The sequence below is a fragment of the Actinopolymorpha pittospori genome, from assembly GCF_014873875.1.
In the GTDB taxonomy this organism is placed as follows: Bacteria; Actinomycetota; Actinomycetes; order Propionibacteriales; family Actinopolymorphaceae; genus Actinopolymorpha; species Actinopolymorpha pittospori.
Window position 1 is genome coordinate 4049099 of record NZ_JADBEM010000001.1, and the last position, 55194, is coordinate 4104292.

General features: G+C 69.6%; 56 protein-coding genes and 1 pseudogene (1 of these 57 running past the window's edge). 24 read left to right on the forward strand and 33 right to left on the reverse strand.

Annotated features, from left to right (window positions below):
* On the reverse strand, positions 1-1137 hold the 5' portion of the coding sequence (locus HEB94_RS19165) for a hypothetical protein (RefSeq protein WP_192751166.1). The gene continues 60 nt to the left of window position 1, outside the view; the window shows 1137 of its 1197 coding nt (coding positions 1-1137); it begins with the start codon at positions 1135-1137; its stop codon lies beyond the left edge, outside the window.
* A 379-nt stretch (positions 1138-1516) separates the two neighbouring features.
* Here HEB94_RS19165 and HEB94_RS19170 point away from each other — a divergent pair, with 379 nt between their 5' ends.
* From HEB94_RS19170 to HEB94_RS19195, 7 genes are all read left to right on the forward strand, one after another.
* Positions 1517-1885: a YciI family protein gene (locus tag HEB94_RS19170; RefSeq protein WP_192751167.1), complete on the forward strand. Its 369-nt coding sequence runs from the start codon at positions 1517-1519 to the stop codon at positions 1883-1885.
* Between the two features lie 16 nt (positions 1886-1901).
* Entirely contained in the window at positions 1902-2261 is a 360-nt protein-coding gene (locus HEB94_RS19175) for a YciI family protein (RefSeq protein ID WP_192751168.1), read from the forward strand.
* Positions 2258-3538, forward strand: coding sequence for a sigma-70 family RNA polymerase sigma factor (locus HEB94_RS19180; RefSeq protein ID WP_192751169.1), 1281 nt, complete (start codon positions 2258-2260; stop codon positions 3536-3538). Before HEB94_RS19175 ends, HEB94_RS19180 begins: the two co-directional genes overlap by 4 nt.
* A 59-nt stretch (positions 3539-3597) precedes the next feature.
* Complete coding sequence (locus HEB94_RS49360; RefSeq protein WP_202896432.1) at positions 3598-4035, forward strand: FAD-dependent oxidoreductase; 438 nt, start codon at positions 3598-3600, stop codon at positions 4033-4035.
* A complete protein-coding gene (locus HEB94_RS19185; protein WP_337918536.1) occupies positions 3992-5239 on the forward strand; it encodes a phytoene desaturase family protein in 1248 nt (415 codons plus the stop codon). The genes HEB94_RS49360 and HEB94_RS19185 overlap by 44 nt, the downstream gene beginning before the upstream one ends.
* An 83-nt stretch (positions 5240-5322) precedes the next feature.
* On the forward strand, positions 5323-5553 hold the full coding sequence (locus HEB94_RS19190; RefSeq protein WP_192751170.1) for a CopG family ribbon-helix-helix protein: 231 nt from the start codon (positions 5323-5325) through the stop codon (positions 5551-5553).
* Between the two features lie 449 nt (positions 5554-6002).
* Entirely contained in the window at positions 6003-6608 is a 606-nt protein-coding gene (locus tag HEB94_RS19195; RefSeq protein ID WP_202897271.1) for a Clp protease N-terminal domain-containing protein, read from the forward strand.
* Positions 6609-6770: 162 nt separating this feature from the next.
* Here the strand turns inward: HEB94_RS19195 and HEB94_RS19200 are convergent, their stop codons facing one another.
* From HEB94_RS19200 to HEB94_RS19225, 6 genes are all read right to left on the reverse strand, one after another.
* On the reverse strand, positions 6771-8204 hold the full coding sequence (locus HEB94_RS19200) for an HNH endonuclease signature motif containing protein (protein WP_192751171.1): 1434 nt from the start codon (positions 8202-8204) through the stop codon (positions 6771-6773).
* A 151-nt stretch (positions 8205-8355) separates the two neighbouring features.
* Positions 8356-8844 (reverse strand): hypothetical protein, encoded by a 489-nt coding sequence (locus HEB94_RS19205; RefSeq protein WP_238361569.1) that lies wholly within the window; start codon positions 8842-8844, stop codon positions 8356-8358.
* Positions 8845-8966: 122 nt separating this feature from the next.
* On the reverse strand, positions 8967-10346 hold the full coding sequence (locus HEB94_RS19210; protein ID WP_192751173.1) for a hypothetical protein: 1380 nt from the start codon (positions 10344-10346) through the stop codon (positions 8967-8969).
* Positions 10343-11248, reverse strand: coding sequence for an SDR family NAD(P)-dependent oxidoreductase (locus HEB94_RS19215; protein WP_192751174.1), 906 nt, complete (start codon positions 11246-11248; stop codon positions 10343-10345). The genes HEB94_RS19210 and HEB94_RS19215 overlap by 4 nt, the downstream gene beginning before the upstream one ends.
* Positions 11245-13233, reverse strand: a complete 1989-nt coding sequence (locus tag HEB94_RS19220; RefSeq protein ID WP_192751175.1) for an ABC transporter substrate-binding protein — start codon at positions 13231-13233, stop codon at positions 11245-11247. The genes HEB94_RS19215 and HEB94_RS19220 overlap by 4 nt, the downstream gene beginning before the upstream one ends.
* A gap of 3 nt (positions 13234-13236) precedes the next feature.
* Entirely contained in the window at positions 13237-14490 is a 1254-nt protein-coding gene (locus HEB94_RS19225) for a Gfo/Idh/MocA family protein (protein WP_192751176.1), read from the reverse strand.
* A 337-nt stretch (positions 14491-14827) separates the two neighbouring features.
* Between HEB94_RS19225 and HEB94_RS19230 the strand changes: the two genes are divergently transcribed.
* The gene (locus HEB94_RS19230) at positions 14828-15673 is read left to right on the forward strand and encodes an IclR family transcriptional regulator domain-containing protein (RefSeq protein WP_202896434.1); all 846 of its coding nucleotides are present in this window, start codon (positions 14828-14830) and stop codon (positions 15671-15673) included.
* Here HEB94_RS19230 and pcp read toward each other — a convergent pair whose 3' ends face one another.
* The 6 genes from pcp to HEB94_RS19260 all read right to left on the reverse strand — a co-directional run bounded on the left by pcp (position 15674) and on the right by HEB94_RS19260 (position 22438).
* Positions 15674-16354 (reverse strand): pyroglutamyl-peptidase I, encoded by a 681-nt coding sequence (pcp, locus tag HEB94_RS19235; protein ID WP_202896435.1) that lies wholly within the window; start codon positions 16352-16354, stop codon positions 15674-15676. It abuts the gene before it with no gap.
* Between the two features lie 248 nt (positions 16355-16602).
* Positions 16603-17070 (reverse strand): Atu1372/SO_1960 family protein, encoded by a 468-nt coding sequence (locus tag HEB94_RS19240; protein ID WP_192751177.1) that lies wholly within the window; start codon positions 17068-17070, stop codon positions 16603-16605.
* A 30-nt stretch (positions 17071-17100) separates the two neighbouring features.
* Positions 17101-18243 (reverse strand): aminotransferase class V-fold PLP-dependent enzyme, encoded by a 1143-nt coding sequence (locus tag HEB94_RS19245; protein WP_192751178.1) that lies wholly within the window; start codon positions 18241-18243, stop codon positions 17101-17103.
* Entirely contained in the window at positions 18240-20156 is a 1917-nt protein-coding gene (locus HEB94_RS19250) for an acetylxylan esterase (protein WP_192751179.1), read from the reverse strand. Before HEB94_RS19250 ends, HEB94_RS19245 begins: the two co-directional genes overlap by 4 nt.
* A gap of 395 nt (positions 20157-20551) precedes the next feature.
* On the reverse strand, positions 20552-22045 hold the full coding sequence (locus tag HEB94_RS19255; protein WP_192751180.1) for an MFS transporter: 1494 nt from the start codon (positions 22043-22045) through the stop codon (positions 20552-20554).
* A 90-nt stretch (positions 22046-22135) separates the two neighbouring features.
* Complete coding sequence (locus tag HEB94_RS19260; RefSeq protein WP_192751181.1) at positions 22136-22438, reverse strand: helix-hairpin-helix domain-containing protein; 303 nt, start codon at positions 22436-22438, stop codon at positions 22136-22138.
* Positions 22439-22744: 306 nt separating this feature from the next.
* Here HEB94_RS19260 and HEB94_RS19265 point away from each other — a divergent pair, with 306 nt between their 5' ends.
* The 3 genes from HEB94_RS19265 to HEB94_RS49370 all read left to right on the forward strand — a co-directional run bounded on the left by HEB94_RS19265 (position 22745) and on the right by HEB94_RS49370 (position 25094).
* The gene (locus HEB94_RS19265; protein ID WP_192751182.1) at positions 22745-23821 is read left to right on the forward strand and encodes an aldose 1-epimerase family protein; all 1077 of its coding nucleotides are present in this window, start codon (positions 22745-22747) and stop codon (positions 23819-23821) included.
* Between the two features lie 103 nt (positions 23822-23924).
* On the forward strand, positions 23925-24233 hold the full coding sequence (locus HEB94_RS49365) for a Gfo/Idh/MocA family oxidoreductase (RefSeq protein ID WP_202896436.1): 309 nt from the start codon (positions 23925-23927) through the stop codon (positions 24231-24233).
* Between the two features lie 111 nt (positions 24234-24344).
* Positions 24345-25094, forward strand: a complete 750-nt coding sequence (locus tag HEB94_RS49370; RefSeq protein WP_420481594.1) for a Gfo/Idh/MocA family protein — start codon at positions 24345-24347, stop codon at positions 25092-25094.
* A 44-nt stretch (positions 25095-25138) separates the two neighbouring features.
* Here HEB94_RS49370 and HEB94_RS19275 read toward each other — a convergent pair whose 3' ends face one another.
* A complete protein-coding gene (locus HEB94_RS19275) occupies positions 25139-26269 on the reverse strand; it encodes a zinc-binding dehydrogenase (protein WP_192751183.1) in 1131 nt (376 codons plus the stop codon).
* A 318-nt stretch (positions 26270-26587) separates the two neighbouring features.
* Between HEB94_RS19275 and HEB94_RS19280 the strand changes: the two genes are divergently transcribed.
* On the forward strand, positions 26588-27277 hold the full coding sequence (locus HEB94_RS19280; protein ID WP_192751184.1) for a DUF222 domain-containing protein: 690 nt from the start codon (positions 26588-26590) through the stop codon (positions 27275-27277).
* Positions 27278-27446: 169 nt separating this feature from the next.
* Positions 27447-28031, forward strand: coding sequence for an HNH endonuclease family protein (locus HEB94_RS19285; protein WP_192757200.1), 585 nt, complete (start codon positions 27447-27449; stop codon positions 28029-28031).
* Positions 28032-28154: 123 nt separating this feature from the next.
* On the opposite strand, the gene HEB94_RS19290 is transcribed toward HEB94_RS19285, so the two are convergent.
* The 6 genes and pseudogenes from HEB94_RS19290 to HEB94_RS19310 all read right to left on the reverse strand — a co-directional run bounded on the left by HEB94_RS19290 (position 28155) and on the right by HEB94_RS19310 (position 31745).
* The gene (locus HEB94_RS19290) at positions 28155-28556 is read right to left on the reverse strand and encodes a tautomerase family protein (RefSeq protein WP_192751185.1); all 402 of its coding nucleotides are present in this window, start codon (positions 28554-28556) and stop codon (positions 28155-28157) included.
* A 182-nt stretch (positions 28557-28738) separates the two neighbouring features.
* Positions 28739-29497, reverse strand: a complete 759-nt coding sequence (locus HEB94_RS19295) for a TipAS antibiotic-recognition domain-containing protein (RefSeq protein ID WP_192751186.1) — start codon at positions 29495-29497, stop codon at positions 28739-28741.
* A 263-nt stretch (positions 29498-29760) separates the two neighbouring features.
* Complete coding sequence (locus HEB94_RS19300; protein WP_192751187.1) at positions 29761-30279, reverse strand: isoprenylcysteine carboxyl methyltransferase family protein; 519 nt, start codon at positions 30277-30279, stop codon at positions 29761-29763.
* A 5-nt stretch (positions 30280-30284) separates the two neighbouring features.
* Positions 30285-30770 carry a 3-oxoacyl-[acyl-carrier-protein] synthase III C-terminal domain-containing protein gene (locus tag HEB94_RS52550; RefSeq protein WP_337918537.1) on the reverse strand — a complete coding sequence of 162 codons (486 nt, stop codon included), beginning with the start codon at positions 30768-30770 and terminating at the stop codon, positions 30285-30287.
* A pseudogene (locus HEB94_RS52555) lies at positions 30771-31364 on the reverse strand (type III polyketide synthase); the annotation flags it as partial. It abuts the gene before it with no gap.
* A 156-nt stretch (positions 31365-31520) separates the two neighbouring features.
* Positions 31521-31745, reverse strand: coding sequence for a hypothetical protein (locus HEB94_RS19310; protein WP_192751189.1), 225 nt, complete (start codon positions 31743-31745; stop codon positions 31521-31523).
* A gap of 149 nt (positions 31746-31894) precedes the next feature.
* On the opposite strand from HEB94_RS19310, the gene HEB94_RS19315 reads away from it, so the two are divergent.
* Together HEB94_RS19315 and HEB94_RS19320 are read left to right on the forward strand one after the other, a co-directional pair.
* On the forward strand, positions 31895-32815 hold the full coding sequence (locus HEB94_RS19315) for an NADP-dependent oxidoreductase (protein ID WP_192751190.1): 921 nt from the start codon (positions 31895-31897) through the stop codon (positions 32813-32815).
* Positions 32816-32896: 81 nt separating this feature from the next.
* Complete coding sequence (locus tag HEB94_RS19320; RefSeq protein ID WP_192751191.1) at positions 32897-34183, forward strand: MFS transporter; 1287 nt, start codon at positions 32897-32899, stop codon at positions 34181-34183.
* Positions 34184-34223: 40 nt separating this feature from the next.
* Here HEB94_RS19320 and HEB94_RS19325 read toward each other — a convergent pair whose 3' ends face one another.
* From HEB94_RS19325 to HEB94_RS19335, 3 genes are read right to left on the reverse strand one after another with little or no spacing between them, the layout of a single operon-like run.
* Positions 34224-34565 (reverse strand): ArsR/SmtB family transcription factor, encoded by a 342-nt coding sequence (locus tag HEB94_RS19325; protein WP_192751192.1) that lies wholly within the window; start codon positions 34563-34565, stop codon positions 34224-34226.
* Complete coding sequence (locus HEB94_RS19330) at positions 34558-35592, reverse strand: WD40 repeat domain-containing protein (RefSeq protein WP_192751193.1); 1035 nt, start codon at positions 35590-35592, stop codon at positions 34558-34560. Before HEB94_RS19330 ends, HEB94_RS19325 begins: the two co-directional genes overlap by 8 nt.
* Positions 35589-36581: a GTP-binding protein gene (locus tag HEB94_RS19335; protein WP_192751194.1), complete on the reverse strand. Its 993-nt coding sequence runs from the start codon at positions 36579-36581 to the stop codon at positions 35589-35591. The genes HEB94_RS19330 and HEB94_RS19335 overlap by 4 nt, the downstream gene beginning before the upstream one ends.
* Positions 36582-36913: 332 nt before the next feature.
* Between HEB94_RS19335 and ku the strand changes: the two genes are divergently transcribed.
* The 4 genes from ku (at position 36914) to HEB94_RS49380 (ending at position 41279) form a co-directional block, all read left to right on the forward strand.
* Complete coding sequence (gene ku / locus HEB94_RS19340) at positions 36914-38005, forward strand: non-homologous end joining protein Ku (RefSeq protein WP_192751195.1); 1092 nt, start codon at positions 36914-36916, stop codon at positions 38003-38005.
* A 308-nt stretch (positions 38006-38313) separates the two neighbouring features.
* Positions 38314-39630, forward strand: a complete 1317-nt coding sequence (locus HEB94_RS19345) for an MBL fold metallo-hydrolase (protein ID WP_202896438.1) — start codon at positions 38314-38316, stop codon at positions 39628-39630.
* A gap of 267 nt (positions 39631-39897) precedes the next feature.
* On the forward strand, positions 39898-40614 hold the full coding sequence (locus HEB94_RS49375; protein ID WP_202896439.1) for an MFS transporter: 717 nt from the start codon (positions 39898-39900) through the stop codon (positions 40612-40614).
* Complete coding sequence (locus HEB94_RS49380) at positions 40500-41279, forward strand: MFS transporter (RefSeq protein ID WP_202896440.1); 780 nt, start codon at positions 40500-40502, stop codon at positions 41277-41279. The genes HEB94_RS49375 and HEB94_RS49380 overlap by 115 nt, the downstream gene beginning before the upstream one ends.
* Positions 41280-41341: 62 nt before the next feature.
* On the opposite strand, the gene HEB94_RS19355 is transcribed toward HEB94_RS49380, so the two are convergent.
* Positions 41342-42325: a DUF5996 family protein gene (locus tag HEB94_RS19355; protein ID WP_202896441.1), complete on the reverse strand. Its 984-nt coding sequence runs from the start codon at positions 42323-42325 to the stop codon at positions 41342-41344.
* A gap of 165 nt (positions 42326-42490) precedes the next feature.
* On the reverse strand, positions 42491-42739 hold the full coding sequence (locus HEB94_RS19360) for a hypothetical protein (protein ID WP_192751196.1): 249 nt from the start codon (positions 42737-42739) through the stop codon (positions 42491-42493).
* 123 nt (positions 42740-42862) lie between these two features.
* Between HEB94_RS19360 and HEB94_RS19365 the strand changes: the two genes are divergently transcribed.
* The 3 genes from HEB94_RS19365 to HEB94_RS19375 all read left to right on the forward strand — a co-directional run bounded on the left by HEB94_RS19365 (position 42863) and on the right by HEB94_RS19375 (position 45479).
* Positions 42863-43672: an Fpg/Nei family DNA glycosylase gene (locus HEB94_RS19365; RefSeq protein ID WP_192751197.1), complete on the forward strand. Its 810-nt coding sequence runs from the start codon at positions 42863-42865 to the stop codon at positions 43670-43672.
* A 158-nt stretch (positions 43673-43830) separates the two neighbouring features.
* Positions 43831-44364 (forward strand): hypothetical protein, encoded by a 534-nt coding sequence (locus tag HEB94_RS19370; protein WP_192751198.1) that lies wholly within the window; start codon positions 43831-43833, stop codon positions 44362-44364.
* A 326-nt stretch (positions 44365-44690) separates the two neighbouring features.
* A complete protein-coding gene (locus HEB94_RS19375; protein WP_192751199.1) occupies positions 44691-45479 on the forward strand; it encodes an SDR family oxidoreductase in 789 nt (262 codons plus the stop codon).
* Here the strand turns inward: HEB94_RS19375 and HEB94_RS19380 are convergent.
* From HEB94_RS19380 to HEB94_RS19395, 4 genes are all read right to left on the reverse strand, one after another.
* Complete coding sequence (locus HEB94_RS19380) at positions 45476-46078, reverse strand: TetR/AcrR family transcriptional regulator (protein WP_192751200.1); 603 nt, start codon at positions 46076-46078, stop codon at positions 45476-45478. The genes HEB94_RS19375 and HEB94_RS19380 overlap by 4 nt on opposite strands.
* 51 nt (positions 46079-46129) lie before the next feature.
* Positions 46130-47332, reverse strand: coding sequence for a cytochrome P450 (locus HEB94_RS19385; RefSeq protein ID WP_192751201.1), 1203 nt, complete (start codon positions 47330-47332; stop codon positions 46130-46132).
* 173 nt (positions 47333-47505) lie between these two features.
* Entirely contained in the window at positions 47506-48633 is a 1128-nt protein-coding gene (locus tag HEB94_RS19390) for a DUF1648 domain-containing protein (protein WP_192751202.1), read from the reverse strand.
* Entirely contained in the window at positions 48630-49040 is a 411-nt protein-coding gene (locus tag HEB94_RS19395; RefSeq protein WP_192751203.1) for a GntR family transcriptional regulator, read from the reverse strand. Before HEB94_RS19395 ends, HEB94_RS19390 begins: the two co-directional genes overlap by 4 nt.
* A gap of 184 nt (positions 49041-49224) precedes the next feature.
* On the opposite strand from HEB94_RS19395, the gene HEB94_RS19400 reads away from it, so the two are divergent.
* Together HEB94_RS19400 and HEB94_RS19405 are read left to right on the forward strand one after the other, a co-directional pair.
* Positions 49225-50157 (forward strand): ABC transporter ATP-binding protein, encoded by a 933-nt coding sequence (locus HEB94_RS19400; RefSeq protein ID WP_192751204.1) that lies wholly within the window; start codon positions 49225-49227, stop codon positions 50155-50157.
* Entirely contained in the window at positions 50154-50951 is a 798-nt protein-coding gene (locus HEB94_RS19405; RefSeq protein WP_192751205.1) for an ABC transporter permease, read from the forward strand. The genes HEB94_RS19400 and HEB94_RS19405 overlap by 4 nt, the downstream gene beginning before the upstream one ends.
* A gap of 80 nt (positions 50952-51031) precedes the next feature.
* Here the strand turns inward: HEB94_RS19405 and HEB94_RS19410 are convergent, their stop codons facing one another.
* The 4 genes from HEB94_RS19410 to HEB94_RS19425 all read right to left on the reverse strand — a co-directional run bounded on the left by HEB94_RS19410 (position 51032) and on the right by HEB94_RS19425 (position 55147).
* Positions 51032-51793: a phytanoyl-CoA dioxygenase family protein gene (locus tag HEB94_RS19410; protein ID WP_192751206.1), complete on the reverse strand. Its 762-nt coding sequence runs from the start codon at positions 51791-51793 to the stop codon at positions 51032-51034.
* 140 nt (positions 51794-51933) lie between these two features.
* A complete protein-coding gene (locus tag HEB94_RS19415) occupies positions 51934-52812 on the reverse strand; it encodes a carbohydrate ABC transporter permease (RefSeq protein ID WP_192751207.1) in 879 nt (292 codons plus the stop codon).
* A gap of 70 nt (positions 52813-52882) precedes the next feature.
* Positions 52883-53830, reverse strand: coding sequence for a carbohydrate ABC transporter permease (locus HEB94_RS19420; protein WP_192751208.1), 948 nt, complete (start codon positions 53828-53830; stop codon positions 52883-52885).
* 9 nt (positions 53831-53839) lie between these two features.
* A complete protein-coding gene (locus HEB94_RS19425; RefSeq protein WP_192751209.1) occupies positions 53840-55147 on the reverse strand; it encodes an ABC transporter substrate-binding protein in 1308 nt (435 codons plus the stop codon).
* Positions 55148-55194 lie beyond the last annotated feature (47 nt).

Consider the following 55194-nt stretch of genomic DNA (forward strand, 5'->3'; position numbering starts at 1 on the left):
GAGCACGGCGGCGCCGAGCGCCGGTCCCCAGAGCGGGAGCGGGAACAGCACCAGGAGGCCGGCGATCCGGGCCAGGTCGCCCATCGCCACGACGGTCAGCAGCAGACCAGGCGTGGCGACGAGGAGGGCACCCGCCACGACCGCCCCGGGGACGACGGCCAGCCGGACGGGTACGTCGCGCCCACCCAGAACGGGCAGCCAGGTCGGGAACCTCTCGCCCCAGCGGGCGATCAGCCCGAGGGTGAGGACGGCGCCGATGATGGCGCCGGTCCCGATCGCGGCGCCCTGCACCCGCGTGGCGAGGGTGTCGTACGCCGGCTCCATGCCCAGCGGCCACGGCGTCAGCCAGCTCAGCCGGACCAGGCCGTACGGCAGTGGACACAGCGCCGCGACGACGGTGACGACCCCGCTCCACCTGGCCGCCGGGTCAGACGTCCCCGCCGGTGCCGCCGCGTCCGCGCGGGCGACCCCGTTCCGTCGTCGGGTCGCCGGGGCCAGGCTCCGCAGGGATCGCGCCGCCGCGAACGCCCACCCCACGGCGGCCGCGGCCATCGCCCAACTCCAGCCGACGCGCGCACCGTAGGTCTCGAAGCCGGTCATCACGTTGTGTTCGAGGGCCAGCAGCGTCGCCGGACTCAGGACGCCCGTGGCGAACCCGACCAGAGTCACCGCGACGAGCGACAAAGCGGCCAGGTAGCCGGTGCGGTGCCGACGCAGGCAGGCGATCACCACCGTGACGACGACGGCGACTGGTCCCACCAACGCGAGGGCGTACCCAAGCGTGGACAGGAGAGCCGCGTCGGCCATCACGAACGCGAAGAAGGCGGTCTCGGTCACGGCTCCGACGGCGACCAGGCGGCGGGCGCTCCGTCCGCGCCGTCCGGACCGTCCGCCGAACGGACCGGACGGACCGAGGCGACCGAGGCGACCGAGGCGATCGAGGCGGGCCCCCGCGACCGACGCCACCAGACCGGTGATCCCGGCCGCGAGCAGCAGCGCGCCGGCGAGATCGTTGCCGATCAGGTGGGTCACCGACACCGTGACCCGGTCCGCCGCCCCGAACGGATAGGTGCCCGGGGCGAGCAGCCACATCACCGCGACGCCCACCGACGCGAACGACACGATCAGCGTCGACACCCACACCGATCCCAGGGCTGATCCCGGGGCTGATCTTCTGGCTAATCCCATGACGTTCATCGAACGCCGCACCCGTCCCCGGCCACATCTCCCGAAATGCTGATCCCACCGGCGGGAGAGCGCCGACCAACCGGTGTGGCCTCGGCCGAAGGGCTGAGCGAACCCCGGTCACGCGCCTCGCCGGCGCCCGCGTCGGGACCCGGCGTACCGCCCGAGGTGTGGCAGGCTGACGGCGAGATGCGGACGTTCGTCGTGGACCTCCGGTTGGCGTTCACCTCGGGTTGCGGGGCGCGATGTCAAGACGACCCTGCCCGCTCCGACTCACAGGTGAAAGGCGCCGAGCGCGCCACCGACATTCGCGAGAGCCGAGGAGTACGACATGAAGTTCCTGCTGATCATGCACATGAACCCGCAGGTATGGGACACCCTGACCGAGGAGGAGCGCAACGAGGTGATGACCGGTCACGGTGCGTTCATGGAAGCCGTGAAGGCGTCCGGGGAGATGATCAGCACGGCCGCGCTGGCCGACCCGTCGGAGAGCGCCGTGGTGCGGGTGCGGGGCGGCCTCCCGGCGGTGACCGACGGGCCCTACCTCGAGGCCAAGGAGTACTTCGGCGGCTACTACCTGGTCGAGTGCGAGGGTCGTGAGCGCGCGCTGGAGCTGGCCGCGATGATCCCGGACGCCAAGGTCGAGGGGCTCGGCATCGAGGTACGCCAGGTGGTCTTCGCGGCCGACGCGGAGGACTGAGCGGGAGGTCCTGACCATGAAGTTCCTCCTGAACGTCTACCAGAGGCCGTCGATGGTGGTGTCCCCGCCCGAGGACGAACGCGACGAACTGCTCGACCACGAGGAGTTCGTCACCATGGTCACGGAGTCCGGCGAACTCGTCGGCGTCGAGGCGATCGCCGACCCGTCGACCGGCGCGGTCGTCCGGGTCCGCGGCGGCGTCCCGACGGTGACCGACGGGCCCTACCTCCAGGCCGAGGACTTCGTCGCCGGCTACTACGTGGTCGACTGCGAGAGCCGGGAACGCGCGGTCGAGCTCGCGGCGCTGGCGCCGGGCGCGCGGTTCCTCGGTGTCGAGGTCCGACCACTGATGGGCTCCGCAGGGATGGAGATGTGAGTACGACGCACCACCTAGGGGACCTGCTGCGCGAGCTCGCGCCGCAGGTCCTCGGCGTTCTGCTGCGTCGCCACGGCGGGTTCGACTCCTGCGAGGACGCCGTGCAGGAGGCGTTGCTCGCGGCCGCGACCCAGTGGCCGGCGGACGGCGTTCCGGACAAACCGCGGGCGTGGCTGATCACCGTCGCGTCCCGCCGCCTGGTCGACCAGGTCCGCAGCGAGCAGGCACGGCGCCGGAGGGAGGTCACCGCGGCCGTCCGGGAGGCGCCGGACGCCGACCTCGCGCCCGGACCCGACGACGGAGGCCCGGGTGAGCGCGACGACACCCTGAAGCTGCTGTTCCTGTGCTGCCATCCCGCTCTCACGCCGGCCTCGCAGGTGGCCCTCACCCTGCGCGCCGTCGGCGGGCTCACCACGGCCGAGATCGCGCAGGCGTTCCTCGTTCCCGAGGCCACCATGGCGCCGCGGATCAGTCGGGCGAAGCAGAAGATCCGGGCCGAGGGCGCGTCGTTTCGGATGCCCACCTGGCCGGAGTGGCCCGACCGGTTGGCCGCCGTCCTGCAGGTGCTGTACCTGATCTTCAACGAGGGCTACACCGCGAGCTCCGGACCGGACCTCCACCGCCAGGAGCTCACCGGCGAGGCGATCCGGCTCACCCGGATGGTCCAGCTGGCCCTGCCCGACGATGGCGAGGTGGCGGGGCTGCTGGCGCTGATGCTGCTGACCGACGCCCGCCGGCCCGCGCGGACCGCACCGGACGGCGCCCTCGTCCCGCTCGCGGAACAGGATCGGAGCAGGTGGGACGCCGCCGCGATCGCGACGGGAACGGCACTCGTCACCGACGCCATGGCCCGTTCGCCGCTGGGTCCCTACCAGCTCCAGGCCGCGATCGCCGCGTTGCACGTCCAGGCGCCGCGGGCACAGGACACCGACTGGGAGCAGATCCGCGTCCTCTACCAGATCCTCAGCCGGATCGCGCCGAACCCGATGGTCACGCTGAACCACGCGGTCGCGGTGGCGATGAGCAAGGGGCCGCGGGCCGGTCTCGACCTCCTGTCCGAGGTGGAGCGGGACGACCGGATGGCGCGGCACCACCGCCTGTACGCCGTACGGGGACATCTGCTGGAGTTGGCCGGCGACGACGCGGGCGCCCGGGAGAGCTTCCTGCTCGCGGCCCGGCGTACGACCAGCCTTCCCGAGCAGCGGTACCTCATGGGTCGGGCGGCCCGGCTCGGCGAAGTTCCGGGACATCCGTCGCCTCCGGGGGAAGGACCCTAGGAACGGGCCAGGAGTGGCGCGCTCCAAGGCGTGTCGCGGAGGCGAGCAGGGGGAGGCCAATGTCCGACGAAGCGGATGCGGTTGTCGTGGGTTCCGGCATCAACGGCCTCGTCGCGGCGGTGGAACTCGCCCGGGCCGGCTGGTCGGTCGTCCTGGTCGAACGCAACCAGGAGATCGGAGGGTTTCATCGCCACGGAGGAACGCACCCGCCCCGGCTACCTGCACGACACCTACTCCTCCTGGCAGCCGCTGTTCGTCTCCGGCGCCGCCTACGCGAGCCTCGGCGAGCAGTTGCACCGGCACGGTCTCGAGTACCGCAACGCCGAGGAGTGGGCGACCGCGAGCGTGGCCGCCGACGGCCGGACGACCCTGTTCCATCGGGACCCCGAACGCACCGCCGCGGCGTTCGAGCACTCCGCGGACCGGTCGACCTACCTCGCCGCGCTGGCCTTTCTGGGAGAGAACTTCGGGTCGATCGGTGGGCTCATGGGCAGTGAGCTCCGCTCGCCCGCGCTCGTTCGCTACGCCGCCGGGTTGGTCCGGACGGGCGGTCGGCACGGCGCCGAGCGGTTGTTGCGCTCGATGGCGACGAGCGGCCGCGGATACACCCGGCGGGAGTACCGCGGCGACGAGGTGGATCACCTCCTCGTGCCCTGGCTGCTGCACGCCGGGCTGTCTCCGGACCACGCGTCCGGCGGGCTGATGATTCCGCTGCTGGCGGCGACGTTGCACAGCTTCGGGGTTCCGGTGGTCGTGGGCGGTGCCGGTCAGTTCGTCGCTGCGTTCCGGGCGCTGCTGGACTCGGTCGGCGTGCAGGTGGAGACCGGGACGCGGGTGGAACGCATCCTGGTCGAGGACGGCCGTGCGACCGGCGTACTCGCCGACGGCAAGGTGATCCGAGCGCGCCGCGCCGTCGTCGCCTCCGTCACGCCCACCGCGCTCTACGACGACCTGCTCCCGCACGGGACGGTGGCGACGGCGATCGTCGAGGAGGCTCGGCGGTTTCGGTACGGCCGGGCGGCGATGCAGATCCACGTCGCGCTGTCGGGTCCGATCGGCTGGCGGGACGTGCGCCTGCGCATGATTCCGCTCGTCCATCTGTCCGACGGCTCCGGCAGCACCGGTATCGCCTGCGCGGAGGCCGAGGCGGGGCTGCTGCCGAGGCGGCCGACGGTGGTGGTCGGGCAGCAGTACGTGCTGGACCCGAGCCGGGTGCCCCCCGGCGCGGCCGCCCTCTGGCTACAACTCCAGGAGGTGCCGTACGCGCCGCGCGGTGACGCCGCCGGTGAGCTCGACACCACGTCCGGCTGGACTTCAGCGCTCGCCCAGGGCTACGCCGAGCGGGTGTTGAACCAGATCGCCGAGCACGCACCCGATCTGCACGACCGGACCCTCGCGGTCGACGTCATCACGCCCACCGATCTCGCGGCGTACAACCCGAACGCGGTCGACGGTGATCCGTACGGCGGTTCGGCGGAACTGGACCAGAGCTATCTGTGGCGTCCGTTGCCCTCGTCGGGCCGCCATGTGACGCCGGTGAGCGGGCTCTGGCAGATCGGTGCCTCGACCCATCCTGGAGCGGGGCTCAATGGAGGTTCCGGACACATCGTCGCGAAGGCGCTCACGGAGCCGGGACGGTTCGCCCGACTGTCGCAGCAGCTTTCCGAGCGGATGCCCCGGCGTACGTCGATTCCGTCCTGAGCCGGCTGCGCTCCCGCCTGGGCGAGCAGGCTTGCGGCGGCGGTCCCTCGCCGCTAGCTCGATAGCCTGATATCTTGATATCCATGCCCGGAGGAACGAAGAACATCCTGCTCCGCCTTGATCCAGAGTTGGCGGAGCGCCTGCAGACGGTGGCCGAGGTCGAGGGTCGCTCGGTCTCCGACGTCGCCCGGGAGGCGATCGCGGCCCTGGTCGAGCAGCGAAGATCCGACAAGCACTTCGCCGGCCTGCTCGAGGAGAACATCGCCAGACACGAGCGGGCGTTGCGGTTCCTGCGGGAGGACGACGAATCGTGATCCTGCTGGAGTTGCCTGACGTGCTCGCGGTGGCGGCCCGCGTCATCGGCTGCGATTCCGGCCAGATCGTGGAGACCACCGACCTCGACGACGTTGAGTTGACGCTCACCGAGGCAGTGACCGCGGCGGAGATCGGGGACATCGCCCACGTCGCGGCGGAGTTGCTGGGGGGACTGGTGCGGCGAAAGCCGTTCCGTGGTCCCAACCGCCGCATCGCCCTGACCGTGACGTTGCAGCTCCTCGCTCTGAACGACCTCGATCTCGACCTGGATCCGGTCGAGGGCATCAACCTCGTTCTCGACAGCGTGGCCGAGGGAGCGCAGCCGTCGATGCTGGCCACGCATGTCCGGATCCGACTGCAGCCACTACGCAAGGAACGAAAGCGGCAGAAGAAGCCATCAGGTCTTGCCGCACTCATGTCCGCGGCACACAGAGGGGAGCGGCATCACATGTTCGAGAGATTCACCGACCGCGCCAGGTCGACTGTCGTCCTGGCCCAGGAAGAGGCCCGGCTGCTCAGCCACAACTACATCGGCACCGAGCATGTTCTCCTCGGTCTTCTCCGTGAGCAGGAAGGCCTTGCGGCCAGGGCACTGGAGAGTGTCGGCATCTCGCTGGAGGCGGTCCGCACGCAGGTGTTGGAGATCATCGGTGAGGGTGCACAGGCGCCCGTTGGGCACATTCCGTTCACCCCCAGGGCCAAGAAGGTCCTCGACCTTTCGTTGCGGGAGGCCGTGCAGCTCAAGTGCGACTACGTCGGCACCGAACACATCCTCCTCGGCATTGTCCGCGAGGGTGAGGGTGTGGCGGCGCAGGTGCTGTTCAAACTGGGTGCCGACCTCAACACCGTGCGCCAACGAGTCGTGACGATGGAGCCGGAGTCCGGACAGCCGCGCGACGTGGAAACCACCGGTCGGCGCGTCAATCTCCTGCGGGAGATCAAGACACTCTTCGACGAGAACGACCGGCTGCGTGCGGAGACAGAGGGGGCAGCCGCGGAGATCAAGCGACTTCGTGCCTTGCTCGTTCGACACGGCATCGACCCGGAGAGCTGAAGGGTCCGTCCTGGCACGCGGGCTGTGCTGGTCGAGGCGAACCTGACGACCGACCCGCCCGCCCGCAGGCGTTGCTTGCGCGCGTACGGAGCGGGCGTGGTCGGCCGGCCGCAGAGCCTCGCGCGGGGATGCTCTAGGCGGCAGTCTCTGCGGCTGGGCTGTTCAGCGGCGGAGGGGGTGTCGGGTGGGGTCGGTCCACGGGGGTGGGATGTATTCGGGGTGGCCGTGGTCACCCATCCGCACCTGCCAGTTGTCGTGGTGGATCAGGTGGTGGTGGGTGGGGCACAGGAGTACCCCGTTTCCTATGTCTGTGGGTCCTCCGTCTGCCCAGTGGATGAGGTGATGGGCGTGGCACCACTTCTCCGGTGTTTGGCAGTCGGGGAAGTTGCAGTGGTGTCCGTCGCGTTCTCCGAGGGCGTGGCGTTGGTTGCTGGTGAAGAGTCGTGTTGTGGTGCCGAGGTCGAGGATGGCTCCGTCGCTGCCTAACACGGCGGGGAGGATTTCGGCGTCGCAGGTCAGCATGCGTAGCCATCGTGCGGAGACCGGGATCCCGTCGGGGACTTTCCCGAACGTCCCGACCTTCGGACCGCTGCCATCCGCGCCGCCGTTCTCACGATCGGAACAGCCGCCCACGTTCTCTCCGCACCCGGTAGGGCTGTCCTCGCAGCAGCCGGCGGGGCTGGTGGGGTTGAGGGTTGCGGTGGCTTGGAGGGTGGTGTGGATGACGCCGTGCCCGTACAGGTCACGCAGGTATTGGAAGGGGATCGTCGCGGTGATCCGCGGCCTGGTCCCACCCCGGGTGGGAGCGTTCCCGGCGGCCTGGGCGAGGCCGATCCATTCGATGGCGGCGTCGGCGAGGCGGCGGTCGTAGGGGCGGGTGTCCCTGCCGTGCGGGCCGGGGCGGGGTTTGGCGAGGGCGTCGAGCATGCCGTGGAGCTGGGTCATGTAGGCGCGTTCGAACCGCATGGTGACGGTGCCGACACCTGGTCCGGCGGTGCCGAAGTAGACGGACCTGGTCGCCGCGGCCTTCCGCTCTTCCCGTGCCAACTGTTCACCGATCCGCCTGTTCGCGTCGGCGGGAGCGACCACCTGGTACAGGCGGTCCCCGAGTGCCCGCAGCTCTTGGGGGTCGAAAGTCTGTGCCTGCTCCACCAACGCGGCCTCGCCCTGGGCCTTCACCTCGGGGTCGATGTCGGCGGGGAGTTTCCCCATCGCGAGATGGATCTCCTGCGCGTGCCGCAACGAGACTCTTCCCTCAGCCAGTGCCTTCTTCGTGGTGTGCAGGGTGGTGTCGAGGGCTTTGGCCAGCTTCACCGCGCCGCCGGCTTCGGCGCGGCTCATCCGGGTCTGCTGCCGGACCCATACCGCGGTGCTCGCCGCAGCGGTGGCGGCGTGCACCGCATTCACGTCGGCCTGTCGCGCCAGGTCCAGGATCAGGGCGTCCAGACGCGCCCGCTCCTTTGTGAGCGCGGCGAGTATCGGGCCCAACTCGGCATCCGGGAGCGACCACACGGGACACGACGCCACCCCATCGAGGGAGTCGCGGACACCATCGACCACCGCACCAAGCGGATGGGTGGAGGTGTCGGTGTCCATGACCAAACCCTAGACCCGACCACCGACAACAACCCCTTGTAAACAAGGCGATCCGAGCCGCCCAGCCAAGATTCTCTCGAACAACTTCCTGGTCAGAAACGAGGCCTGCACGGTCGTGTCGGTTCGCGCGTGTCGAGGCGCGCCTCCCCGCTCACGGCGGCCGCTGCAACTCCTCGACGCGGCGCAGATCCTTGACCCGGCCGGCGGCGCGGCGCATCCGGATGAGGTCGTCACGGTGCAGGTAGCGCACCACCGTGCCGTCGTCGGCGACAGCCACCTCACAGCGGCGTACGAACTGGGTGATCGGCAGATCGCCCCACGGCAGCGCCGGAGTGCAGCAGTCACCGCTGGCACTCGGGGCGCGAAACTGTACCTTGGGCAGGGCAAACGCCTGCGCGTCACACGGTACGACCACGCCACTGTCGTCGGTCAGCATCGCGCCCACCCGCGCGAACGCCGCGGCCAGAGCCGGAGCCTGCGCCACATCGCCTTCCCACAGCAGGTCAAGGTCACCGGTGAGTTCACTCGACCCGTGCAGGATGCCGGCGACCTGGCCCATCACGACCACCCGTGCTCCAGCGTCATCGAGCGCACGGAGCAACGGGAACGGGTCGAAGCCGAACGCATCGTCGCTGGCCATCGTGCCGACAACCTCGTCGGCGTCGTCATGCCGAACGCCCGTCGGCGTCCGATTGCGATTGAACTCGGCGAGTCGGCGAACCGCCTCCCGCAACCGAGCGATCGCATCGCCGTTTCCTCGCCTCACAGCTCCGCCAGCAGCTCCTTCGCCCGGGTCACCGCGTGCTCCGTCACCTGCTCCAGCGCGCCCGAGCCGAACGCGGTCTGCCACACCTGGTAGATGTCCTTACCGTAGGCGTCTGCCGGCGGCAGGTATCCGAGGCTGGCGCCGTTCACGAGGTTGAGCACGAAGACACCTTCGGCGGGAATGCCCTGTCGCAGTTCGCGCTGGAAGTACGAGTATGCCTCGCCGGGTTGTCCGACGAACACCAGCTCGCCGACCCGCCACGTCCACACGGGCTGGACGGTCGTCGTGCCCACGGGCAGGTTCGTTCGTTGCGTCCTGGCTCGGCGCAGGCGTTCGGCGCGGGCACCTGGGTCGATGTGCGCCCAGCGGCGTTCGAGCTCCTCGAAGGAGGGCAGTGGCTTCGCCGGGACGGACAGTTCGGTGCGATCGACAGCGATGGTGGACTGCCAGGTCGCCGGCCGCGGCCGCCAGGCGGCGAGTGGCGCGCCGGACTCGACGATCTCCTCGAGGGCGAGCCCGTGCGACGGGAGCGGCAACGTGTGCAGGGCGGCGAGCGCGGCGTGCCCGATCCCCAAACCGTTCCGGTCGGCCAGTCCGGGGTCGCCGGTGTACTGCTCGCGCGGCGCCAGGTCACCCGATGCTCCCTGCAGAAACAAGCAGGGCGCCCCGGACGTGGCGGTTTCGACGACCTCACGAAGGGCGCCGACGAAGTCGGGAGACACGAGGGTGTTCTCCCACGCCAGGGTGGTGGGATGGCATGCGTAGTTGACGATCGTCGCCAGCACCTGCCCGTCGGCTCCGCTGACCCGGGCGACCAGGAGCGTGTCGTCCGCCGGCGCCTCCGGATTGAACCCCACGACGTAGCGTTGCTGCCACGGAAGGTCGCGACAGGTGGCGACACCGCTTCGTCCGGTCGCCACGGTCATGGTGGCCGGGGCGCAGGCGGCGAGCGCGTCGCCGGTAGCGGCGACGGCGGCGTCCCGCAGCAGGTCGAGATAGTCGGACACACCGGCACCGCCCGGCTCGTCCACGTCCAGGGCGTGAATCGTCGGGCTCGAGTGGGTGTGGGTGAGGTGGAGCATCAGCCTGGCGGGGTTCAGGCCGTGGGCGTCGAGCACCGCACCCCGCACCGACCACTCCTCCTCGGCGCGCCGCCACACCGACAGGTCCGCGGTGATCAGCACCAGTGGATCGCTGTCGGGGCTCGACCGCAGTGCCAGCGCGGTCAGGCTCAGCGGGCGGTGGTTGCCGGTGGAGACGTCCGTGCGGGCGGCACCCCAGTTCTTCGCCCGGATGCCCACCGGTGGGGTGATGTCGCGCCGGGCGACTCCAGCCTCGCCCTGCCAGCCGGGCGGTGCCCACGTACACGCAGTCATGACCGATCCTCCTTGCCGGTGGTGGATTCCGTGCTGGGTCCAGCGCCGGGTCCTGCGCCGGGTCCTGCGCTGCGTCCTGCGCCAGGTCCAGAGCCGGGTTCGTACGGTGGCAGGAACTGCGTGCGCGGGACCTGTTGGGCGAGCACTCCGCCGTCGACGATGATGTGCTGCCCGGTGATGTAGGAGCCGGCGTCGGAGGCGAGCAACAGCACCGGACCGACGCATTCCTCCGGGCTGGCGTAGCGGTTCTGCAGCGGAATGTGACGCCGGTAGTAGTTCTGGAACGCCTCCCGGTCGGCATGGAAGTGAGCGGCGATTCCGGTGTCGACCATTCCAGGTGCCACGCTGTTGACCGTGATGCCGTACTCGCCGAGTTCGACCGCCAGCGTCCGGGTCAGCATGGCAAGCGCGGCTTTCGCGGCGTCGTAGTGGGCAAGTCCGGCCTCGGCGACGAAGGCGTTCTTGCTGGTGATGTTGATGATCCGGCCGGCGACACCGTCGGCCATGAGGTGGGTCGCGAACCGCTGGGACAGCAGGAACGGCGCGTCCAGGTTGACCGTCATCGTGTGCCGCCAGGTCCGCTGCGTGATGGAGCTGAACCGCTCGATGTAGGCGACGCCGGCGTTGTTGACCAGGATGTCGAGCCGGCCGGTACTGGCGCGGATCCGGTCCACGGTGTCGGCGAGTTCGTCGAGCCGGGTGAGATCCTGCGGCCAGGCCCACGCTCGTCGTCCGCACGCGCGCACCGACGAGGCCACGTCCTCCAGCGACTCGTCGGGTTCGCGATCGAGCACCACCACGTCGGCGCCCGCCTGGGCGAGCCCGACCGCGAGCGCGCGGCCGATGCCGCGACCGGCGCCCGTCACCAACGCCACCCGACCGTGCAGGTCGAAGCCGCTCATCGGTCCGCCGTGCTGTAGTACTGCTCCGGATTGGTCGGCGCGGGGCAGGGGTAGAACCAGTCGATCGGGAAGCCCTGCGGCACGTTGTGGAAGTCCTTCCGTTTGATGCCGAAGGAGTTGGTGGCCCGACAGATGCCGATGCAGTGGAAGAGGTCCTTGGTGATGGCGAGGATCTCCCGCATCGCCGCGACGCGCGCGTCCTCCTCCACCGCCGGCCGTACCCGCTGCTGGTAGATGTCCATCTGGCGTACGACCTGCGGTGGTGGGCGTTCCCCGCTCTTCCCGCCGGAGGTGTACCACGCCGACCACAGCGGCGCGTAGTTTCGTGCCTCGCTCTCCGAGGCGAACCAGAAGTCGGTGCGAAGGTGCGGGAGGATCCCACCACCTCCCTCGGCCGTACGCGACACCGCGTCGTGTGCGTTGGCCTCGATGCGCTCGTAGATGAGGCTGACCGACTGGCTCTTGATCTGCATGTCGATGCCCACCTCGCGTAGGTACCCACGGATGAGGTCGACGGTCCCTACGTAGTCCTCCCGGTCGCTCGGTACGTCGACCGCGAAGGCGATCTTCTTACCGTCCGGGCCGAGCCGCATACCGGCGCCGTCGCGTTCGGCGTAACCGGCCCGATCGAGGTAGGAGTCGGCTTCGGCGACGTCGTAGGCGGTGTACTGCGTGGCCATCTGCTCGTCGTAGTAGGGCGAGTCCGGCAGCGGGGCCACCTGGTGCGGGACGCCCTGGCCCTGGAAGACGGTCTTGATGATCTCCGGGCGGTTGATCGCGTGGGAGAGCCCGATCCGGAAGTTCTTGTTGGTGAAGATCTCCCGCTTCACCGGGTCCTTGTGGTTGAGGTTGAGGTAGAGACCGACCGAGACCGCGTACATCGAGCGCAGGTCGACGAAGTCGAACCCGCCCTTCTCCCGGTTGCGGGCGAGGACCGGCTTCTGGGCGTAGTCCCGGTAGAAGCGCCTGGCCTCGAAGTCCATCTCGCCGTTGCCGGCCTTGAGCAGGCTCAGCTGGTGGTTGTTGACATGCTCGAAGGCCACCTGGTCGAGATAGGGGAGTTGGCTACCGTCGGGGTCGACCTTCCAGTAGTAGGCGTTGCGTTCAAACGTCATGCGCTGGCCGGTCGAGGCGGGGTTCTTCGGCACCCACGCGTGCACGGTGGGAAGCTCGGTGTTCTGCCACTGGTCGGCCTTGGCGAAGAAGTAGTCGATCCAGCTCGAGAACCGTTCGCGCTTCGCGGCCTGCTCGACATCCTTGTTGTACGCCTTGTGGAACTGGCGGAGGTAGTGGCTCGGACGTTCGGCGAGGTTCAGAGCCGACGGAGTGGCGAGGTACTGCAGGAACAACCCGTTCGCCACGGTGAAGCGGAACCGCACGGTGTGGTCGTCGACCTTCTCCAGGCTCGCGGGCCGGCCACCGCTCACGGCGAAGCCCGGCGGCACCGGCGAGAGTTCGGTGTTGAGCGAGACGTCGTTGTAGGCGAAGAGGATGTCGTCAGCGGTGAAGGGCTGGCCGTCGGACCACTTCATGCCCCGGCGGAGCGTGAGCGTGATCGTCTTGCCGTCGTCGCCCACCTCGAAGCGGAGCGCGACGTTCGGGATCACCTCGGTGAACTCCGGGTTCCAGCGGGTCAGGCCCTCGTAGCCGACCGTCGTGGGCAGCTCCCCGAAGTCGCCCGTGGGGCTACCCTCCAGCACGCTGTGCCAGGTGCCGCCGTAGGAACCGGCACGCTCGTTGGGCTTGACGACCATCCGGTCCTGGGGCAGGCGCTCGCCCACGGGTGGCAGCGCACCCGCGTCGACGCGCTCCTTCAGCATCGGCGCCTCGGCGCCCTTGGCTGTCGCGGTCCGACGTGGCGTGGCGGCGTCGGTGGGTTTGGTGTCCAGGAAGCTGCACGCGGTGAGGGCGTAGCCGCCGGCGAGGCCCATGCCCGCCGTCAGTACGTCGCGCCGTCGCGGGCGACCGTTCGTCTGCGGGGCCATGGGTCACTTTCCGAAGTCTGGGAACGAGATGGGTTTTCCGCCGCCCGCGATGGACTCCGCGGAGAGGGCGGCGACACAGCTCCAGGTGACCGCGTCGCGTACGTCGACGGCAGGCGGCCGACCCTCGCTGATCGCCGTCACGAACTCGTCGATGACGAAGAAGTCGCCACCGCCGTGACCCGCGTCCAGTGCGTCCGCCAGCCGTTCGCGCCACAAAGGGTGCTCGTACTCGGGCGCGTGCTTCCACAAGGAGTCCCAGCGGGCCGGTTCCTGACCGGGCAGGGACTCCGACGCGCCGGGTGAGAGTCCCTCGATCCAGACGAGCGGATCCTCCCCGTCATGGCGGGCCGACAGATAGGCGCCACGCGACCCCTGCAGGCCATAGTGGGTCATGTTGTGAGGACGTGGGCTGGAGTCGACCCGGATGGTGACGACCACACCCTTGGTGGTGTGGATGAGCGCGGTGCCGGAGTCTCCCTGCTGCCAGTACTCCCGGAGCCGCGCGGCCGGGTGGTCCGCACCGAACCGCTGGCCGAAGTACCGGCGCTTGCCGGGGCTGTCGGAGGTGAACGCCGTCAGCACCTCGAACCGGTCGTCCGGGCCGTTGCCGGCCCGCAGCCAACGTGCCACCGGGCCCATGGAGTGCGTCGGGTAGGAGATGCTGTCCAGCCCGGCGCGGAGTTCGCCCCGCCAGGTGAGGCTTCCGTCCGGATGGTGCAGCAGGCTCCGGGTGTCGTGGATGTAGCCGCCCTCGAGATGGGTGAGCTCGCCGAAAAGGCCTTGTGCGGCCATGTTCTCGACCATCAGGTTCGGCCGCATGAAGCAGTAGTTCTCGGCCATCATGTACGTCCGGCCGGTCTGGTCGACGGTTTCGACCAGTTCCCAGCATTCTTCGAGGGTGCGCGCGGCGGTGACCTCGCTCAGGACGTGCCTGCCGGCCCGAAGCGCCGCGATCGCCTGAGTGGCGTGCAACTGCAGCGGAGTGGCGAGCAGGACCGCGTCGACCTCGGCGTCCTCGAGCAGGTCCTCGTAACGGAGGTACGCCGAGACGTCGGGGAGGCGGTTTCGCCACTCTCGAAGGACGTTCTCGTCGAGGTCGCACACGGCGACGACGTGGGCCTTGTCGGCGAGCCGGTCGAGTGAGCGGTGGAAGCTCTGCCCACGCCGGCCGCCGACCACCGCCAGACGGACCGGCTTCGTGGACCCGGCTGACGCCGACCCCGCGGACGTGGCTGAGGACATGGCTGGTTCGGTCATGCGAACCGACCTCCCAAGGTGGGCGATCCTGCTGAGCTGTGGTCGCCACGACTCCGGTGTCGTGCGGACCGATACCGGCCGATGTGCGTACGGCGTCGCATGGGCATGCGCCTTCGTGACCGCGTGCCTCGCGGCATCGAGCCGGGCACTACACACGTGTTCGGTAGAACAGAACGGCGTTCGGAAATGATCGACGTGCCGAACGATAGGTGCCGTCGGTAGGTGCGTCAATACTCCGAGCAGGCGCCTGGACCGCGCATGGTCGAGGCCACACTGACGGACCCGTATCGTCTGACCGGTCGACAGGCGACCGGGACGGGCGAGAGGGGGCGTCGACGTGAGACAACGGCGACCGCGAGAAGCCGAGCGTGCCGGTGGGGACGTCGACCGGTACATGGTGCGCAGCGTGGTGCGGGCGATCGGCGTCCTGGAGGTGTTGGCCGATCGCGGCACCAGCGACGGGCTGAGCGTCACCGAGATCGCGCAGGAGTGCGGGCTCTCCAAGAGCATCGTCTTCTCGGTGCTGCACACCCTGCGCGCCCACGGCCTGGTGGCCGACCACGGTGAGGGTCAGAGTCGGCGCTACCGGCTCGGTCTGGGGTTGTCCCGCCTTGGCGACCGGGCCCGGGAGCAACTGTCCCTGCTCGACCTCGCCCGGCCGGTGTTACGCGAACTCGCTGCCCGGACAGGGCTTTCGGCACGCCTGGCGGTGTTCCAGTACGACGCCGCGATCTCGGTCGACCGGGTCGACGTGCCCGCCCACGTGCACATCGATCTGCGGATGGGTGCCCGGGAGATGCTGCACTCGACCGGGATCGGCAAGGCGATGCTCGCCTCCCTTCCGGACGCCGAGGTCGAGCGCATCATCGCCTTCGCCGGCCTGCCGCGTCGTACGCCCCACACCATCACCGATCGCGACAACCTGCTGGCGGAGATCAAGGAGATCCGCCGGGTGGGGTACGCCCTGGACGACGAGGAGGATGCCGAGGGCATCTTCTGCGTCGGCAGCGGCGTCCGCGACGACGCCGGCGCCTGCGTCGCGGCGATCAGCGTGACCGGTCTGAAGACCGCGGGCGCCGCCGATCGCTACGACGAGATCGGCGGCGCCCTGCGGAGCGCGGCGCGACGGATCTCCGAGCAACTCGGCTACACCGGCAACACCGGAGCCGAGGGCGGGGAGTGATCAGCTCAGCGCGCCGTCCGACAGCAGGACGTCGACGGGGGTGCTCAGGCTGGTCCGCAGCATGATGGCGAGTCCACGGCTGATCATGTCGATCGACATGCTCGGACCGGTGCCGTCGACGACCTGTTCGGGCGCGTACGGCACGTGGACGAAACCGCCACGCAGGCCGGGATACCTGGTCGCGATGAGGTGCATCAGCCCGTAGAACACGTGGTTGCAGACGAACGTGCCGGCGCTCTGTGAGACCGTCGCGGGAATGCCGGCGGAGCGGAGTTCGGCGACGCAGGCCTTGACCGGCAGCCGGGTGAAGTACGCCGCCGGGCCGTCCGCGACCACGGGTACGTCGACCGGTTGGTTTCCCGCGTTGTCGGGGATCCGCGCGTCGTCGACGTTGATCGCGACGCGTTCGGGCGTGATGGTGTGGCGCCCGCCGGCCTGGCCCACGCACACGACGAGGTCCGGCGCGTAGACCTCGATCGCGGTCTGCAGGGTCGGAATGGCGGCGCCGAAGACGCAGGGGAGGCGTGCGGTGTGCAGGGGACCGGACCACGTCTCCGCCAACCTGACAACGGCCTCCCAGGACGGATTGAGGTCCCTTCCGTCGAACGGCTCGAAGCCGGTCACCAGAACCGTCGAGGTCATCGCGAACGTCCGGGCGCGAGTGAGGGCATGGAAGTTCACGGTCTCCGTTCACGGGCGGCGGACGAGGTCTGGGCTCGAGGTCGGTCGGGAGAGTGTGTCCCAGTATGGCCGAGCCGCGGCCCCCCATGATCACCGACGACCGCTTTCGTTACCGACAGGTGGTCTGCCGCGCCGGCTCGCGCCGGCTCGCGACGACAAGCACGTGACCCCGGAGCGCGACGGCCGCCGGCGGTCCTCGACGCAACGACGTACGCGAGGCCACCGGCGGCCTTGAGGGGTTCGTCGGGTCAGCTGCGGACGGAGACGATCAGCTCGATCTCGACGGGCTGGTTGTCGGGCAGGTTCGAGGTCCCGATCGCCGACCGCGCGTGCTGGCCGCGGGCGCCGAAGAGTTCGACCATCAGGTCGGAGAAGCCGTGCACGACCTTCGGCTGCTCGTGGAAGTCCGGCGCGCTGTTGACGAACGCCAGCGCCTTGATGATGCGGTCCACCCGGTCCAGGTCACCGAGATGGTCGCGGATGCTGCGCAGCAGTTGGATGCCGGTCGCCCTCGCCGCGTCGTACGCCTGCTCCAGACTGACCTCGGCGCCGACCCGGCCGCGGTAGAGCAGGTTGCCGTCGTTGTCGGCCGGACCGTGCCCGGAGACGAACAACAGGTCGCCGTGCTGGACGCAGGCGACGAGCCCCCTGCCCCGCTCGATCTTGCTCGGGAGCTCGATTCCGGCCTCACGCAGCTTCGCTTCGATGAATCCCACCAATGACTCCTCTTCGTTCCTCGTGTCGGTTCATGCGGGACGGTCGGCCAAGAGCCGCCGTAGTTCGCGCAACACGATCTCGTCCTCGCCGTCCTGCAGCGGCTGCGGGTTGAGGGCGATCGTGTTCGGGTCCACCTCTCCCACCGCGATGTGCGGGTCGCAGGCCCACAACGCGGCGACCAGCCGGTCTCGGTCCCAGCCGCTGTCCGGGCCGATCCGCACCAGCGCGCGACTGTGCGGTTGTCCCGCCTCGCTGGGATAACCGCGTTCGACCTGGACGCCGGGGAGACCGGCCAGTCCGTCCACCCAGCCGCGGACGGTCGCCTCGTACGCCGCGAGCAGCGCCGGCTCGTCCTGCGCGAGCGTCCACTCCACGGCCGCGAGGAGCCCGAGAAGCTCCTCCTTGCCCACCTTGAGCCCGCGCCCGATCGAGTGGTTCGGCGAACCGTTGGCACGGGCGGCGGCGATGACCCACTCCCGGCCGACCAGGAGGCCGGTCGACTGCGGGCCACGCAGTCCCTTGCCACCGCTGAAGATCGCGGCGTCCGCGCCGACCTCGGAGGTGAAGTGCCACAGCGACGAGACCGGCGGGATCTGCGCGGCGGCGTCGACGAGGACGGGGACGCCGGCCTCGTGGGCGATCCGCACGACGTCGGCGAGGGGCAGCGCGCCGGAGGAGAAGTGCGCGCCCGCGAACCACAGGACGCATGCGGTTCGCCCGTCGATCGCCGCCGCGAGCTCACCCGGTTCCGGGCCGACCTCCACCAGCCGTACGCCGACCTGGCGTACGGCGTAGTCGTATCCGTTGCGCTGCGAGCCGTAGACGATGACGGTCCGCTCGCCAGTCTTGTCGAGGTAGGGGAGGTCCTCGATCGCGACGGGATCGGTTCCGCCGCCCGCCCCGGAGACGCAGGCGGTCACGGCGAGCGTCAACCCGGCAGCGGCACCGCTGGTGACGTACGCCGCGTCGTTGCGGGTGAGTTCGGCGAGCCGCTGCCCGACGCGGCGGTGCAGCTCCACGATGTCGACGAAGTGCCGGGCCGCCTCGGCCATCGCGGGCACCACCGGTGGTGCCACGAGCGAGCCGCCGAGGCGGGTCAGCGTGGCGGCGGCGTTGACGACGGGCCGCAGGCCGAGCGAGGCGTAGAACTCGTTGACGTAGCGGTCACTCATGTCCGTTGCCGATCGAACTTCGACGAGGCCGGTACGCCGAGCCGCTCGGCCAGCCAGCGATCGGCCACGTCCGCGTCGGTCTGGCCCTCGTGGGTCAGCACGTAGCGCGTCGTCGCTGACCCGAGGTCGGCCGCCAACCGGGCCAGCCGGCCGGACTGGGCCGCGGGTTCCTCCGGAGGTACCGAGACCCGTACGTCGGCGCGCACGGCCGGGGCGTGCCGTCCCGCGTCGAAGAACGCGAGCGTCCGGGCGAGGGCGTCGGCGGTGTCGGGGCGTGCCCGGAGGTGGTCGTTCAGCTCCTCCAACGGATAGCCGGGCTCGGACTCGCGCGCCGCTGCCCGGTAGAGCAGCGCACCACCGACCTCCACGGCCGAGAAGACCGAACGTCGAGCGGCGGTCAGCACGGCGAGGTCGTCGCCCACGACGGCGAGCCTGGTGGGGTCGACGGAGGGCAGGCCGGCCAGGAACTCCGCCCCACGCAGGCAGTCGGCGACGATCCCGCGGTAGACGTAGGTCTGCTCGCTCTCGATGCCCTCGGTGAGCAGCCCCGGATAGCTCGCCGCGAACGGCGAGTCGGCGAGCCGCTGGCCGCGGTGCATGATCGTGAGCATCACGTACCGGAGCCGGTCCTCGTAGTGCGGTGGGTTGTTCACGCTTCCGTGGTTGGGGGTGGCGAGGATGCCGGGGAACGGGCCCTCGCCCTTCGGGACGCTCAGGTAGCCGAAGAGGCGGTAGTCGCCCAGGCTGCTGATGCGGATCTCGTACCCCGTGAAGTCGTCGGTGGACCGGCTCGGCACCAGGTCGATGACGGGACGGGCCTTCGACGCGGCGAGCTCGGCGTCCACCCGCGCCCAGTAGGCCTCGAACTCGCCGTCGGTGACCTCGGCGGTCGACGCCTGCTCCGCGGCCACGGACATGGCGGTCCCGCTCGTCACACCGGCGGTGACCGCCGTCGTGTCACCGCTCGGCGTCGGGACGGCGGGCTTGAGATGCCCGGCCAGGAAGGACTCGACCTTCTCCATCTCCCAGAAGATCCCGGCGTCGTGTCCGCACCGGTCGTAGGTGTGGAGTTCCTTCGGGCAGTCCAGCGCGTCGTAGACCGCGAACCCGGTCTCCGGCGGGCAGACGTCGTCCTCCATGCCGAGGTACACCATCATCGGCACCCGGATCTTCGGTGCGAAGTTGATGCCGTCGAAGTAGCCGACGGACTCGGCGACCGCGCGCTCGTGCTCGGGATGGACCCGGAGGTACTCGTTGATCTCCTCGTACGGATAGGAGTGCGTGAGCCGGGCAGCGTCCATGAAGCCGCACAGGTACGGCGCTCCCGCGGCGCCACAGGCCACGACGTCGCCGAGCAGCGCGGCCGTGGTGATGGTCAGCGCGCCGCCCTGGCTGGAGCCGTGCACGCCCACGCGGTCCGGGTCGACCTCGGGCCGGGTCAGCACCGTCTCGACGGCACGGACGGCGTCGACGTAGAAGCCGCGGTAGGAGTAGGTGTTCGGGTCGACGATGTTGTGCACGAGCAGGCCCGGGTAGCCGGGGTTGAAGCGTTCGTTGGAACGAAGCTTGCCGCGCGGTGCGACGGCGAACGCCGCGTAACCGCGGCGCGCCCACGCCTTCGGGATGACCGGTTCGGACATGTAGCCCGGCAGCAGCATCAGGGCCGGATAGGGCGGCGGGACGTACTCCGGCCGCGGGACGGCGTACCAGCCGGCGATCCGGAGTCCATCGAAGCTGTCGTAGCGGACGTCGAAGACCGCGACCTCGGCGGTCGAACGGCTCTCTGAGTACTCGAAGGAGGGGCGCAGTGGAACGGCCTTCACCCGCTCCAGGGTCGCGGCCCAGAACTCGTCGAAGTCGGCTGGTCGATGAACGGTGACGGAGTGACGGCGCGGATCCCGCGGCCCCGTCACGTCGTACCACCGGCTGTGACTACTGTCCCCGAGGCCTTCCGCATCGCTTGGTCCCTCCCGGTTCGGTCCTGGTGTCGGGTGCGGCTTGGCGGCGGGACCTGACGGCAGGAAGGGCGCGGCGGTCCCGCTCGAAGAAAGGGCTCCCGTTGGACACCGATGTCCAGGTCGCCTCCACCCGTGGTGCGGTGGCCGGCAGAGGTGAGGAAACCCGAGAACGTCCGCGTACGGTCGCCAACCGGATCCGCGGTCGTGAACAGCTCGTTCCAGGTCTCGACCAAGGTTCCACGACGGACAGGGCCGGTCAAGACCACGCCGGGCCGGCAGGACCGGTCCCGGCTCCTCGTGTCCGTAGCCGGCAACACCTCAGGTCGTACGGCCCCGATACTCGGGCCGGCTCATGAACGAGTCGCCTCGTAGTCGGGGAGTGCGGCCGGGGTGGTCCGGGTCGCCGGGCGCATGGTCAGGACCAGGACGGCCAGCCCGGCGAAGATCACCGTGGCGACGACGCCGGTGACGTGCAGGCTGGCGGTGAACGCCTCCCGCGCGGTGCGCAGCAGTTCCGCGCCCTGGCCGGCGGGAAGGCGCTCGCTGGCGGCGACCGCGCCGGCCAGCGAGTCCGAGGTGCCGTCCATCCGGCCGCGGTAGACCACAGCGGCCACCACACCGAGCAGCGCGAAGCCGAGCGAACCGCCGAGGTAGTTGCCGGTCTCCGACATCGACGCCGCGGAGCCGGCGCGCTGCGGTGGCACGGACCCGACGACCAACCCGGTGCCCAGCGCGAACAGCGGTCCGGTGCCCAACGCCAGCAGGGCGATGCCGGTCATCACCAGCGGCAGGGCGCTCGCACCGTGGACGCCGACCAGCAGCAGGCTGCCGAGCGCCGACACCACCAGCCCGCCGGCGATCGCGGTCGGCTGCCTCATCCGCCGGGCCAGCGCCGGCGCGGCCATGGTGCCGACCGCCACACCCAGGCCCATGGGTGCGAAGAGCACCGCCGACGCGAACGGCGAGTAGCCCAGCACACTCTGCAGGTACTGCGTGACCATCAGGCCCGTGCCGGCCATGGCGATGCCGGCGAAGACCAGCGCGACGAGGACGGCCGTGAACGGGCGGTTGCGCAGCAGCCGCAGGTCCAGCAGCGGCGTCTCCAGCCGCAGTTGCCGGCGTACGAACAGGACTCCGACGACCGCGCCGACGACGATGGCCACCGCCGGCACGACCGACGCGCTCCCGACGGTCAGCTGCTTGATTCCGTAGACCATCAGGAGCACCGCCACGAGCGACAGCCCGACACTGGCCGGGTCCAGCCGGCCGGCCTGGTCGCTGCGGAACTCCGGCAGCAGGACCGGCCCGGCGAGCACCAGCAGGACCATCGCCGGCACGGCGGCCAGGAACACCGATCCCCACCAGAAGTGCTGGAGCAGGAGTCCGGCGAGGACGGGCCCGAGCGCGCCACCGGTGAACTGGCAGGTCGCCCAGATCGCGATAGCCTGGCCGCGCTGGCGTTCGTCGCTGAACATGTTGGTGATCAGGGCGAGGGTGGACGGTGCCAGGGTCGCGCCGGCGACGCCCAGCAGCACCCGAACGACGATCAGCATCAGCGGACCGTCCGCGAACGCGGCCACGACCGACAGCGCCGCGAACGCCGCCGCACCGATGATCAGCAGCCGCCGGCGGCCGATCCGGTCGCCGAGCGTTCCCATCGTGATGACCATGCCGGCCACCATGAATCCGTAGCCGTCACTGATCCACAACTGCGCGACGCTGGTGGCGCCCAGGTCCGCGCTCAGCCGTGGGAGCGCGAGGAGCAACGCCGTCGTGTCCATGGCGACGAGCGTCGTCGGCAGCATGAGGAGGACCAGCCCCAGCCACGCCCGGTTGATCCGCATATCAGAAGCTCCCTGTTCTCTCGACGTTTCGCCGGTTGGTCGGAGCGGGCGAGAGCTTCTTGACATCGCGGACGAGCCGCTGGCGGGTTTCTAACGTCCTGGCGGGTGCCGCTCGGAGCGCAGCCGCCTGCGCTCCGCGGTGAACTCCCACCACATCCGCGGCGGGCCGCCACGGGCCTGGTCGACGACGGACATGAACGTGTCGAGCAGGCACGGGTCGTACCTGCGCCCGTCGACCGCGCACAGCTGGTCGTACATCTCCAGTGGGTCCCGGTCGGTGAGGTGGCTCACCTCGGTCACCCCGACGCGGGCCAGGTAGCGCCGCACGGCCGGTCCGACGTTCGTCAGGGCGAGCAGGTCCTCGCCGCTGCCAGTGCGAGCCTTCGTGGTCATCGCGGTCCCCTCTCGGTCGATCTCGGGCCACCTTCCAGCTTCGTCGTCGACGAGGCGGTTGGCTTGTACGTATCGGACATGGCGGCAGCTTCGGTCGGGCCACGGAGGGAGCGGTCGAAGCGGCAGCGGACGGTAGGCTCACCGGACCGGGACCGTCGAGCCCGTTGTGGATTCTGGGACTCGACGTGGCCCCTCATCGCGTCCGGGTGCGGACGACGGCATCGGCGACGCCGACGAGGATGGGTTGACGACGACGGCCAGCCGCGGCCCTGGAGGTCGACGCCGGCCAGGTGAGGGCGTGAGGGTATGAGACTGCATGGGCAGGACGTCTCGGCGGCGACGCTCGCTCGGAAGGCGGGTGACCTCGGCGCGGCGGGTGGTGTCCGCTCGGTGGTGCTCGCCGACGGCGCCGAGCGGGGCCTGCGGGTGCTCGAGTTCCGAACCGGCAGCGGCCTGGGCTTCGACGTCCTGGTCGACCGGGCGATGGACATCGGACCGGCGGACTACCGCGGCGCGAGCTTCGGCTGGCGTTCGGCCACCGGGCTTCGCCATCCCGGACTCCACGAGAACGCCGACGAGGACGGGTTGGGGTGGCTCCGGAGCTTCTCCGGGCTGCTCGTCACCGGTGGACTCGACCACGCGTTCGGCGCGGAGGAGCTCGACGCGTCCCACTTCCGGTACTCCCGTCGCGCGACCACCAAGAACGGCCTGCACGGACGGATCGCCAACACGCCGGCCCGGCTGATCGGGTACGGCGAGGATCGGGTGGGAGACGAGGTCGTGTTGTGGGCGGAGGGCGAGGTGCGCCAGGCAGCCGTCTTCGGCGAGCACCTCCGGCTCCGACGCCGGATCGAGGCGGACCTGGGTGGGACGGAGATCAGGCTGACCGACACGGTGACCAACGCCGGCTTCGACCCCACCCCGCACATGTACCTCTACCACATCAACGTGGGCTGGCCGTTCCTCGACGAGGGAGCACGTTTCGAGGCGCCGGTGGTGCGGACGCTCTGGCAGTCCGACAGCGTGGCCGAGCAGGGCTTCTCCCACCTCGTCCTGCCGGGGCCGCAGCCTGGTTTCGTCGAGCAGGTCTACGAGCACGAACTCCGACCGGACGCCGACGGGCGCGTCAAGGCGAGGTTGGCCAACGACCGGTTGGGCGTCTTCTTCGAGGTCGAGTACGACAGCGGCGAGTTTCCGGTGTTCCTCCAGTGGATGCACCTGCGCGAGGGTGCCTACACCATCGGTCTCGAGCCCTCGACCAACCACGTCGGCGGCGCGCGAGCGGCGCGTGAGGACGGCACGCTCACCTGGCTCGGTCCGGGCGAGTCGCGCGGCTACCACACGACGCTGCGGGTCGGCGCCCTCGCGCAGCCGTCGGCGTAGGCCGGAGCGCGCGAGCCGGAGTTGGCCAGAGTCCAGGCGCTGGACATCCCACCCGGAGTTCGAGAAGGCTGGTGGGAACAGCCGCGACAGGAGGACGTGCCAGATGCCAGTGGATGCCGTGCGACCTATTCGACTCGGACTGATCGGGACCGGCCTCGCGGTGGAGAAGCTGCACTGGCCGGTCCTTCGGCAACTGCCGGACCGGTACGTCGTGACGGCGTACTCCGACCATTCACCGGAGCAGGCGCGGCACTTCGTCTCCTACAGCGGCGTGACCGACGCGGCCTACAGCGCCGACTATCACGACCTGCTGAAGCGCGACGACGTCGACGCCGTCCTCGTCACCGTGCCGATCCCCCTGCTGTATCCGGTGACCCGGGAGGCCCTCAGCGCGGGCAAGCACGTGCTGTGAGAGAAGCCCACCGGCACCGACGAGGAGGAGGCCTGGGCGTTCCTCGCGCTCGCCCAGGAGTACCCCGACCAGACGATCCTGGTCGGGGAGAACATCTTCTACCGCGACGACCTGCGGCTCGCGAGGTCACTCCTGGACGCCGGCGCCATCGGCAGACTCCACCTGATGGCCTGGCGCGTGGTAGGTCAGCTTGTGCCGCTCTCCGGAACGTTCAGCGGGACGCCGTGGCGGCAGCGGCCGGGCTACCGCGGTGGTGCGCACCTGGACGCGGGAGTCCACAACGTCGCCCAGATCAGGTTGCTCTGCGGTGACGCGGCGAAGGTCCACGGGGCCATCCAGTGGGCCAACAGCACCATCGACGCGCCGTCGGACCTCACGCTCAACCTCGAGTTCGACTCCGGCGCGATCGGCAACTACACCGCCTCCTATCCGGAGCTGGCGGTGCCGCGGGAGCCGAACGAGATGCGCATGTACGGCACCGACGGCGTGCTCGTCCTGAACGGAGCGAGAGGCGAACGCCGCGTGACGCTGCACCGAGCCGACGGCAGCCACGAACGCCACACCTTCCAGGGGATCGACAACGGCTACCACGGCGAACTCCGCAACTTCGCCGACGCCGTAGTCCATGGCGAACCCGTGGTGGGAACGATCCGCCAGAGCTTCACCAACATGCTCACGATCCTGCGTGGTCTGGACTCCGCGGAGAAGGGCACGGTCGTGTCCCTGGCGGACCTCGCCGACGGCGCGTCCGGCGTGTCCGGCGTACCCCTGTGGCGCCCGCGAGGCGCGTCCGGGCTCTTCGACGGGTTGCCTGGCAGCCACACGGTCAGTTCCGACCAGGCGGACGGGGGAGAAGCCTAGGGTTTCCGTTCCCGGGTGGCGCCGGTGCAGGCGGGCGACCCCGTTCAGGCCTCCTCGTCGTGGTCGAGGTCGAGGTCGAGAACGACGCGCCCGACCGCTCCGTCAAGGAGGGCTTGACAGGCGTCGTTCACCTTGCTCAGCGGGTACGCCGGGCCGAGCAGCTCGTCCAGGGGCAGCCGTCCGGCACGGTAGAGCTCCAGTAGCTTCGGGATGTCGGTCACGGTGTTGGCCGAGCCGTAGAGGCTGCCGATCAGCCGCTTCTCCTGCTGTACGAGCTGGTTGATCGGTACCTCGAACGTCGCGCCGACCCTGCCCAGGCCGATCGCCACCACCGCGCCGCCCTTGCGGAGAGCGGCGAAGGACTGCTCGATGGTCCGCGCCCGGCCCACCGCTTCCAGGGCCCAGTCGACGCCGTCCGCGCAGATGTCGTGGACGGCGTCGACGAGGTCGACCTCGCGGGTGTCGATCGTGTGGGTGGCGCCGAGGCGTGCGGCGAGTTCGAGCCGCTGGGGTACGACGTCCGCGACGATGATCTGGCCGGCCCCGACGAGGCGGGCGCCGATGACGCTCGACAGCCCCACGCCGCCGGCGCCGACCACGAGGACGCTGCTCCCGGCCGCGCCGGTGACGACGTTGAGGACCGAGCCGACGCCCGTGACGACCGCGCAGCCGACGAGCGCCGCGATCCGCGGTGGGATGTCCGCGGGGACCGGTACGACGGACTGCTCGGCGACCACGCAGCGTTCGGCGAAGCAGGAGGCGCCGAGCAGATGATGGACGTCCTCCGCGCCGCGCCGGAGCCGGGTCGTACCGTCCAGCAGTCCGTTGGTGGCGATCTGGATCCTGGCACTCTCACACAGTGCCGGCCGCCCGGTGGAGCAGTACGCGCAGTTGCCGCACCTCGGCCGCCACATGAGGACCACGTGGTCGCCGGGGCGGACCCGCGTGACACCCGGACCGACCTGCTCGACGATGCCCGCACCCTCGTGTCCCGGCACGATCGGGGTCGCGCAGGTGAGGTCTCCGGCCAGGTAGTGCAGGTCGGTGTGGCAGACGCCGGCAGCCTGGATCCGGACGAGTACCTCACCCTCCTTGGGCTCGGCGAGGGTCAACTCCTCCACCCGCAGCGGCGTTCCAGGCTCGTCGAGGACCGCCGCCCTCACCGCGAGTGGCATCGCTCCACCTCTCTCCGTGCTTCGCCTTGGCTGGCCAGCCTGTGCTGGGTCGGGCCACAGATACACCGGCGCGGCGCCTGTCTGCCACCACCCACCCGGGACGCGTCCGCACGTGGTCACGTGGTGGAGCGCGGGCAGGCGCGACTGTCGCGGGCGGTCGGGGGTTGCGTGGCGGTCGGGGTGGGGCGGCGGTCGCATCCCGCCGATTCTCGCCGGACGTCGAAGCGGACGGGAAGTTCTTCGAGGATGTTTCGTCGGTGGGGCTGAATACCCTTGTTTTACAGGGGTTGTTGTCGGTGGTCGGGTCTAGGTTTGGTCATGGACATCGACACCGGCGCTGGCAGCGGGGGTGCGGGCTTCGCGCATCCGTTGATGCGTTGGCTTGCCGATGTTGGTGCGGGTATTGACGCGGCGATCGAGTGTCCAACGTTGTCGTTGCCGCTGGATCAATACGAAGGGGCGTTGCGGCAGATCGCTGTCTGCGAGGCGAGGCTCGCATCGTTGCGGTTGTCTCTGACGCGGCAGGGCGAGCTGAACGAGGTCAGGAAGCTGAGCGGTGCTGCGAATACCGCGGGGTGGGTGCAACAGGTGACGCGGATGGGGCGGCGCGAGGCGTCGGTGTCGGTCCGGCTCGCGAAAGCGCTGGACCAGACGATCCGAGCGACCGGTTGCGCGCTTTCCGAGGGTGAGATTTCGTTGGGTCAGGCGCAGGTGATCGAACGCGCGATCCGACGGTTGCCCAACGACGTCGACGCCGCCGTACGGGCGGAGGCGGAAGCGTTCCTCCTGGACAGCGCTCAGGATCTTGATGTCGATGACTTGGACAGGGCCGGGAAGCATCTGTATGAGGTGGTCGCACCGGAGGATGCCGAGCGTCGGATCGGAAAGCAGTTGGAGGAACAGGAGCGCCGGGCTCGGGAGAGCAGGACCCTCAGCTTCGGGCCGGTCCGCGACGGGATGGGCACCATGTTCGTGCGCCTGGACGTGCCCACTCTCGCGATCCTGTAGGCGCTGCTCGACCCCGTCGCTCGCCCTCGTCCCTCGGGCCCCCGACGGCCCGGACCTGCGCAGCAGCGAACGACGGCAGGCCGACGCCTTCGCCGAACTCGTCGCCCTGGCCCAGGCAGCAGCCAGCGCACCCACCCGCGGCGGCATCAGGCCGCGCCTCACCGTGACGATGAACCACGACGACCTCGCCAACAAACTCGGGTACGGCACCCTCAACTCCGTGCTCACCGACTTCGGACCCGCGCATCTGAAAGTGAAGACCCACGCCGGAGCCGGCGGCGGCTTGAACGGTGGCGGCACAACAGACGGGCGCGGCGGGCAAACCCTGATCGGCTACCGGATCACCGGGCCGCCACTGTCAGCCACGCTGGTACGGCAACTGGCCTGTGATGCGGAGATCATCCCGGTCGTGCTCGGCGGTGACGGCGCCGTCCTCGACCTCGGCAGAGGGACCAGGCTGTTCACGTCCTCCCAACGACATGCACTCGCCGAGCGAAACGGCTACTTCTGCCACTTCCCCGACTGCAGACGACCCGAGAAGTGGACCGAAGCGCATCACATAAAACACTGGGTGGACGGAGGAGCAACCGACCTCAACGGCGTCCTCCTCTGCCAGCACCACCACACCGTCATCCACACGAAGGGTTGGACCGTGCGGATGGGTGACGACGGCCACCCCGAGTACATCCCGCCGCCATGGGGCGACCCCTACCAGAACGTCATCCGCCCCAGCCGGCCAACGCTCCGACGCTGAGCCCGATCGGATGGAGCGGCGCGTCCTGAAGCCCAGCGCGGCGTCAGACCACACAGGCAAGCAGTTCCCTGAGGCCTCGTCGATGAATTCGTGTCCTGCTGCCCCGGCAGGATGATCGAGGCATCACCCTTGGGTGACGACGTCGGCGCGTTGCGCTTCGCCCTGCCCGAAGGAGAGGTTCTCGCCGGGGAGTTCGGAGAGCATGACCCCGATGTCGTCGGGTGAGACGCCGGCCGCCTTGGCGACTCGCGTGTTGACGTCCTTCAGCAGTGCGAGACGAGTCTCGCTCGACCGACCCTGGATGAAGACGAGTTCCATGAGGATCATGTCGTCGGTGTAGTGCATGCCGACGAACGACGACGTGTGGCGGAAACGACTCCTCGGCAGCTCGAAGATCAGCTGGTAGAAGTCTTCCCGTGGCACATCGAGAACGTTCATCAGCGCGGCCTGGGTGGCGTCGGACACCTTGTCGAGGCGGCCCCCGTCGTAGCGCCCCTCCATGACATGGATCTTCGCTACCGGCATCGCGGACTCCTCCCGGTGGGTTCTGGGCCGCATCGGTGCTCTCGTTCAGTCTTGCTCGCCGTGCTGGCACAGGCGAGGCGAAGCGCGCTGGGCGTCGACCAGCGTCAACCGGTCATAGCCGACGAAACCCGCGCGGCCCGGACGCCCTGTCACCCGGACGCCCAGTCACTCCAGATGCCCTGTCACATGGAGACCCGGGCGTACTCGTCGAGGGAGTCGCGGACGAACGCGGCGCAGTCGGTGCCTCCGTACGTAGCGGAGAAGCTCGGATTCTCGACGTACATGCGGCCCAGACAACGCACGAGCTCGATGGAACGCTCGCGGTCTCCTTCGGCCACCGGCGTCCCGGGGATCTCGCGGAGCCACTCCACGTGCCGGGCAGCCACCGCGTGTGCGCGGTCCGAACGTGGGGACACGCCGTCGTTCCAGGCCGCGACCCACGCCGCGATCAACTCGTCGGTGTCCCGTTTCCATGCGCGCTGTTGTTGCAGGCTCTTCCCGTGCCACCATGCGTTGCTGTCCTGGAAGGCGCGCTCACCCCAGCGAGCGACGACCTCGTCCTGGTACCGGTCGTTGAAGCCGTCCAGCATCATCTCCAGAGACCGGTCCGTGCCGGAGCGCTGGGCGTCGAGGGTGCGCCGGACGGCGGTGATCCGCTGGCCCAGATGCTCGCGCTCGGCTTCGAGGAGTTCGATGTGGTCGCGGAGGGCGGTCTTCTCGTCCTGCTGCCGGTCCAGGACGTCCGCGATCACGGGCAGGCTCAGGCCGAGGTCCCGTAACAGGAGGACGCGTTGCAGACGGGCCACCGCGGTCACGTCGTAGTACCGGTAGCCGTTGGTGCCGACCCGGGAGGGCCGGAGCAACCCGATGTCGTCGTAGTGGCGCAGTGTGCGACTGGAGACGCCGGCACTGGCCGCCACCTGCTGGATGGTCCACTCCACGGTGCCTCCTGCCCGCAGGCCCGAGAGGGACCGGGCCGTCTAGGTCTCGATGACGAAGTCGCCCTCGATGTTCTCCCGAGCCCACTCCCTGGCGCGACCCATTTCCGCCTCGCGCGGCGCCGTGAGGATCACCCAATTCCCGTCCGGGTCGTCGATGCTCAGGTCGAGACGAAGCCGACGGCCTGGTAGAACGCCTCGGCGGCGATGTCCGGGACCTGGAAGGTGGCGAACATCGGAATGAGGTCAAGGTCGGACTCGGCGAGTCAGACGGTCGCGGTCGCGAGGCCGAGGGCCCGTTCCTCGGTACGGATCCGCACCGACAGCGCCGCGACGTTGAGGACAGTGAACGCCGTCGCGGTGATCCAGGCCGAGTGGATGAGCGGAAGCGCGAGACCCTCGACGACGACCGCCACGTAGTTCGGGTGGCTCAGGTAGCGATACGGCCCCGAACGTACGCGGGGCAGGCCCGGGACCACGATGACGCGGAAGTTCCAGCGCGGACCGAGGGTGGAGATGCACCAGACCCGCAACGCCTGGGCGGCGAGGAGGAGCCCGAGCATCGGCCAGCCGATCAGGGGCACGAAGTCCCGGTGGGCGAGCAGCGGCTCGACGAGGCAACCAGTGAGCAGGCCGACGTGCAGGACGACCAGGAAGGGATAGTGACGACGGCCGAACTCCACGCCGCCCCGCTGCAGGCTCCAGGCGGCGTTGCGTCGGGAGATCAGCGCTTCGACGAGTCGCTGCGCCGCGACGGCCACGACCAGCAGTGCGTACGCGATCATCGCGGTCACCACTCCAGCAGGACGAGTTCGGAGGCGAAGCCGGGTCCCAGAGCGAGGAGCAGGCCGGGCGCACCCCGCGTGTGGCGGTCCAGCGCGATCGTGTCGCGGAGCACGTAGAGAACCGACGCCGACGACAGGTTGCCGATGGCGGCAAGCGATCGCCAGGTCACATCGAGTGCCCCTGCTGGGAGGTCGAGGCTCTCCGCGACCGCGTGCAGGACCTTGGGTCCGCCGGGATGACACACCCAGGCCTGGATGTCCGCCGGTTTCAGGCCGTGGTCGGCGAGGAAGCGTTCGACGTCCTCGCCGAGGTATCGGCGTACGACGTCTGGGACCTCCGCGCCGAGGACGATCTGGAAGCCGGAGTTGCTGACGTCCCAGGCCATGACCCGGTGGCTGTCGGGATAGACGCGGCTCCGGGTCGCGACCACCCTCGGCCCGCTGCTCACGGCCTCGTCGGCAGGTTCGGCCCCGCCGGATCCGCGGAGCACGACCGCGGCGGCACCGTCTCCGAACAGCGCGCTCGCGACCAGGTTCGCGATCGAGGTGTCGGTCTGTTGCAGGGTCAGCGAGCACAGTTCGACGGAGAGCAGCACCGCGACGTGATCCGGCCAGCCGGTGAGGTAGTCGTGTACGCGGGCGAGACCGGCCGCGCCACCGACGCAGCCGAGCCCGAACAGGGGGAGGCGTTTGACGTCGGGCCGTAGGCCGAGGCGGTCGACGAGTCGGGCGTCGATCGACGGCGCCGCGACGCCGGTGGTGCTGGTGAACACCAGCAGGTCGACCGCTGTCGACGGCAGACCGGCCTGGGCGAGCGCGCCGGCGACGGCGTCCGCGCCGAGGTCGAGAGCCGTCTCGATGAACGCGTCGTTGGCGTCGCCGAATCCGCGGAGCTTCGGATAGTCCTCGATGGGGAGGGCGAGGTGGCGGGTGGCCACCGCAGCACTGCTGTGGAGGCGGTCGAGATTTCGCCGGTCGGCTCCTTCGAGACCACACACGCGAGCGAAAGCCTCGGTGATCTCACTCTGCGCGTATTGATGGCGGGCCGGCACTCCGTGCACAGCGGCGATTCGCGTCATTCCGGCATCGTATGCACGGGAGGTGGTTTGTTCACGGTTGTCCGGTAGGGCTGCGCGTCGCGAGAATTCGAACGCGTTTCGTTCGCGACGAAGTCCGTATGGGGCGTGAAGATATTCTCTTTTCCGACGCCTCGGCCATCAAACATGAGAACTTCTTCGCGGTCACAGGACCGCACCACGCGGACTCACCTCGAATCCCGCCACGCCCCTGCTGTACAACACGATGAGCCGCTCGCCATGTCTGGTCCGAATCACTCCGGCGTCCCCGGCGAGCTCGGAGATGAGATGTTCGAGAACCTGATCAGACTCGGCGATCTCCGGCTCGTCGTAGGTCAGGTCCAGGTGGTCGCCGCTGGTCATCAGGACGCGGAGGACAATCCTTGCCATGACAATGGACCTTAGACCGCGCGGGTCCGGGGCGCGGAATGTCCCGGCGAAGATGGTCGATCTCTGCAACCGTTGAACCGAACTGGTCTGTCGGAAACCGAACGGGTCCGTCAGGAACAGAACCGGGCTGTGAGGAGAGGGAGGCCGGAATGCCGAGGGCCGTGCGGTTTCGCGAATACGGGAGCGTCGACGTCCTCGAGGTGGTCGAGGTCGACATGCCGAGGCCGGGTCCGGGTGAGGTCGTGGTGGCAGTCCGGGCGGCCGGCATCAACCCCGGCGAGGCGGCGATCCGAGAAGGTGCGCTGCACGAGGTGTGGCCGGCGGCGTTCCCGTCGGGACAGGGGAGCGACCTGGCCGGCACGGTGAGCGCGCTCGGCGAGGGCGTCACCGCCTTCTCCGTCGGCGACGAGGTTCTCGGGTTCACCGACAACCGGGCCAGCCAGGCCGACTTCGTCGCCGTCGAGGAGACCGCCATCGTGCCCAAACCGGCCTCGGTGCCCTGGGACCAGGCCGGAGCGTTGAAGGTCGCGGGGACCACGGCGTACGCCTGCGTCCAGGCGGTCGACGTGGGCACGGACGACACCGTTGTCGTGTCGGGTGCCGCCGGTGGCGTCGGCTCCCTGACGGTCCAACTCGCCCGGCAGTGCGGCGCCACCGTGATCGGCCTGGCCGGCCCAGACAACCATCCGTGGCTGCGGGATCGCGGAGTGGTCCCGGTGGACTACCACGGCCCCGGGCTCGCGGACCGGATCCGGTCCGCCGCCTCCTCGGTGGACGCGTTCGTCGACACCTTCGGCGGTGGGTACGTCGACCTGGGACTCGAGCTCGGCGTGGCTCCCGACCGGATCAACACGATCATCGACTTCGCCGCGGCGAAGAGTCGCGGGGTGCGGGCGGTCGGCGGGGCCACGGCGTCCACCCCGGAGGTCCTGTCCGAGCTGGCCGAGTCGATGGCGGCGGGCCGGTTGCAGGTGCCGATCGCCCGGGTGTACCCCCTCGACCAGGTGCGGGACGCCTACCGCGAGCTGGCTCGCCGGCACACCCGCGGCAAGATCGTCCTCGTGCCCTGACGCCCCGACGGGTTCCCCTCACCCTCCGAGTTGGCCACGGCGCCGACGCCGCTCCCGGCGCCACCCCCGAGGATGTGGGCCATGACCTTCGACTCCACCCGGCGTGCCTGCTACGTCGGCTACGTGACCCAGGCCATCGTCAACAACCTCGCCCCGCTGCTGTTCATCGTGTTCCAGACCCGCTACGACGTCCCACTGGAGATGCTCGGCCGGCTCGTCCTGCTGAACTTCGCCACCCAGCTGGTCACCGACGTCGTGGCTGTCCGGGTCGTGGACCGGGTGGGCTACCGGGGGCCGCTGGTCCTGGCACACGCGCTGGCCGTGCTCGGCCTGGTGGCGCTCGCGGTCGCGCCGGCACTCCTGCCGAGTCCGTACCTGGGTCTGAGCTGCGCCGTCGTGATCTATGCCATCGGCGGCGGACTGCTCGAGGTGCTCGTCAGTCCCGTGGTGGACGCGCTGCCGAGCCCTCAGGAGGCGAAGGCGGCGCGGATGAGTCTGCTGCACTCCTTCTACTGCTGGGGTCAGGTGGGCGTCGTCGCGATCAGCACCCTGTTGCTCGCCTGGATCGGGCAGGGGTCCTGGCCGGTGCTGCCGCTCATCTGGACCCTGGTCCCGCTGGCCAACCTGGTCGTCTTCTGTCGGGTTCCGTTGCCGAGCACCGTCCCGGACGAACACCGGACCTCGCTGCGGACGCTGTTCAGCGCGCCGACGTTCGTCCTCGCGATGGTCCTCATGCTGAGCGCCGGAGCGGCCGAGCTCACCATGTCCCAGTGGTCCTCGCTGTTCGCCGAGGACGGCCTCGGCGTGTCGAAGGTCTGGGGCGACCTCGCTGGGCCGTGCCTGTTCGCGATCCTCATGGGCGCAGGACGGGTGGCGTACGGGCTGTGGGGAGAGCGGGTGCCACTGCTGCCCGCGCTTGTCTGCAGCGGCACCCTCGCGACCGGCTGCTATCTCCTCGCCGCCCTGTCGGCGAGCCCGGTGCTGAGCCTGGTCGGCTGCGCCGTGTGCGGCCTCGCAGTGAGCCTGCTCTGGCCGGGGACGTTCAGCCTCGCCGCGGCGCGGTTCCCGTTCGGCGGGGCCGCGATGTTCGGCGTCTTGGCCGTGTTCGGTGACGCGGGCGGCGCGGGCGGGCCGTGGATCACCGGGGCGGTCGCCGAGGCGGCGGCCGGCGCGAACGGCTTCCTCACCCGGCTCGCGGACGCGCTGCCGGTGCGGGACGGGTCGGGGCTGCGGGTCGGCCTGCTGGTGGGTACGGCGTTCCCGGTGCTTCTGGTCCTCGCCGGGCTGCTGTATGCCGTGGTGGCCCGGGGTCGGCGCGACCAGCGACCCACCCTGGAGGTGCGGCCCAGCTCGGTGACCGGGTCCTAGGGGCCGGACCCGGGGCCGAATCCGGGGTCGCCGCGCCGGGTCAGACGGGGCCGTCGGCGTCGACGCGTAGGTGGTCCAGATGCTCCACGGCGTCATCGAGCAGCCGGGCCACATGGTGGTCGCAGAGGCAGTAGCGCACGCTTCGCCCGTACCGCGCGTTGCTGACCAGACCGTGTATGCGCAGCAGCCGCAACTGGTGGGACACGGCGGACCGCTCCATCCGGACCGCCCGGGCGAGCTCGACGACCGTGCAGTCGCCCCGCCGGAGCCTGGCGAGGATCAGCAACCGGCTCGGCGTGGCGAGTACCTGCAGCGCGGCCGCGATGGCGCCGGCACCGGCCGTGTCCAGATCCCACGCCTCGCTCGACCTCGCGCTAGACATCGAACGCCACCACGCGGACGGAGCCCGTACGGTCGGCCGCGGCGACGTGGCGGGCGTCGAGCCAGCGCAGCGCCGCCCCCGGACCGTCGAGGTCGACGGTGTGCAGCGGATTCGTCGGCCGGCCGGGCGAGCCCGACTCGACCCGCCACACGGCGAGGTCGCCTTCGCTTCCGGTCGTCGCCAGGACGCCCGCCCCACCGGGCCGCCAGGCGAGCGCGGTCACGCTTCGATGGCCGGGCAGCAGGCGGGGGGACCGGCCGGAGGGACCCTTGCCGGCGAAGTCCCACACCGTCGCCTCGGGTGCTCCGTTGGTGGCGAACCAGCGGTCACCGTCGTCGAACGCGATCCGGGTGACCTTGTCGGGGAAGCCGGCCATCTCCAGTTCGTTTCCGTCCCGGGTACGCCAGATGTGCACGCTGCGGTCCTGGTTGCCGGTGCAGATCCAGCGGGCGTTGGAGGAGACAGCGACGCACAGGTGCGAGCCGGCGTACGGAAAGTAGCCGACCGGCGCGGACTGGTGGCGGCCGTAGCGGTAGACGCCGTTGTACGCCGCGACGGCGATCTCCCGTCCCTGCCGGAACCACTGCAGGTCGGTGACGGTGCTCGGCGCCGGGCCGGTGCTCCACAGTCCCACGCCGCCCGCGGATCGTACGGTCACCCGCCGCCCGGTCGCGACCGCCAGCCGGTCGTCGCCGAACCAGCGAGCCCGCGCCGACCACTCGCCGGTCTCGGCCACCTCCAGGCGTCCGTCGCGTGCGTGCCACACGGCGTGGCCGGCAGGTCCCACGAGGGCGAGGTGTGAGCCGCCGGGGGAGAACGTGGCGTCGAGCAGGCCGCCCTCGACCGTGAACGTGGCGACCGACTCACCCCGTTCGGCGTCGTACACGTGACACCGGCCGTCGGCGCCGGCGACGCCGAGCAGGCCGCGCGCCGCCGCGAGTGCCACGGGCGCGTCGTCAAGGAACGCTTGCCAAACCGTGGCGTGGGCGGTGCCCACGGCGCCGGCGGCCCTGCTCACGGCCGTCATGCGTCGGCTCCGACCAGGCAGGTGGAGAACGCCGACTCCAGCTCGGCGCGGTCGAGGTTACGGCCGATGAACACCAGCCGGTTGACCCGCGCCTCGTCCGCGCGCCAGGGCCGTCCCTCGTCGCCGTCGAAAAGCATGTGGACGCCCTGGAAGACGTACTGGTTGGCCTGCCCGGAGACCGCCAGGATCCCCTTGGAGCGGAAGATGTCGACGCCCTTGGTCGCCAACAGCTCCCCGAGCCAGGTGTTGAGCCTGTCGACGTTCACCTCGCCGGGAACCTCGAACCCGACCGAGCCGACCGTCGCGTCGTGCTGGTGGTCGGTCTGCTCGAGGAAGAGCGGGTCCGTCTCCAGGACGCGGGAGAGGTCGAACGCTCCGACGTCGAGGATGTCGGCGAGGTCCACCTTCGCGTGCTGGGCGGGGATGATCTCGGCGAGGGCGTTGATCTCGCGCAACCGCTGCTGGACGCCGGCGCGGGTGTCGTCGTCGACGAGGTCGGTCTTGTTGAGCACCAGGCGGTCCGCGAAGGCGACCTGTTCCAGGGCCTCGTTCTCGACGCCCTCCGGTTTGAGCTCGTCCAGGTGCGCGTGGATGTGGCGGGCGTCGACGAGGGTGATGATCGCGTCCAGCCGAAGTTGCTCGCGGATCTCGTCGTCCACGAAGAACGTCTGGGCGACCGGTGCGGGATCGGCGAGCCCGGTCGTCTCCACCACGATGCGGTCGAAGCGCTCACGCCGGCGCATGAGCGCGCCGAGGATGCGGATCAGATCACCGCGGACGGTGCAGCAGATACATCCGTTGTTCATCTCGAAGATCTCTTCCTGGGCATCGAGGACGAGCGCGTCGTCGATGCCGACCTCGCCGAACTCGTTCTCGATGACGGCGATGCGTATGCCGTGTTGTTCGGTGAGGATCCGGTTGAGCAAGGTCGTCTTGCCCGAGCCGAGGAAGCCGGTGAGGACGGTGACGGGTACCCGGCTGTCGGTCACGTGGTGTTCTCCTTGGGGCGGCGGGAGGCGGATGGTTCTGGGGATGGTTGTGCGGATGGTTCTGGGGATGGCAGGTGGTGACAGGGGTCTGCACGGCCCGTCTTCCTGTCTCACCGAGGGAGCATAAACGAAAACGAAAACGATGTTCAATATGGGTCTGACGCCGAAGCTGCGGGCGCGTGCGTCCGGCGCCACGTTCGCGGGCGCTCGAATCCGCCGCGGCGGCGGTAGGGTCCGGCCCGGATCCGGGTATCGGCCATAGGAGCGCCGCTGGCGCGGTTGAGCACCGGAAAGGCTTCCTTGCGACGGCGGCCAGGCAGGAGGATGAACGCATGCCGCGACAGATCTGGAGTGGCTCGCTCAGTTTCGGACTGGTGAACGTCCCGGTCGGACTGGTGAGCGCCACCGAGCAGAAGGACGTGTCCTTCCACCAGCGCGAGGCCGAGACCAACGCCCGGATCCGCTACAAGCGGGTGGCCGAGGGCACCGATCGCGAGGTCGACTACAAGGACATCGTCAAGGGCTACGAGCTGCCCGGAGACAAGTTCGTCACCCTGACGCAGGAGGAGGTCGACGCCGCCAGCCTCGGTCGGTCCCGGTCGCTCGAGATCGCCGACTTCGTCGACCTCACGGAGATCGATCCCGTCTACTACGAGAAGACCTACTACCTCTCACCGCGCGAGGAGAGCGCGTACGAGGCCTACGCCCTGTTGCGGGACGCGATGGAGCAGACCGGTCTGGCCGGAGTCGGGTCCTTCGTGATGCGGGGCAAGGAGTACCTCGCGGTGATCCGGCCGTGGAAGCGGATCCTCGTCCTCCAGACGTTGCTGTTCGCCGACGAGGTGCGTGACCCGGAGGACGTGAACGACGACCTGCCTGCGGCGCGCAAGAGCACCTCGCGTGAGATGAAGGCGGCCGTCAACCTGATCGAGCAGCTCGCGACACCCTGGAAGCCCGAGAAGTACGAGGACACCTACCGAGAGCGCCTGCTCGGCATCGTCAAGGACAAGGCGAAGGGCCGCGAGATCAGCCTCGAGGAGGTCGAACCGGAGGAGAGCAACGTCGTCGACCTCATGGACGCCCTCCGGCGCAGCGTCGAGGAGGCCAAGAGCGGCCGGGCCGGCGCCGGCCAGGCCAAGGCTGGGTCCAGGGCGGGGACGAAGGCCGGCGCGTCGAAGGCCGGCACCGGGGGTGGAGGCGGCAAGCGCGGTGCGGCGAAGAGCGCCGGCAACGGCGGTTCGACCACGGCCAGGAAGTCCGGTCGGGCCTCCGCGTCCTCCCGGGCCGGCGGGGGTGGAAAAGCGGCGGACGTCGCAGAGCTCAGCAAGCAGGAGCTGTACGACCGCGCGACGAAGCTCGGCATCGACGGGCGTTCGAAGATGAGCCGGGCCCAGCTCCAGAAGGCGGTGGAGAAGGCGTCCTGACCGCTGCCGGGGAGGACACAGGCATCCGTGGCGAAGCGGGTGGAGCGGGCAAATCCTGCCTGGGCAGGGGGCTAGCCTAGAAGAATCGCCGGCCGCGGATCGGGCGGTTTCAGATTTTCCTGAGTCCCGGTTCGCTGTCGCGCACGGCCGAGTGCGGCCGGTGCCGCCACGGATGCCGAGGCGGCACCGTCGGAGGCGCGGTGCGGATGCGATCCCGTCTCGATGGGTCGCCGCGCCCCCCTTCCCGCACCGGCGGGCAAGGGAGGGGTTCATGGCCGCTCGTCGAGCGTTCGGGTAGGGGGCCAGTTATGTCATCGCAAGTCACGTACGGGTTGCGCCTGCTCGTCGCCAGGCTCGTCATCCTCGCCGCGGTGGCCGTCCTGGTCGCCTTCGGGCTTCTCGCCGGCGGTCCCGGTGCACGGTGGGACGTGATCTGGGCCGCCTTCGGCATCGTGTGCGTGCTGCTCGCGGCGACCGTGTGGTACATGCTCGCCGTTCATCGCACCGCGGCGCGGAGTGAGCCGCGCAAGCCGGAGGACGCCAGCGCGTGGCGGGTGGAGTCCTGGTGGCGGCACCCAGGCGCCGCCACGGTCGAGGCCCTGCCCGAGGAGTTGGCGAAGGAGTTGCCCTGGCAACGCGGCCACCACGTCCGGAGGCCGCATCACGAGCGACTGCCGGGATGGACACGGTTCTCCCACGGCGCGTTGGACTGCACCGTGGTCAGCGACGGCAAGTTGGAGATGGGCTCTCCGTACGACAACTTCCCTGACGCCGATCCGGCCGAGATGGACTCCATCCTCGCGCGCAACTACCTGTCGAGGAGCGAGGTGCGACTCCCACAGAACCTGCTGGTCGTCGACACCGGCGAGCAGTTGGTCCTGTTCGACACCGGCCTCGGGACCGACCCGGAACTCGGCGGCCGGAGCTTCGGCGGACAGGCGGGTCGAGCCGCCGCCGTCATGTGTGCTGCCGGCATCGAACCCGGTGACATCGACGTCGTGGCGCTCACCCACGCCCACCCCGACCACTGCTGGGGCCTGGTCGACGGACACGGCCGACGGGTGTTCCCGCATGCCCGGGTGGCGATCAGCGGGCCGGACTTCGACTTCTGGACCGACCGGTCGCGGGAGGAACGGGAGCCGAACCCCGCTCTGCGGGAGTACTTCCGGGGTGCTCGCCACAACCTCGTGACGTACGCCGACGCCGACCGGGTGGACCGGATCGCGGACGGGTCGGAGATCGTGCCCGGCGTCACCGCCCTCTCGACCTCGGGTCACAGCCCGGGCCACATGCTCTACAAGATCACCAGCCAGGACCAGACCATGCTCTTCTGGGGCGACCTGTGTCACCACCAGTTGCTGCTGCAGCGCCCGGACTGGAGATTCCAGTTCGACCACGACCCGACCGCGGCGAGCGCCCAACGCCGACGCGTCTACGAGATGGTCGACCGCGACCGGACCGCCGTCTTCGCCTACCACTTCCCGTTCCCCGGGCTGGGACATCTCCGGCCGGACGGAGAGGGATACGCCTGGCTGCCGGCTGACATCGAGCTCAACCTCCCCGCCTCGAACATGGTGAAGCAGAGCCGGCGGATGACCTACCTCTGCACCCCGACCGACCGGTAGCGGTCGCGACGCCCCGCGTCCACGCTGGCGGCGTTGTCGTCGTCGCCGGCACCGCCGGGCGCGGATGAGGGACTCCGCGACTAGGATGTATCCGCAAAGAGCTCGCAACTGGGATGCAACGGGCTGGGGTTTGTTGGTTGCGTGGACGCGAGCCGCCGGATCCGGACAGTGAGGTCCTGTCCCGGCCGTCGAGAAGGCCCCGAGCCCGGCACCGGAGAGAAATGATCTTTTCGTGACCTCATCATCTCCCAGGCAGCGGCCGGCCTGATGAACACCATCCGCCTCGCACGGTCGCTGCCTCGCTCGGTCCAACTGCTCCTCGTCAACACACTCGGCATCGCGCTGGGTTTCTACCTTCTGGTTCCCTACCTCGCGACCTACCTGCGGGACGAGCTGCACGTGGCCACCGCGGTCGTGGGGGCGGTCCTCGGGCTCCGGGTGTTCTGCCAGCAGGGCCTGACCCTGATCGGCGGTACGGCCGCCGACCGCCTGGGCCCCCGACCGGTGATCATCGCGGGTTGCGCGCTGCGCACCGTCGCGTTCGGGATGTTCGCGTTCTTCGACGACGTCGCGGGCCTGATCGTGGCGTCCATGCTGGTCGGCTTCGCCGGAGCACTCTTCAGCCCGGCCGCCCGTTCCTACATCGCGGTGGAGGCGGGCGAGCGTCGGCTCGACGCCTTCGCCCTGTCGAACGTCGCGAGCACCGTGGGCGCGCTCGCCGGACCGTTGATCGGGAGCGTGCTCGTCGCGGTGGACTTCCGCTGGACGGCGGGAGTGTCCGCGGCGGTGTTCGCCGTTCTCACGATCTGGCAACTGTTCGCCCTGCCCGCCCGGCCCGCCGAGGCGTCCGCGGGCTCGACCCTCGGCACGTGGCGGGAGGCACTGCGCGACCGGGCGTTCGTCGTCTTCGCGGCCGCCACCTCGGTGCTGTTCCTTTCTACAACCAGTTCTACCTGCTGCTGCCGCTGGAGGCGACGCGGGTGACCGGCTGGTCCGCGGCCACCGGTGGGGTCTTCCTCGTCTCGACCCTCGTGACGCTGGCGGCCCAGGTCCGGCTGGTGAAGTGGCTCGCCGGACGGGTGGCACCCGGGATGGTGATCGCCGGCGGGCTGTTCCTGTCCGCGGCGGCGTTCGTCCCGCTGGGGCTGAGCGCGGCCATGGTGTCCGACGCGGACGGCGGCGGTACGACGGCGAGCCTGCTGCTGGCCGCGGTGCCGGTTCTCCTCGCGACCGTGACACTGACCGTCAGCCTCGACGGCGCGCAGCCGTACGCCCAGGAGGTCACGATCGGCTTCGCGCGCAACGGCCTCACCGGGACCTACCTCGGTATGGCCATGACGGGCTCCGGTATCGCCACGGCGGCGGGCAACGCCGGCACCGGCTATCTCGACGACCTCGGGCAGCGTGCGTCGTCCCCGTGGCTGAGCGCGGGAGTGCTGGCGGTACTCGCGCTCGCGGCCGGGTTGACCGTCCTGCGGCTACAACGCCAGGGACGGTTGGTCGGGGTGGAGGCTCCTGCCGAGGTGGTCGAGACCGCGAATCCTTCCCCGCCGAAACCCGAGCGCGCCGCCACGCCCACGATCGAGGAGGCGGTGCCGGAGTTGGACGCCGCCGCGACGCCAGCCGGCCGGGGCCGGACCGGGTCCTGAGTCGCCGGCCGGTCCAGGGACGAGTGGGGCGAGTGGGGCGAGTGGGGCCGGTCAGGACGGGTTCAGCCTCCTGATCGGACCTGACGCGGGATCCGTACCCGTCCCTCGGCGCTTTCCAGTTGGTCCCGGGCCCAGTGCCCGAGGTTGGCGGCCGCCTCGTAGGTGCTGTGCAGGAAGTCCTCGAGGGTGCGGTCGGGATCAGCGGCCGTCCGCACGACGTCGTAGGGCAGGATGAACTCGCCGAGCTTGGGCTCGAAGTACGCCTCCGCCGGCTGGACGTCGGCCGCCCGGTAGCCGCCCGGCTCGGGATAGGCGTAGGAGTAGAAGGCCGCCTCCTCCATCCCGTTGCCGCCGGGCCAGAACCCCGCACTGCTCAGCTCGTGGGAGTACGCGTCCCTGGTGACCGCGTCCGGAAGCCCGGGCAGTCCACCCGGATGGACCGGCGCCGACCGGCCGGAGAAGCGGGTCACGGCGAGGTCGAAGCTGCCCCAGAAGAAGTGGACCGGGCTGCACTTGCCGAGAAAGCCGGTGCGGAACTCACAGAAAACCCGGTCGACCTGGGTCAGCGCTCGCCAGAAGTCGTGAGCCGCGTTCGCGTCGTAGGGACGGACGACGTGGTCCTCGGGGAACGGAACCGGGTGGGGCACCTCGTTCGGCCTGGTGTTGATGTCGACCGGCACCTCGAGGGCCTCCAGCGCGTCCATCACGCACGTGTAGAAGTCCGCCACCGACTGCGCCCGCAGTTTGATCCGACGCTCCGCGCCGTCGGAGGTGCGGAGGGAGAGAACGTGGTCCACGAGGTCGAAGGTGATGTCGAACGTACGCGGACCATGAGTGACGGGTCCGGTCGTGAGACCTCTCGCGTTCACATACAGCGGGACATGCCAGGAGTGGTTGAGCCAGGGCGTCTGGGCAACCCGTACCTTGCCGACGATCTGCGTCCACAGGTGTAAAGCGGTGCAGGTGTCCTTCCAGGCTTCGTAGGGAAGGGCGGGCCACACCTCTCGCACCTGGGCAACCGACGAATCCGTGTCATGCGCTGTCACCTTCGACACCCCCTCGCCCGACGTGCTGTCAAAGACGCACAGTCCGACTGTTCGGCCAATATCTCGACAGGCCCGAAACAGGTGCCGACCTGGGCGGCCGACACCCATCGGTTCCGCCCTCTGTCGAAAGGCTAGGTCATCGCTTCCGCGGGCGCGACGGACCGGTCACGCCGCCCTGCCGGCCATGGTCGCGGCGATGCGCTCGGCGAGCATGATCACCGTGCGCGACTGGTGAGGAGTTCGAAGCTGGGCGTTCGTGCGCATGCTCGGTCTTCCCGGATCGGGAGGAATGCGCACCGTCCGCCGGGTGGTCGCGCTCGCACCTCTCGACGTGCCCGTCAAGGTCGGCTTGTCGGCGTTCGTCGGGGCGAGGAACCGGGTCGATGCCACCGGGTCCATGTTCGGCACACCCATGTGGCCAGTCTGCATCGGCTCGGCCGAAAGGACGGAGAAGCTAGCGTCGGCGGTAGTGGCGTCCGCGGCCGTGCCCGGCGCGACGCCGGCAGACCGACCGTTTCGCCGACGGGGGAGTCGCTGATGCCTGAGCTGCCCGATGTCGAGGGGTTCCGCAGGGTCCTTGCCGATCATGGCGTGGGAGTACGCATCGACGACGTGGACGTGGCCGATGCCGGTGTTCTGCGCAACGTCGACGCGGAGGAGCTCCGGCGCTCGCTCTCCGGTAGGTACTTCGACGAACCGAGGCGACACGGGAAGTGGTTGGTGGGGCCGACGCGGCTCGCCCGAAGCGGGCATCAACCCGACGATCCCAGCCTGGTCTTCCATTTCGGAATGACCGGCGGTCTCGTGTGGGCGGACCGCGACGGAGCCGAACGGCATCGCCACGACCGCATCGTGCTGGTGTTGTCGAACGGCGAGCTGCGTTATCGCGACATGCGCAAACTCCAAGGAGTACGACTTTCTCGCACGGACACCGATGTCGGCGAACTGCTCGGAAATACCGGACCGGATGTGTTCGACCTCACGCCGGCCGAACTCGGGGCGCGCCTCGCGGGGCTCCGCCGTCAGGTCAAACCCGCGCTGATGGACCAGGAGGTCGTGGCGGGGCTTGGCAACCTGTTGGTGGACGAGATCCTGTGGCGCTCACATCTGCATCCGGCTCGGCCGACCACGGACCTTTCGCGCGCCGATCGCGACCGGATGTACCGACGAATGCGAACCGTCCTGCGGACCAGCGTGGCGGTTGGGCACGTGCCGGGACGGTCCTCCTGGCTCACCGGAAACCGCGAGAAGGAAGGCGCGCCCTGCCCGCACTGCGGCACACCGCTTCGGCATTCGCGCATCGGCGGACGTACCACCGTATGGTGCCCGCACTGCCAGGAACGCTGACGAGCCGCCCGCCCGAGCGCGCACGGCGGCGGGAGCGAGCAGTCCAGAAGGCAGCCGGAGCCGAGATCGCTTCGGGATGGTGGAGAGTGGACCGGAGACTCCTACGCAGGAAGGAGAACGCCATGTGGGGGAATCGGCCGACCGTTACCGGTCTGGCGGTGTCAACGACGACAGTCATGGCGCTGGGGGTCGGAAGCGTGGCCCTGGTAGGTGGCCAGTCCGCGTTGGGGGCGGACACGCAAGGCGCCGCTCGCGGCGCTCAACAGGCCCAGCAGGCTCCGGCGCCCCAAGTCGCACCGGGCGGTGTGCGTGCCGAGCCCGGCGGGCACGGCTGGGGCAAGGCGAGCCGGGTGCTGCACGGTGAGTTCGTCGTTCCGAAACGCGGCGGTGGATATGAGACGGTGAGGATTCAGCGGGGATCCCTGCAGAGTGCGTCTTCCACTGAAATCACGCTGCGGAGCGCGGACGGTTACCGCCAGACATACCGCCTTGGGTCCGACACCGTTGTCAACGCAGGGTCCGCGGGCCTTCGGTCGATCGGCCAGGGCGACATGGTGAGCGTGGCGGCGACCGTGAGCGGACACAGCGCGACCGCGCTCTACGTCGCGGACATCTCGCACCTGCGTTCGGCGTTCGAGAAGCACGCACCCAGCTCTCCTGATCATTCGGGCATGGGTGGCGCGGGCGACTGAACGGCCCAGGTGTCTTCGTGACGGGGATCCGGTGGCGGGTGCCGTCGCCGGATCTCCGTCACGAGACGTGCCTCGTGCGTCGGAACAACAGCGGATGAACAAGGGCAAGTCAGGGCCAAGTCGGGGCCGCGCACGCGCCCGCGGTGGCCGCACCGCAAGTCGCCCTTGCCACGGGGATAGCCTGGATGACGTTCCGCCTCCGGTCACGACGAGACCGGGTGGCATCAAGGACTGGTGAGCCTCGACGTGGATGCCAACCGCGGCAGGCCTCCGCCGACGGAGTGACAGGTGTTCGACGACATCCGCGACCGACGAGGCGCGCGGCGATGACGTGGTGGCTCTCCCTCGCCGACCGCACGGCCCTGGTCACCGGATCCGCGCGCGGGATCGGCCTGGAGATCGCTCGCGGGCTCGGCCTGGCCGGTGCTCGGGTCTTTCTCAACGGCCGCAGTGAGGACAACACCCGCCGGGCGGTCGAGTCCCTTCGCTCGGAACGTATCGCCGTCGAGTCCCTGTGCTTCGACGTCACCGACGAGGCGGCGGCGACCGCCGCGCTCGACTCCACACCGGCGGAGATCGACGTCCTCGTCAACAACGTCGGCCAGCGGGACCGCCGCGGAGTCTTCGAGATGACGCCGGCGGACTTTCGGCGGTTGCTCGAGTCCGACCTCATCTCGGCCTACATGTTGAGCCAGCTCGTGGCGACGCGGGTTGTCGAGCGCCATGCGACCGGCCGGATCGTCAACATCTCCTCCACCATGGGTCAGCTCGGACGAGCGGACGACGCGGCCTACTCCACCGCGAAGGCGGGGTTGAACGGACTCACCCGCACGTTGGCGGCCGAGCTCGGCAGCCACGGGATCACCGTCAACGCCATCGCACCCGGACTGATGGCCACGGAGACCAACGCGCACGCGCTCGCGGATCCGGCGTGGACGGAGTGGGTCGAGCAGGTGACCGCGATCAGGCGCTGGGGACGTGCCGAGGACGTCTCCGGGATCGTCGCCTTTCTCGCCAGCGACGCTGCGAGCTACATCACCGGCGAGACCATCGGTGTCAATGGTGGATTGACGGCGACGCTTCCGCGTCCACCGAAGTCGGCCACGCGCTTCTAGCTCCTGGTCGAGGGGGGTGGCAGGGTCGTGGCCGCCGGACGTAGGCCGTCGACGAGCAGGGCGAGGTATCTCCGTCGGTCCGCGCCCCGCGGGTCACCGGGGTGGATCGTGGCGAGTGCCATGACCACGACTGCGGCGAGGTCACGGGCTTCCAACTCCGGGCGGACGAGATGCGCCGCGGCCGCCCTCCGTAGCGGCCGGTCCATGGCGGCGATGTAACGGTGCAGCAGTTGCGGGTCCGTCAGGTTCGCCTCGCGCGCCAGGGCACTCACCACCTGCCGCCCGGCGAGCACGTCCACCGTGGCCCGTAGGCACTTCACCAGATCGTGCCACGGGTCGTCGGTCTCGGCCGCGCTCGCGGGCTCGATCTCGGTGGTGAGGACGTGGTCGACGACGGCTCGCACGAGTTGGTCGCGGGTGCGGAAGCGCCGGTAGAGGGTCGCGACGCCCACACCCGCACGCCGGGCCACCTCCTCGAGGGAGACGTCGGGGCCGTCCTCCTCGAAGGCCTGCCCCGCCGCGACGATGATGCGTTCGTAGTTGCGCGCCGCGTCGACCCGCAGACCTCGCTCGCGCGTCGTCCTCGTTCGCACCGTCATGGTCGCGTTGTCACCCTCCTTCGACCGCCGTGAGGCGGCCGGTGTGCCGCCTCACCACGTGATGGGTAGGGAGTGAAGTCCGTAGACCACGTGGTAGGCGCGGAAGTCGATCTCGTCGTAGGGCACGGCGAGCGCGAGGTCGGGGAAGCGGCGGAGCAACGCCGGGAAGGCGAGGCGCATCTCCATCCGGGCGAGCGGCGCACCGAGGCAGTGGTGGACGCCGTGGCCGAACGCGACATGGCCGGGAGCGCCTCGGCTGATGTCGAGCCGGTCGGGTTCGGCGACGAGTGCCGGGTCACGGTTGGCCGCGGGCAGTGCCAGCACGAGGAGCTGACCCGCCGGGATGGTCTGGCCGGCGATCTCCACCTCGGTCGTCGTGGTCCTCGGCATCCCGGAGTGCACGATGGAAAGCCAACGCAGCAACTCCTCGACGGCCGGCTCGACCTGGCTCGGGTCGTCGCGGACGGCGGCGAGTTGCTCGGGGTGACGCAGCAGCGCCAGGGTGCCGAGGCCGAGCATGTTCGACGTCGTCTCGTGTCCGGCGATCAGGAGCAGCGAGGCGATGCCGACGAGTTCGGCCGCACTGAGGTCGTCACCGTGTTCGCGTACGAGCATGCCGAGCATGTCCTCGCCGGGGTCGGCCTGGGCGCGCGCGACCAGGCTGGCCATGTAGGCACGCCCCTCGCGGCCGAGCGCCAGTCGTTCCTCGATGGGCAGGGACATGTCCAGCTGGCGGCTGGAACGGTGCTGGAACTCCGCCCGGTCGGCATAGGGAACGCCGAGCAGCTCGCAGATCACCAGCGACGGGACCGGAAGAGCGAAGTGGGAGACCAGGTCGGCAGGCTTGCCGGAGTTTTCGAGGTCGTCCAGCGCCGCGTCGACGATCTCGGCGATCCGTGGCTCCAGTCGCCGCATCCGCCGGACGGTGAACTCCGGTGTGAGCATGCGGCGCAGGCGGCTGTGGTCGGGCGGGTCCATCCCGAGGAGCTGCCCGGCCCGCATGTCGGCGAGCTCCTCCTTGCTCACGGAGGCGGCGCCCGGGGGCGGGTAGGCCTCCGAACGCTGGTTGCTGAACCGGGTGGGGTCGGCGAGGACCTCACGGACGTCTTCGTAGCGGGTCACGAGATAGGCCGGTTGGCCGAACGGTGTCACGACCTTGGTGACGCCCTCGTTCTCACGTGCCTGGGCGAGAGCCTCGACCGGATCGAACCGCGCGCGCTGCATGTGAAGGGGCATCACCGGCACTTCGGTCATCGTTCGTCCTCTCCGCTGGTGGCTCGACAGTTCGACGCTACACCGAAGTGACAGGAGGCTATCGGTTCTCGGCGTAGTCCGATTTCGGCGGTTTCTACCGAACGTCCAGCCGCCCGGTCGGTCGAGGCGGCCGTGGCCGCCTCGACCGTCATCGTCCCTCGCTCGGCCGCTCCTCAACCGCTGACGGCGGCGAGGAGGGTGACCGCGACTGTGCCCACCACGGCCACGACCGCGACGGCGATGCTCGTCGGGTTACCGAGGTTGAAGGTCCAACCGATGCCCACCCGCTTCTGCACGAGGATCGCCGGGTCGTCCCGGTTGATGTAGAGGGTGCCGGCGAGCCGCCAGTACCGGTCGTCGTCGGTGTGCGCGGTGCCCGGCCGCTCGGGCTCCGCACCGTCGGTGGTGGCGATGCGGGTGCCGCCCTGGCCGGTGCGCACCGACACGCCTACGACGTACGCCGTGCCGATCAGGGGCAGCAGCACCAGGCCGAGAACCGTCCAGCCCTGCGGCGTCTGGCCCTGCCACATCGGGATCATGCCGAGCAGGATGCTGGCGTTCGCGCAGGCGATCAGGACCAGCAGGGCGCGGCCGATGCGGCGAAGGAACATGCGGTGCTGTTGGGCGGAACGCTGCGGTGCCGAGGGTTCCAGGTCGGCGCGGGAGCGGAACGACCACACCAGCAGCCCGATGATGAGGACGGTGAGGAGCGCCTCGAGGACCACGGGCATCCCGACCACCCAGGGGGACTTGTCCCGCCACGCGTCGACGGTGGTGCCGTTGGAGTGCCAGGGGACCCGTGCCGGCATGGACGGGTACATCGCGATGCCCGCGACGAGGGTGGCGAGCACCACCGCTACGGACAGCAGGGTCCAGACCCACGGGAAGTGCTCGGGTGTCGTGCGCAGCGAAGTGTCGACGGTGACGCGCTGTCGTACGTTGTCGTACCAGCGCTGCTCGGCCTTCGCCCGAAGGATCGAGGCCCGGGCGCGCAGGTAGAACACCACCACCGCGAGGACGAGCGGCAGGATCGGCGCGATGCCGACCGGCACGGCGGCCGCGGGCGAGCCCCCGTCGAACACCGACGAGAGCACGACGCTCGCGAGGAGCACCAACATGCCACTCACCAGCATGCGGTGCCGGAACGTCCGGTTCGCTTCGACGATCGCGTCGTCTCCCACCCGGTCGGCGGGTACGCGGACGCCGAACGGGAGGTCCGGCCGCTGGATCGATGGCATCAGCCAGGCCGACCCGGTCACGACGACGACCGGCGTGAGGCTTGTGGCGACGGCCAGAATCATGACTCCCCCTCTCGCGCGCTCTCCTGAGCGGCGAAGCTGCGTAGGACACCGCGGCAGATCTCGAGAACCTCTTCGTCGCTCACCCCGTGGGCGGACGCCTCGGCGAGCAGGGTCGTCGCCCGGGCGGTCCAGTCCGGTACGAAGTCCGGCTCCGGTGGACCCGACGTGCGGTCCCGCGAGACGACGGCGCCGGACTTGCGGTTGATGCGTAACAGCCCCTGCTGTCGCAGGAGGTCGTACCCCTTGTTCACGGTGTGGAAGTTGACGCCGAAGTCGCTGGCCAGCGCCCGTGTGGAGGGCAGCGGGCTGCCGGTCCGGAGCAGTCCGGCGGCGATCGCCTCGACGACGCGGTCGCGAAGCTGCTGGTAGATCGGCACCTCGCTGTCCAGGTCCACTTCGAGGATCACTTGCGGCCTCACCTCCATCTGTTCGCAACGGTTGCACTCTGATGCGTTTGTTCGATTTGTTATAGAACAGATTCACATCTGCGGGCAAGTTCTGGGTCCGAGCTTACGGCCATCTGCTATACAACTACTAGCACAGGTAGCCAAGCGCCATCAGAGCTCGCCCTCAGCACCTGGAAGGACCGGCATGACCAGCGGCCACCTCTCGATCGACGTGACCAACCTGACCAAGCGTTTCCACGCGGTCACCGCGGTCTCGGACCTGAGCTTCACCGTCCGACCGGGCTCCATCACCGGTTTCCTCGGCCCGAACGGGTCGGGCAAGACCACGACGATGCGGATGATCCTCGGCCTCGTCGCTCCCAGCTCGGGCACCGCGACGATCGGTGGCCGGCGGTATCGCGACATCCCACGGCCGTCGGCGACGGTCGGCGCTGTGTTGGACGCCTCGGCGTTCCACCCCGGGCACACGGCGCGGGAGCATCTGCGGATCTACTGCGCGATGGGCGGGTATCCCGACCGCCGCGCGGACGAACTGCTCGCCGTCCTCGGGCTGGCTGACGCGGCGAACCGCCGGACGAGGCAGTTCTCCACCGGCATGCGCCAGCGGTTGAACCTCGCGACCGCGCTGCTCGGTGACCCGCGCGTGCTGCTGCTCGACGAACCGAGCAACGGCCTCGACCCGGAGGGAATGGCGTGGCTGCGCGAGTTGCTGCGCGGCCTCGCCCGGGACGGCCGGACCATCCTCATCTCCAGCCACGTGCTCAGCGAGCTCCAGCAGATCGTCGACGACGTGGTGGTGATCCGCGGCGGACGGATGGTCGCCGCCGGATCCCTCGAGGAGCTCGCCAGCGGCACCCTGCCACCTGTCCTCCTGCGTTCGCCGCAGGCCGACCAGCTCGCGACCCTCCTCAAGCAGCACGCCGCGGACGGCCTGGCGGCGAGCAGGGTCGAGGACGTCGAGCCGGGTCGGCTGCGGGTGCACGGCCTGCGCACCGAGCAGATCGCCGACCTCGCGGCCCGGGCCGACGTCCGTCTGTACGAGATCGGCACCGAGGCCTCCAACCTCGAAGAGTGGTTCCTTTCGTTGGGTGACGACCGTCAGGGAGAGAACAGATGAGCAGGCTCGTCAAGGCGGAGTTGCGTAGGTTGCTCGCGACCAGGATCTGGCAGGTGGGCCTGCTGTGCGCGGCCCTGTGCGGTGGCGGGCTGGTCGGGTTGCTGACGCTGATCGGACCGGAGAACTTCCAACCACCCATGCCAGGCGTGGACACCGAGGTAGGGGTGGGCACCATCCTCGGCATGGTCGGCTTCACGGTGTTCGTTCCGGCCGTGCTCGGCACACTGGCGGTGCCGTCGGAGTACCGCCACCGCACGGTCACCTACACGTTCCTGTTCGCCCCGCGGCGCGGGCAGGTCCTGACGGCCAAGCTGGTCGCCTACGCCGCCGCCGGTCTGACGTACGGCGTGGTGCTCGCCGGCACCGCCGCCGCCGCGCTCTACGGCGGCGCGGCGGTCCACGGACTCACGCTCGGTCCGTCCACGGGGACGGTCCTCGAGGTCCTGACCAGGCTCGCCCTGTCCATGGCGGTGTACGTGCTGATCGGTGTGGGCGTCGGCGCGCTGATCCGCAACCAGGTGGCGGCGCTGCTCGTGGTCGTGGGCTACTTCTACATGGGGGAGACGCTGCTGTCGATGATCCCCTGGGTCAACCAGCTCTACCCGCTCCTGCCCGGTGGAGCCACCGCCGCTCTCACCGGATTCACCTACGTCACCGACGCGATGGCCACCGAGATCGGTACGACCTCCATCGATCTGCTGTCCCCCACGGGCGGGGGTCTGCTGCTCGCGGGGTACGCGGTGGCCGCCGCGGCGCTCGCCGTCGCGGTACCGATGCGGCGCGACGTCCAGTGAGGGGTGGCGGGGCAGCGTCCGGTGCGGCGTCCGGCGTCCGGCGTGCGGCGTTCGGTGGCTGGTGGCTGGTGCGGCGACGGTCAGCCGGGGTGGAACGCCCTGCTCCTGACCACGCTCTGCACCTCGTAGATGGATCCCTGCCGCGCATGCGTGGGTAGGGGGATCCGGACCGGGACGGGTTCGAGCCGGGGTTCGAGGACGGGGTCGCCCCGCAGCAACCGGCTGTTGAACTCGTCCCAGTCGCCCGACCCGACCAGCGGCCAGGCGTCGGCGGCGGCGTACTCCGCGAGGAGGAACCGTCGTGGCCGCGTGGAGGTGTTCGGCGCCGACCCGTGCAGGAGCCGGGCGTGGTGCACGGAGATGCCGCCGGCGTGCAGTTCGATGGGGACCGCCCGCTCCAGCAGCCCGTCCGGGGCGGTGACCGCGCCGGCGAAGTACCCGTCCTGGTGGTGGTCGAGGACCGGTCCGTGGTGAGACCCCGGCACGACCATCAGGCGCTTCGTCGTCCTGTAACGGATCCTGGCACCGATCAGTTCGGCGACGATGTCCAGGATCCGCCGGTGGCGCAGCACCCGGTCGTACACGTCGTGTTGGTGGTGTGGGGCCTTCAGCCGGCGGAGCCTGGGACGTTCGGGGGAGTGGCCCGGTTCGAGGTCGAAGACCTCCGTATGCGTGGTGACCTGACGCGAGCGTTCGACGAACTCCTCGGTGACGGCTCGCAGTTCGGCGACCTCCGCCGTGGTGAGGACGTTCTCCACGGCGATGTAGCCACGGTCGTGGTAGGCGGCCACCTGGTCGGCACCAAGGGCCGCCTGCTCCTCCACGGAGTGTCCGGCGCTCATGTCGTCCTCCTTCGGGGGCAGACGAGGGTCGCCCAGGACATGCCTGGGCTGTCTCCTCGACAACACGCGCCGGGACGCGTGGGCGCAAGGGCTCGCGGTGGCCGAAACCAGTCGCGGGTGGCGCCCACGCCCCCGCTCGCTCAGGCCTTCAGGCCGGTGGAGGCGAGCCCTTCGATGAAGTAACGCTGGCAGAACGCGAAGACCAGCAGGACCGGCACGATCGTCATCGTCGCCGCCGCCATCAGTGCGCTCACCTGGGTGAAGAACTGTCCCTGGAACAACGCGAGGGCGACCGGGAGGGTCTGCAACTCGGGTGAGTTGATGAAGATGAGCGGCCCGAGCAGGTCGTTCCAGGACTCCACGAAGGTGAAGATGCCCACCGCGGCCAGTGCCGGCTTGGCGAGTGGCAGCATGATCCGCCAGTAGATCGTGAGCGTGCCCGCGCCGTCGACCTTCGCGGCGTCCTCGAGTTCCTGCGGCAGCGACTTGAAGAACTGCCGCAGCAGGAAGGTGCCGAAGATCGGCGTGAACGCGCGCGGAACCCACAGCGGGTACTGCGTGTCCAGCCAGCCGACGTCACGGAACACGATGTACTGCGGGATGAGGTAGGCGACGTGCGGAATCAGCGAGCTGCCGAGCAGCAACAGGAACAACGTGTCCCGGCCCCGAAACCGCAGCCGCGCGAACGCGTAGCCGGCCAGCGGCGCGGTCACCAGCAGGCCCACCACGCTGAGCGCCGCGACCTTCACACTGTTGAGGAAGTACGGCAGGATCACCTCCCACGCCTGGGCGTAGTTGGCCATGGTGACGGTGCTCGGCACGAACTTCGGCGGCACGGTGAAGACGTCCGCCTCGGGTTTGAGTGACGAGCTGACCATCCAGATGAGCGGTAACAGAAATCCCAGCGCCAGCAGGATCATCGCGAGGTAGTAGGCCACGGTCGCGGCCCGTCCGAGCACCGATCTTCCCGCGGCGGTGCTGAACGACCTCGCGAGCGCGGGCTCGCTCGTCGCCGACATCGTCGGTGTTCTCCTTCGACTCGTTGGATCAGGGCTCTCGTACGGCTTGTCCTACGGCCTGTCACAGCTCCTAGTCGTAGTGGACCCAGCGGCGCTGAAGCTTCCACTGGATCACGGTGGCCGCGGCGATGACGGCGAACATGATCCACGCCATCGCACTGGCGTAGCCGACCTTCCCGGCACCGAACGCGGTCTGGTAGAGGTTCAGCATGAAGACGTTGGTCGCGTTGTTCGGGCCGCCCTGCGTCATCACGAAGACGATGCCGAAGACCTGGAACGTCCCGATGAACTGCGTGATGAGAACGAAGAACGTCGAGGGTGTGAGGAGTGGGAGGGTGACGTGCCACAGCCTGCGCCAGGCGCCTGCTCCGTCGACCTTGGCCGCGGCGTACAACGTGTCCGGAATGCCCTGCAGGCCGGCGAGGAACACGACCATCGGATAGCCGACGCCCTGCCACACGCTCGCCACGATGAGGGCGACCATCGCCCAACCCGACTGGGCGAGCCAGGAGGTGCCCTGGATGCCCACCATCGCGAGGAGGCCGTTGAGGACGCCGTTGTCGGGAGCGTAGAACCAGTACCACACGAAGCCGACGGCCACCGAGTTCGCGACGTACGGAACGAAGAACGCCAGCCGGAAGACGCCCATCGCCGGCAGTCTGCGGTTGCAGAGCAGAGCCAGCACGAGCGCGAGGAGGGTCGTGAGGGGGATCGCGCCGGCCATGAAGACGAAGGTGTTCCGGACGATCCGATGGAACAGTTCGTCGGAGAAGAGCAGCGTCGTGTAGTTGCGCAGTCCGACGAAGTGGCGGGGAGAGATTCCGTCCCAGTCCGTGAGTGACGTGACGGTCGTCATCAGGATCGGGTAGAGCTGGAAGACCGCGATCCCCGCCACGACGGGGGCGACGAAGAGGTAGCCGAACATCGCCTCCCGTCGTGCCGCGAAACCGCCGCCACGGCGAGCCGGTGGTTCCCTTCGGTGCCGGAGACCGCTCCTGGTCGTCGTCTGTGTCGTCATGGCACCAGCTCAACTACTTCCACGCATGGCCTGCTCGACCTTGGCCCGCAGCGGAGGCAGAGCGTCCGCGGCCTTCGTCTTGCAGTTGTAAACGTCGTCGAGCACGGGGCGATAGATGTTCTTCGCGCCTTCGGCGCCCTTGATCTTGCCGGGCAACACCGACTTGTCGGCCGCGTCGACGAACAGGCCGACGTGCGCCGGCGGCTTGTCGCTGGGCTTGAGGAGTGCCGCTGCCTTGCGCGCACCCGGAACGAAGTAGTTGGTCCTCGCGAAGTTCTCCGCCCCCTCGCCCTCGGAGAGGAACCGGAGCAGCTCCCACGCCCCGTCCGGATTCGCCGCCCGCTTGGGGATGCACCAGGTCAGCTGGCTGCCGTAGGTCATCTGCTGCTTCATCGCCGGGATGGGTGCGATGTCCCAGTCGAAGTTCTTGACGTTCTGACTGGCGTACGACGTGAACGTCGAGGTCGCCTCGACCATGGCGAGCTGGCCGGCGACGAACATCTGGTTGGAACGCTGGTCCTGCTTGAGGGATGCCCAGTCGGGCTGTACGTGGGCGGCGCAGGTCAGGTCGGCCACGCGCTGGACAGCGTCGAGCCCTTCCGGGCCAGCGAGAGTAAAGCGCTTTCCATCCGCCGAGAACGGACCGTCACCGCCGTTGTTGACGGGGTGGACCACTTCGTAACCCGTGTCCTGGACGATCGCCGCGCCCCACTGGCCCTGCTTGGTGAGGCGGCGGGCGCGGTCGAGGAAGTCGTCCCAGGTCCAGCCGTCGGCGGTCCAGGTGGTCGGCGGCAGCTCCACTCCCGCCTTCTCGAACATCGTGCGGTTGTAGAAGATGACGCGAGGTTGGATGCCCACGCTCCACGCGGGCACGGTGCCGTCGGCCTGCCGGCCCATGTCGTAGACCGCTGGGAAGTAGTCACTGCGATCCAGCTTGTCCCGCTTGAGATACGTCGCCAGATCGGTCAGCTGGCCGGTGGCACCGTAGTTGGGAATGTTGTCGTCGTCCACACGCATCAGGTCGGGCGGATCGCCGGATCCCAACAGTGCGCGGGTCTTCGCCCAGTAGTTCGTCATCGTGGGCGTGTACTGGATCTTGATCTCGATCCCGGTCTTGGCGGTGAACTTCTCGAACGCGTCGTTCCAGGGCGTTCCAGTGGGTGGATCCCAGTTCATGACCGTGAGGGTCTTGGCCGAGGCCCGGTCTCCGCCGCCACCGCCACAGGCCGCGACAACCGGGGCCGCGGCGAGGGATCCGGTGAGAAGGGCGATGCTCTTGAGGACACTTCGACGACTCGTCGGTGCGGGCAGTGTCATGGCGAAAACATCCCTTGGATTGGCGTCTCTTACGAACTGGACGTGGT

What these genes read in the sequence shown, in the direction of transcription:
- HEB94_RS19330 (WP_192751193.1), bottom strand. Translation starts at nt 35,592, where the DNA reads ATGACGGCCGTGAGCAGGGCCGCCGGCGCCGTGGGCACCGCCCACGCC.
- HEB94_RS19260 (WP_192751181.1), bottom strand. Translation starts at nt 22,438, where the DNA reads ATGACCACGAAGGCTCGCACTGGCAGCGGCGAGGACCTGCTCGCCCTG.
- HEB94_RS19265 (WP_192751182.1), top strand. Translation starts at nt 22,745, where the DNA reads ATGAGACTGCATGGGCAGGACGTCTCGGCGGCGACGCTCGCTCGGAAG.
- HEB94_RS19245 (WP_192751178.1), bottom strand. Translation starts at nt 18,243, where the DNA reads ATGAGTGACCGCTACGTCAACGAGTTCTACGCCTCGCTCGGCCTGCGG.
- HEB94_RS19205 (WP_238361569.1), bottom strand. Translation starts at nt 8,844, where the DNA reads ATGGCCAGCGACGATGCGTTCGGCTTCGACCCGTTCCCGTTGCTCCGT.
- HEB94_RS19275 (WP_192751183.1), bottom strand. Translation starts at nt 26,269, where the DNA reads ATGCCACTCGCGGTGAGGGCGGCGGTCCTCGACGAGCCTGGAACGCCG.
- HEB94_RS19280 (WP_192751184.1), top strand. Translation starts at nt 26,588, where the DNA reads ATGGACATCGACACCGGCGCTGGCAGCGGGGGTGCGGGCTTCGCGCAT.
- HEB94_RS49365 (WP_202896436.1), top strand. Translation starts at nt 23,925, where the DNA reads ATGCCAGTGGATGCCGTGCGACCTATTCGACTCGGACTGATCGGGACC.
- HEB94_RS19190 (WP_192751170.1), top strand. Translation starts at nt 5,323, where the DNA reads ATGCCCGGAGGAACGAAGAACATCCTGCTCCGCCTTGATCCAGAGTTG.
- HEB94_RS19225 (WP_192751176.1), bottom strand. Translation starts at nt 14,490, where the DNA reads ATGACCGAACCAGCCATGTCCTCAGCCACGTCCGCGGGGTCGGCGTCA.
- HEB94_RS19170 (WP_192751167.1), top strand. Translation starts at nt 1,517, where the DNA reads ATGAAGTTCCTGCTGATCATGCACATGAACCCGCAGGTATGGGACACC.
- HEB94_RS49375 (WP_202896439.1), top strand. Translation starts at nt 39,898, where the DNA reads ATGAACACCATCCGCCTCGCACGGTCGCTGCCTCGCTCGGTCCAACTG.
- HEB94_RS19210 (WP_192751173.1), bottom strand. Translation starts at nt 10,346, where the DNA reads ATGACTGCGTGTACGTGGGCACCGCCCGGCTGGCAGGGCGAGGCTGGA.
- HEB94_RS19390 (WP_192751202.1), bottom strand. Translation starts at nt 48,633, where the DNA reads ATGATTCTGGCCGTCGCCACAAGCCTCACGCCGGTCGTCGTCGTGACC.
- HEB94_RS19220 (WP_192751175.1), bottom strand. Translation starts at nt 13,233, where the DNA reads ATGGCCCCGCAGACGAACGGTCGCCCGCGACGGCGCGACGTACTGACG.
- HEB94_RS19380 (WP_192751200.1), bottom strand. Translation starts at nt 46,078, where the DNA reads ATGACGGTGCGAACGAGGACGACGCGCGAGCGAGGTCTGCGGGTCGAC.
- ku (WP_192751195.1), top strand. Translation starts at nt 36,914, where the DNA reads ATGCCGCGACAGATCTGGAGTGGCTCGCTCAGTTTCGGACTGGTGAAC.
- HEB94_RS19290 (WP_192751185.1), bottom strand. Translation starts at nt 28,556, where the DNA reads ATGCCGGTAGCGAAGATCCATGTCATGGAGGGGCGCTACGACGGGGGC.
- HEB94_RS19175 (WP_192751168.1), top strand. Translation starts at nt 1,902, where the DNA reads ATGAAGTTCCTCCTGAACGTCTACCAGAGGCCGTCGATGGTGGTGTCC.
- HEB94_RS19200 (WP_192751171.1), bottom strand. Translation starts at nt 8,204, where the DNA reads ATGGACACCGACACCTCCACCCATCCGCTTGGTGCGGTGGTCGATGGT.
- HEB94_RS19405 (WP_192751205.1), top strand. Translation starts at nt 50,154, where the DNA reads ATGAGCAGGCTCGTCAAGGCGGAGTTGCGTAGGTTGCTCGCGACCAGG.
- HEB94_RS19320 (WP_192751191.1), top strand. Translation starts at nt 32,897, where the DNA reads ATGACCTTCGACTCCACCCGGCGTGCCTGCTACGTCGGCTACGTGACC.
- HEB94_RS19255 (WP_192751180.1), bottom strand. Translation starts at nt 22,045, where the DNA reads ATGCGGATCAACCGGGCGTGGCTGGGGCTGGTCCTCCTCATGCTGCCG.
- HEB94_RS19195 (WP_202897271.1), top strand. Translation starts at nt 6,003, where the DNA reads ATGTTCGAGAGATTCACCGACCGCGCCAGGTCGACTGTCGTCCTGGCC.
- HEB94_RS19420 (WP_192751208.1), bottom strand. Translation starts at nt 53,830, where the DNA reads ATGACGACACAGACGACGACCAGGAGCGGTCTCCGGCACCGAAGGGAA.
- HEB94_RS19385 (WP_192751201.1), bottom strand. Translation starts at nt 47,332, where the DNA reads ATGACCGAAGTGCCGGTGATGCCCCTTCACATGCAGCGCGCGCGGTTC.
- HEB94_RS19315 (WP_192751190.1), top strand. Translation starts at nt 31,895, where the DNA reads ATGCCGAGGGCCGTGCGGTTTCGCGAATACGGGAGCGTCGACGTCCTC.
- HEB94_RS19365 (WP_192751197.1), top strand. Translation starts at nt 42,863, where the DNA reads ATGCCTGAGCTGCCCGATGTCGAGGGGTTCCGCAGGGTCCTTGCCGAT.
- HEB94_RS19415 (WP_192751207.1), bottom strand. Translation starts at nt 52,812, where the DNA reads ATGTCGGCGACGAGCGAGCCCGCGCTCGCGAGGTCGTTCAGCACCGCC.
- HEB94_RS19360 (WP_192751196.1), bottom strand. Translation starts at nt 42,739, where the DNA reads ATGGGTGTGCCGAACATGGACCCGGTGGCATCGACCCGGTTCCTCGCC.
- HEB94_RS19375 (WP_192751199.1), top strand. Translation starts at nt 44,691, where the DNA reads ATGACGTGGTGGCTCTCCCTCGCCGACCGCACGGCCCTGGTCACCGGA.
- HEB94_RS19310 (WP_192751189.1), bottom strand. Translation starts at nt 31,745, where the DNA reads ATGGCAAGGATTGTCCTCCGCGTCCTGATGACCAGCGGCGACCACCTG.
- HEB94_RS19345 (WP_202896438.1), top strand. Translation starts at nt 38,314, where the DNA reads ATGTCATCGCAAGTCACGTACGGGTTGCGCCTGCTCGTCGCCAGGCTC.
- HEB94_RS19300 (WP_192751187.1), bottom strand. Translation starts at nt 30,279, where the DNA reads ATGATCGCGTACGCACTGCTGGTCGTGGCCGTCGCGGCGCAGCGACTC.
- HEB94_RS19285 (WP_192757200.1), top strand. Translation starts at nt 27,447, where the DNA reads ATGAACCACGACGACCTCGCCAACAAACTCGGGTACGGCACCCTCAAC.
- HEB94_RS49360 (WP_202896432.1), top strand. Translation starts at nt 3,598, where the DNA reads ATGTCCGACGAAGCGGATGCGGTTGTCGTGGGTTCCGGCATCAACGGC.
- HEB94_RS19400 (WP_192751204.1), top strand. Translation starts at nt 49,225, where the DNA reads ATGACCAGCGGCCACCTCTCGATCGACGTGACCAACCTGACCAAGCGT.
- HEB94_RS19410 (WP_192751206.1), bottom strand. Translation starts at nt 51,793, where the DNA reads ATGAGCGCCGGACACTCCGTGGAGGAGCAGGCGGCCCTTGGTGCCGAC.
- HEB94_RS19215 (WP_192751174.1), bottom strand. Translation starts at nt 11,248, where the DNA reads ATGAGCGGCTTCGACCTGCACGGTCGGGTGGCGTTGGTGACGGGCGCC.
- HEB94_RS19325 (WP_192751192.1), bottom strand. Translation starts at nt 34,565, where the DNA reads ATGTCTAGCGCGAGGTCGAGCGAGGCGTGGGATCTGGACACGGCCGGT.
- HEB94_RS19425 (WP_192751209.1), bottom strand. Translation starts at nt 55,147, where the DNA reads ATGACACTGCCCGCACCGACGAGTCGTCGAAGTGTCCTCAAGAGCATC.